Below are 57,671 nucleotides of genomic sequence, written 5' to 3'. Positions count from 1 at the left end.
AGTCAACTCGATCCATACAAAGAGTATATCGAAGAACGGTGGAACCAGGGGTGTCAGAATGCCGTTGTTCTCTGGGAAGAGGCCCGTGCCCACGGTTACACGGGCAGTCTGAGTTTGATCAAACAGCTGGTGCAACCGCTGCGTCCGCAGCGGGGTGTTGAACCGGCTCAACGCTATGAAACGGATCCCGGGGATCAAGCACAATGCGATTGGGCCGACTTCGGGGCGTTGGTGTATCCGGACCAACGGCGAAAACTCTACATTTTTATTTATACCATGAGTTTTTCGCGGCGTATGTCTGGCGAATTTGTGCACGATCAGCGCCAAACCACCTTGTTTCGCTGCCTCGAGAACGCGTTTGCGTATTTTGGCTGTGTCCCCACGACGATTTTATCAGATAACATGAAACCGATGGTCATTGACCATCCGCGCGGGGGAGAGATCGTCTGGAACCCCCGATTCACGGCTTTTGCCGAATTTCATGGTTTTGGACCGAAAGCCGCCCGGCCTTATCGGGCAAAAACCAAGGGAAAAGTCGAACGCAGTGTGTTATATGTTCGCCAAAATTTCTGGCCGCGGATCCCTGAGGTCATCACCCTCAAGGAATTAAATGTCCGTGTCATGGTCTGGGCCCAGGAACGTGATCTGCGCATTCATGGCACCACGTTCGAGCGCCCGACAGATCGCTGGGAGGCCGACGTGGCGGGAGCCCAGCCGTATGACCTGACGCGGCTGTGGGCCTTCGGCGAACAGTTTCCCCGTAAAGTGACGCGCGATGCGTTTGTGCACTGGCAAGGGCATCGTTTTGCGGTACCGTGGACGGCGGCGGGAACGATGGTGTACGTCAGGCGCTACTCCGAGACCGGTATCGTGATTGGGCAAGAGACGCAAGAGCTCACGCGGTATGCGATTCCCTCGCGCCCGCATCAGATCGTCGGCACGGAGACATGGCACCAAGACGCCCCACCCGAACGCATTCCGGGTCAACCGATTGCTCGGCGTCGTACGTTACGGACACCCGAGGAGGATTTGCCCACGATTCGTTTATTAGCCGACTATGCGGAGGTGGTCCCGCAATGACCCGATCGACCCTGACGTTTCCGGTCGATCCTTGCGATGACTTGGCCGCCCTCTGCGAACGCCTGAAACTTCCGGAAGTGGGCCGCCTTCACCGCCTCACGCACCCCGCGACGCACCATGGATGGACTCAGCTGATGACGACGAGCGACTCATGGCGCATTTTGCGTGTCTTGAGCTTCTCGAACAATCTGTTGTGTGAATTCCGGTGAATAGGTTTGACTCATCGTGTACATTCTCTCCTCTGAACTGATAATAATCCAACCAGGAGAGATCGCGATTGTCTCGTCTTCTTAGGGGGCTTAAAAGTGGCAATCCTTCTTTGACTGGTATCCTCCGGATGTGCATTCGCAGATCTGGGTCCGAGCGGTGCAGGCATTTGTGGCCGAGGTGCGGGTCAGCGCGGATCAAAAGACCGCCTCCGTGACGTTTCAGGTTCCCGTCTTGGCTCCGGAGACGATGACCCAGTGGATGGAGTCCTGGGTGCAGGCGGACCGTCCGATCCCCGCCGTGCAAGACCTGGGAGTGCCAGTCTTTCCGGTGACTCTGACGGATCGTCCCATCGTGCGCTCCCGCATTCGGTCCGCGATCCGGACTCCCGAGGGCACCTGGCAACGTCCCCGGCCCCGTCTGGCCCAGACACCGCACGAGATCCCGACATCCCCCGCCCCGCCCGCTGTGCCCACGTTTCGTTTGCGCAAGCCTCGGAAGGACAAAGGCCAGCGGCATCGGCCCCATAAATCGTAAAGTGCGAGCACGTCCTCAACCGTGTGGGCCAACCGGATGGGATGGTGTCGGGAGGGAGCACCATCGTCAACGATGAGGTCCATGCGCTGGTTGGGGGGATACCCAACACGCCCCATCGCGCCACATCCCGGATCGCAAAGTTTGAGCCACTGCAGGAACAATACAAAAAAACCGATATCACCATAGACTTATGGTGTCGGGTTCTTAGTTTGATTTTCCCCAAGATAAGTTGTGACGATGTGGTCAAATAGGTTTATGGTGCCGAAGGTGGGATTTGAACCCACACGAGCTATTGCTCACGGCGCCCTGAACACCGCGTGTCTGCCGATTCCACCACTTCGGCAACGTCGTCACTCTGACGTGCAAAAATTAGTGTATCATCTTCGTCTAAGTTGTGCAACATGAGAATTAAATACATGTTGTGAAATGGGTGACGGAACCAGTTGGCCACATCGAACAAACTTAAATTGCAGGTAGGCAGTGCGGTAATTGCTGTGTCACTTGGCTATCTTCTCGTCCAAGGAGCCCACAATTTCTCCAATTATTTCCTCACCGTCAAACAATATGAAGACAACCTCCGCCGCTTTTCGGATCAAACAGTGCGTGTCCAGGGCACTTTGCAATCTACCAGTGTGCGCTACAATCCCAAGACCAGTACTTTGCGATTTGATTTGGTATCAAATGGGGCGAAATTGCCCATTCTATACCAAGGGCCGATGCCAACCGAACAATTCAAAAATGCGAGTGCCATTGTTAAAGGATATATGGAACCGGGTGGCATTTTTAAGGCTCAAAAGTTAGAGATTCAATGCCCCAATCATTACTCGGCTGCACCCACAGCGAGAAACCCGTAAAGGGAAGGTGACCTTTAGCCGTGACTATGCCGGAATTGGGACGGTATGCGCTGGTTTTAGCTGGCGGCAATTCCCTGTATATCGTAATAAGCGGAACATGGAACAGGAGACTTTGCAATCCGCAGTTAGCGGAAAGTGTACGAGGAGCGGTGCTCGCTGTGGCTCTAGCTCTCACCACAGCGGTATTCACGTTAGAATATCTGCTGGTAACCGGTAATTACACGGTTCAAGCTGTCTATAATCATTCCGATCGTGCGTTGCCGCTGCTTTATAAAATGGGAGCGTTGTGGGGAGGCAATTCCGGCTCAATCTTGTTTTGGGCCTGGATTTTGTCCTTATATACCGTCGTCGTAACACTGCGAGGGCGATGGCAAAGTCCCTTGACCTCGTTGACGAGTTTGTATTTAACAGGCCTACTGCTATTTTTTACAGGAATGTCTAATCTCGTCGTGAATCCTTTTCGGATGATTGGTGGCCATCCTGCAGACGGTGCTGGTCTTGACCCCTTATTACAAAATGTGGTGATGAGTATTCATCCTCCTGCGATGTATATAGGATTGATTGGTATGGCCGTTCCCGCAGCATACCTGCTGGCTGCATTGTGGACGCGCGCTCCCATGGATCAGTGGGTCGGAATAGTTCGACGATGGACTTTGTTCGCTTGGATGTTCTTATCCGCGGCCATTGTTCTCGGAGGAATGTGGGCGTATATGGAACTTGGGTGGGGCGGCTATTGGGAATGGGATCCCGTAGAAAATGCATCGCTGATGCCATGGCTATTAGCCACGGCGTTTTTGCACTCGCTACAAGCCCAGGAAAAACGGGGAATCCTGCGGGCATGGACAGCGATTTTGGGTGTCGGAAGTTTCCTTTTGACCGTGGTAGGAACCTACATTACTCGGAGCGGCATTTTAAAGAATTCGGTTCATTCATTTACTGGTACCGGAGTAGGTCCCTATTTCTTAGCTTTGTTAATCCTGATTGGACTCGGCACCTTCTTCATTCTTTGGTCACGGCAAGATGTCCTTCAAGGGCATCTGCCAGAAAATGCTCCTGATCTCACTTGGTCTAAAGAAAGCGTGTATCGTTTAGTTAATGTTCTTTTTAGTAGCATTGCCGTCATTGTCCTTTTCGGCACTTTTTATCCGGTTCTGTCCCACGCATTGATGGGGACTACGATTATTCTCACCCAAGAATATTTTAACCGGCTCACCGTCCCGCTTTTCTTAATGCTTGCAGTTCTTTTGGGAGTGGCACCAGCAATGGGTTGGAGGCGTACGCACTTCGCACAGTTTTGGCATCACATGCGAACACCGTTGCTGGTTGCACTAGGCGTGGGTGTTGTAGCTTATCTCAGTGGATTTCATGCCATTGCGACTTGGCTTGCGATGATTATTGTGGGATTCGCCTCGACGTCCATGATTCAAGAATTGGTCAGGGCTGCCAAGAACCGGCAAAAAGCGCATCATTTGGGCTGGCAGCGTTCCCTGGCACAGGCTATTAGCCATAATCGCAGGCGCTATGGAGGATATTTAGCCCATATTGCATTCTTGCTGATTATTTTCGGAGTGGCAGGCTCCCATACTCATAACATCAAAATCACAACCACTTTAAAACCGCATCAACAGCTGTTTCTCGGTGGATATAAGATTGCATACCAAGGTATGACCATGGCCACAGGACCGGGATATCAAATGGTGCAGGCTAATTTGTTGGTGCGTTACCACGCTCAACAATTTAGAGAACAGCCGGCTCTCGCTTTCTTCCCCGGTTCAGCCCAACCCGTTGCAAAGGTCGCGATTCATGGTGGGTGGATGAAGGATTTATATTGTGTGTTCGAAGGCAGTCCTGGACAACAAGAAGCGATTTTGCACATTTTTATTAACCCCTTTGTGCGCTTTATCTGGACCGGAATGTACATTCTCATTGGCGCGACGTTGTTGTCACTAGGCGGTCGGACCACTAAAGAGCGCCAACGATCCCGGTCCCTTGTCGATATTACTGGGATGAGGGCGAGTTCTTTGAGTGTGAAAGGACGTGATCCGTTTTAATGGCGGCATTTCTTGGGATAATGCTTACTATTGCCATGTCCGCTCTTTTGATTCTTCCTGCGGTAAGAGGATCCGATAAGTCCTCAGACAAGTCCTTCATAAACAGCGAAAGCGAAAGAGTGCCTGCAATCTATTGCCCGCTGTGCGGGCAACGCCGGTTGTTTCGCAGAACATGTTCACATTGCGGAAAGGAAAGCACACGAAGACCATGAAAAGAATAGGATGGCTGGTAATGGCGACGGTGGTGGTGGCAGCGGGATTCCCTATGCGGGTTTTGGCTAAGCGTTTGCCAAAAGCTGTGGCGATGGAAATGGTGATGATGATACCCCTTCATCATCACTTAGCCATTTATGAACAATGGGTGTTTTCACACCCGCCCAAAGAGGTCATGATGGGCATTTTGCCGGACGCAACGCATTTGCGTGGCGTAGGAGCCCACATAGACTCAAGAGCTCCCCATGACGTCATCATCACTGCTCAAGAAAATACGTGTGCCGTCCGCTATCAAGTGCCTTGGAATGGTCGTTCAGGTGCTTATATGCTTCCGAGTTATGGGAACACCGGTGCCGTGGTCCTTTTAGTTCCGCCTTCCTTAGCGATGCCGGCCGTATTAAATCCGTCGTTAGTGTTTAACGGGCAAGGGCGGATTCCTCTGTCGAAGAAGGTTTTAAGTCCTGTCTTTAATGAATATGTTACCTCCCATCTCATGGCGGGATCGGATTTGCCCTTAATTGTGGAACAGGATGTGAACCAAAATTCCCCGCCTTCAACACTCTTTGCCGGACATCTTTATCCCCGCATTGGTCAAGGGTTCCAAGTCGCCATCGCTGTGTTGTCCGCAATGGCTATCCTCCTGGCCCTTTATTGGCGCAAGCTTTTTGGGCTAAACATTCAATCTGAGCAAAATGAGGCGGTGGCTAACTTCCATACAGAGTGGCATCCCCGTGTAGTGGACGATGCAAGTACTCCCGGGCACATGCGGCAAGGGCAGGATCATACCCGCTTACTTAGGAAAGGAACAAGAAAGCCATGATGCAAGCACCACGCTGGGTAATACAAGCTGAGCACGTGGGAAAAATCATTGCGGGCAAAGCCGTTCTGCAAGACGTCTCTTTTACCTTGGCACCCGGAAAATGTTTGGGGATCATGGGTCCGAATGGGGCAGGGAAAACGACGTTGTTGAATATTTTAAGCGGATTGTGGCATCTGTCTTGGGGAGATTTGTGGCGTTTTGGCGTAAAAGTTGGGAAAACAGGCCAAAGTGATCCGCGAATTGGGTATATAGGACATCAAACCATGGTCTATCCTGAGCTTACGGCTCGTGAAAATTTACTGTTCCAAGCACGATTGTGGGGACTATCTCATCCATCCCAACAGGTTAATACGGTATTGGAGCAGGTAAGATTATCATGGTTTGCACACGAAGTGGTGCGTACCTATTCCCGCGGGATGAAACAGCGTCTTCAAATGGCGCGCCTGTTGTTAATCCAGCCGGAACTCATCTTATTAGATGAACCCTATACGGGACTCGATTTGGCGGGGCGGACCCTTTTCCAAGGGATTCTGACCCAGCGCAAAGAGAAAGGTGCTGCCATCATCCTGATTTCCCATCAAATAGACGATGTCTTACCTTTAGCAGATGCCATAGCCATTTTAGCTCATGGGCAATTTGTGTGGTGGTCTTCCGTCCATGCTCATTCGCAAGAAGATCCCAATTTCTTGAACACATATACCAAGTGGGTCACAGATGAGGTGCATTGCTATCCGTAAGTTCTGGGTTATTGTGTACAAAGATTTGTTGTTTGAGTGGCGGAGCAAAGATTGGTGGCTAGGCATGGTCACTTTTGTCCTAATGGTGCTTTTGGTCTTTGCGTTTGCGTTTGATTCGTTGAATCAAGTATTACGCCAGATGTTTCCGGGTATGTTATGGATGACATTTCTGTTTACGGGAATATTAGGGATCAACAAGGCCTTTCAGCGAGAGGAAGCGGAAGATACATTGACGGGATTGTTTTTAGCACCCGGAGACCGATTGGCCGTGTACGCAGCCAAAATGACGGTCGCATTCCTCTTTATGTTGGTGACTGAACTCATCAGTATCCCAGCATTTTTTATCATATTCGATGAACGTGTAGCCATGCATGTTGGAGGTTTTTTCGCCATATTGGTGTTGGGGGCTTTAGGAATGGTAGAAATCGCCACATTATTGGCCGCGATAAGTATTCACGTGAAAAATGGTGATATGCTGTTAAGCTTGTTAGTCATTCCTTTGCAAATCCCGGTCTTAATTATGGCGGTTCAAGCCACTGCCGGGGTGCTGATGCCAAATCCACCCCATCTAAGCCTGTGGATTCATGGACTGATAGCCTACGACCTCATTTTTCTGGCTTTAGGGCTCATGCTATCGGATTATCTGTGGGAGGTGTGAGATGGATCCATTAAGAAAACAGCTGATAAGAGAGAACGCCTTCATCCTTGCCTTGCCTCTGGTAGTAGGAGCACTCTATGCTGATTTGATTTGGAGCCCAGATGACCGGGTGCTAGGAGCGAGCCAGCGAATTTTCTATTTCCACATGGGTGCGGCCGTCGTCGCAGCGATAGCTTTTACCCTCACCTTTGGCGCCAGTCTAGGCTATCTATTGATTAAAAATCTCAGGTGGGATCATATGGCTGCGGCATCGGCCGAAATCGGAACCGTTTTTACGGCCATGGTGTTGTTTAGCGGGATCTTATGGGGGAAAGCAGCATGGGGAGTATGGTGGACATGGGATCCCAGGCTGACTTCCACCCTTATCCTCTGGGTACTCTTTGCCGGATATTTATTGTTGCGGGAATGGTCAGATGATCCTGGCAAGCGGGCTACCTATTCGGCGGTGTTAGCGATCGTGGCTTATATCGATGTGCCCATTGATTATATGGCGGTGCGCTGGTGGCGTTCGGTGCATCCTGTTGTCATTACGACGCAAGGGATCCACATGGCCCCCAAGATGATCGATGCCATGCTGTTATCTATGGTCGCAATGATGGCGATCTTTGTCATGTGGATGGTTATTCGCGTGCGCTTATTAGACGCCGAATCGCGCCTACGACAAATTTATCAAAGAAGACATCAGGTGTTGCAAGAGCCTCCTTCATAATGAGGCACCATTCCACTTGGGGCTTGTTTCCTAGGTTATGTAAAGAGATATTAGGGAGGGGAAAACCATGGTTATGACACCAATAGAAAAAATGTACCTGTGGTTTATGTTCGCTGCTTATACGGGATTATTCCTAATTATGTTTGGATTTATGGCCAAAATGTTAGGAAAAACACGACAGTTAATTACTGAAGTCAAGCGTCTAGAAGATCAATGGGCCTCAATGGATTCAACAATTAGGACGAATGTCCCCCCTGCAGTTGCGCCAAATGTCCCTGGTCCTGAACTCTAAAACGATCTATAACAATATCACACGTTGATTTCGTGCTATAACTAAATTGGCATGATGACGTAAAGGGTGTTGGGTGAGTGTAGTCGCTGAAATCATTGTATGAACTTTTTGAGGAAAGAAGGCATGTTATTTATGGTGGAGGGATTATTCTTCGCTGCGGCATTATTGGCGGCTTTATTTGCACTTGCCTTATTGCAACGATACCGAGAGCGCCGGGCACCTTTTTATTTGTGGTGGGCGATTTCCTTCGGCCTCTATACTGTAGCTTATCTTGCGGAGGCGACGACGGTTCGTAGCCAATGGACCTTATTCACATACCAACTTTATGTGATTGCCTCAGCCACTTTAGTTGGTGCAATGTCTGTTGGAACAACCTATTTGGCGTTTTCAAAGCGGGTTGGTAGCATTTATGCGACCCTGATTGTGTTGTTGGCCGTGGTATTGACGATTTCTGTGTTTGCCACCCCACCCGTGATTCGCGGTTCGTGGCTGGCCCTAAACGGTGGAAAAGGCGGAATTGTGGGCTTAACCCAAGTTGTTTATATCATTATGGCTTCGTTAGGCGGGACGATCGTGTTGGTGGGGGCGTTATGGTCGTGGTGGAAAACCCGCCGCTATTATAATTTGTTGATTGCCGCTGGCGCTTTAGCTGCTGGGGTTGGCGGCACCTTGGCTTCGCAAGGTGTTGCCTTAAGTATTTTGCCGGTGATGAATATTGTCGGTTTAGTGCTGATATTCTTAGGGTACGTTTATTCCCGGTCGTCCCAGCAAGGACGGTCTTCGACAAAGGTTGCTAAAGGCGCGTAACAATCTTTCTGATTTGCCTGAGAAGAAGTCATTTTATTGTCTTCTTCTCTTTTTTTATGGCGAAGATGATAAACTGGTTATGACCTAAAAGTGTGAGCACATCCGGATTGATACCATATACTGTCAGTACCAAATGATGAGGAGTGAATCTCATGATTCGCGTTTTAGTGGCCAAGCCCGGACTGGATGGTCATGACCGAGGTGCCAAAGTGATAGCGCGCGCCTTGCGGGATGCGGGAATGGAAGTCATTTACACCGGTCTTCATCAAACACCCGATCAAATTGTAGACGCAGCGATTTCAGAAGATGTGGATGTCTTGGCCATATCCATTTTATCCGGGGCCCATCCCACACTTGTGCCCCGCATCACGAGTTTATTGCGCGAAAATGGTGTGAATGATATGCTCGTGCTTCTTGGGGGCATTATTCCCGATGACGATATCCCTCTGATGTTGGAGGCGGGAGTCCACCAGGTGTTTGGGCCGGGAACCGACACGGGGGATATTGTGGAATATATCAGGCAGCATGTAGGAGAACGCTAATGGATGTGAATAGTTTATATGAAGGGATTGTCGCGGGGAACCGGCGTGCTCTCGCTCGCGGCTTGTCTTGGATTGATGAAGGGAGTGTACGTGGCAAGGAATTGGCTCACCGGTTGTTCGCGCATACGGGTCATGCTCGCGTCATTGGGATTACGGGAGCGCCTGGAGTGGGGAAGTCGACGTTAGTCAATGCGCTTGCCCTAGAACTGCGAAAACGTCAAAATACTGTGGGCATTCTTGCGGTGGATCCCTCGAGTCCGTATACGGGCGGCGCGATCTTGGGAGACCGCATCCGCATGCAGGAATCCGTGGATGACAAGGGCGTGTTCATGCGTTCTTTGGCGAGCCGGGGCCATGTTGGCGGCTTGTCACGAGCGGCATTTGGAGCGATTAATCTTTTAGACGCGGCGGGATTTGATACCATTTTGGTGGAGACGGTGGGGGCTGGTCAGGCTGAAGTCGATATCATGCGTTACGCCCAAACGGTGTTGGTGGTCTTAGCACCAGGCCTGGGTGATGATATTCAAGCCATTAAAGCCGGGATTTTAGAAATTGGCAATGTGTTCGTTGTCAACAAATCTGATCGCGATGGCGCTGAACTCACTGTGCGTTCTCTCAAAGGATTATTAAGCCTGAGCGGGGAGAATTCTTCGTGGACGGTGCCTATTATCAAAACCCAAGCCGATCGTTTTGTTGGGATAAGTGAAGTGATTGAGGCCATTGATCAACACCAAGTCTACCTGCGTGAACATAATCTATTAGATAACCTCCGTTACCAACAAGCGGAACACATACTAAAGCAATCTCTTGAAGACGTTATGGTGGCAATCCAGTCTGAGATGGATCATCAAGGGCTATGGCGCCAAGCCGTCATGGACATATTGTCAGGAGAAGATTCTACGATGGAAGCCAAAACATTGTTGACTCAGTGGCTTAAGACCAGCGCACAAGGAGAGTAAGACTTATGGCTTTGAGTATATTAAATGAAGAAGAGAACGCGATACGCGATGCTATTTTTGAACTCGTACAAGGCACCATTGCTAAGCGCTCGCAAGAATTTGATCAAAAGGCCATTTTTCCTCGTGAAAACATTGAACTCCTTGGTCGTCAAGGCTATTTGGGGATGATTGTGGATCCGAAATGGGGAGGAGCTGGTGCCAGCTACCTGGCACAAACGCTGGTAGTCGAAGCGATAGCTGCAGCTGATCCGGCTACGGCTGTTATTTATGAAGTACATAATTCTTTGCATATCGAAGGGATCTGGCGTTTTGGAACGGAAGAACAAAAATCACGCTATCTTCCCGAACTATGTCAGGGAAAGACGATTGGAGCTTTTGCCATTACCGAAGCTGAGTCGGGGTCTAATGCGGCCAGTATGCAAACCCGTGCCCTGCGATTGGAGGATGGGTATCACTTAACAGGTCGGAAGATGTTCATCACCAGTGGAGGAGAAGCAGACCGTTACATCGTCTTTGCGACTCTCGACCCTGCTCGTAAAGAAAAGGGCATTACCGCATTTATCGTACCGAAAACTGCGACAGGTTTACGCTTTGGACCTCCCGAGGATAAATTGGGAATCCGGGCGTCACGAACCTCGGAAATGATCTTAGATGATGTAGTTGTGCCGGTAGAGGACCGGCTTGGCGAAGAAGGGCAAGGATACGACATCGCGCTATATCTTTTAGACGGCGGGAGAATTGGAATTGCTGCACAAAGCGTGGGAATTATGACAACAGCTTTAGAACGGTCCTTAGCTTATGCACGCCAGCGCAAACAATTTGGGCAACCGATTGGACACTTTGAAGGCATTCAATGGCGGCTAGCCGATATGGCGACGGATTTACATGCAGCCCGCTTGATGACCTATGAGGCCGCCAGACGGCGCGAAGAAGGTCCAGCTCAGCGGCCATTGTTCGCAATGGCCAAGTTGTTTGCTTCGGAAAAAGCGGTTCAACATGCCGCCGATGCTATTCAAATTTTTGGCGGATATGGTTATATGCGAGAATATGGGGTGGAGCGTCTCTTGCGCGACGCCAAGGTGACAGAAATTTATGAAGGCACCTCAGAAATTATGCGGCTAGTCATTGCGAGCCGACTCTTAAAAGAATATGACTTAGGTAACATTTAGGGGGATTTATGACGACACCAATTCCAGTGGTATTAGCCGGAGCCAGCGGAAAAACCGGTCGAGAAGTGGGAAAAGCGATATATCATGCGGATGATATGGACCTCATTGGAGCAATTGCTCAACATCATGCGGGCAGTATGCTCAAGGATCTTTGGGCGGAACCTGTCCCTTTGGTCGTGCAAGAATCTCTCGCTCAAATTCCAGCATCTTATGCGGTTTTAGTGGATTTTACAGAACACCAATCGTCATATGAGCGCATTTGTGAAGCAGTGTCCCGCGGGTGGGACATTGTGGTAGGCACGACAGGATTTACTGCAGAGGAACGGGACTCAATCACGCAGTTGGTGGTTCGTTATCAGGTGGGAGCTGTTTTGATTGCTAATTTTTCTTTGGGTGCATGGGTGATGGAGCAGCTGGCCAAACAGGCTAGCCATTACTTTAAAAAAGCCGAGATCTTAGAAGCGCATGCCGACACCAAAAAAGATAAACCATCAGGGACTGCCAAACGAATGGCTCAGTTATTAGCAGACTCGTGGGAGACTCCAGCCGATACGATTCCTGTGCATGCCTTGCGCCTGCCAGGGATGGTGGCCCATCAAGCGGTAGTGTTTGGCGCCAGTGGACAGATATTGACTTTACGACATGATGTCCATGACCGCAGTGCTTATGCCGCCGGGGTGTTAGCTGCGATTCGTAAAGTGCGAACATTTTCAGGGCAGGTGGTGCAGGACTTTGGACGGATCATGGATCCGGATTAGTCTTATCGGCTTGTTCAGCAATGCGGCGCGCGGTATCACGAAATTGCTCACGCATGGGCTGACGATGAATTCGCAGTTCTTTAAGGATTTCTTCGCGCAATTTGTCTAATGCTTGCGACGCTTCGGGAACAAGTAATTTTTTTCGTGGGGACATGGGAATCCTCCTTGATTAATAGTAGAAATAGTGTGTCACACGGGCTATGATATAATGAATGCGAGAATGGTTATCGTATTTCCAGTTTATGGATAAGAGGGTGGCGTATGCGAACCTTTGAGTCGGTTTGCGATTTAATTGGAAGAACTCCACTGGTTAAGCTTCAAAAAATATCTGAATTACGAAAATGTTTGATTTATGGCAAGCTAGAATCGTATAATCCGGGGGGCAGTGTGAAAGATCGTATTGCCTTAAATATGGTGTCTCACGCGGAACGAGAGGGGATCTTGCGACCTGGCGGCGTGATTATTGAACCCACCTCAGGAAATACTGGGGTGGGATTAGCTATGGTAGCCGCTAAACGCGGTTACCGGTGTATTCTCACCATGCCAGATACCGCATCCATTGAGCGCCGGTTATTGTTTCAAGCCTTTGGCGCGGAAGTAGAATTGACGCCAGGCAAATTTGGCATGGTCGGAGCAATTTCCCGGGCCGCCGAATTAGAAAAAGAAATTCCTGGGGCGATTAGTTTGCATCAATTTGAAAATCCGGCCAATCCAGAAATTCATCGGATGACCACCGGGCCCGAAATTTGGGAAGATACAGAGGGCATGGTTACGGCGGTTGTGGCCGGCATTGGAACGGGTGGAACGATTACGGGCATTGCGCAATACTTAAAAGAGCGTAATCCGGCCATTGATATTATTGGAGTCGAACCTGCTGAGTCGCCGGTGATTTCGGGTGGCAATCCCGGGCCACACAAAATCCAAGGTATTGGGGCCGGATTTGTTCCCAAAACCTTAGATGTTTCCCTGCTCGATTATGTCATCCCGATTAGCAGTGAGGAGGCATTTCATACGGCTCGTGATCTGGCCCGGTCTGAAGGATTACTCGTAGGGATTTCGAGTGGCGCGGCGATTGCGGCAGCCAATGAGTGGCTTATGCAGGAAAATCGGGAACATGCTACGATTGTGGTGATTTTACCGGATTCGGGAGAACGGTATTTGAGTACGGCGCTATACCAAGAGGAGGGCTAATGTGTTTAAACTATCGTCCGGATTCAAGTCAGGTCTCCGTATTCTGGCTTTACTCGGCGAGAGTCCTTTAGGGACGCCAGTATCTATTAGTGTGATGACACCTCGGCTCGGATTATCCGATAAGTATTTAGAGCAATTATTGATGATATTAAAACGAGCCGGGTTGGTGCGGTCGACGCGGGGAGCAAATGGGGGCTTTACCTTAGCGAGACCTGCCGAAGACATTTCGTTACTCGACATTATGAAAGCCCTACAAGGTCCTATCGAATTTTGCGATTGCGGGCATCAGGAATGCCAGGATTGTGTGCGCCCAGAAATTTGGAAAGCGTTAGAGTTGTGTGTGGGAAATACTTTAGCCAGCATTTCTCTAGCGCATTTGATTTCTCAAGAAAGCTTCCATGTGATGGCACACTCGGTGGTGTTGCCTGATGCGCCCGTGTGGCGAGATGGGGCGGGGATTTAAGTGAATGAGGAACCGCATTACGGCACGTTGAATCTCCACCATCTCAAAGTATTTCAGACGGTGGTGCGGCATTTAAGCTTTTCGCGTGCGGCCGAAGAATTGCTTATCAGTCAATCGGCTGTGTCCATGCACGTTAAAAGTCTGGAACGCGCTGTGGGTTTGCCCTTGTTTGAAAAAGTCGGGCACCATATTCGTTTGACAGCAGCGGGAGAATCATTGTGGTCTTATAGTCAAAAGATTTTTGCGCTCATGGAAGAAACCCAGCAGGTGATGAGCGCTTTAAAAGGTGGCAATATCGGCCAACTGCGGGTGGCAGCGGACACGACGGTGGGGGTTTATGTGGTGCCGGAGTATTTGGGGCAATTCCGGCGCATGTTTCCCCAAGTCGCCATTATGTTGGATGTCGCCAACAGGGCTACGGTGATGGAGCGCATTGCGGCCCGCGAAGCCGATTTGGCCGTAATGGGACAAGTTCCCGACGATGTGGCCGAATGGGATGCTACGCCTTTTATGGAAAATGATTTGGTGGTGATTGCAAGCCCCGACCATCCCTTGGCGCAGAAACGATTCATTGCCGCCGAAGAATTGGCACATGAAGGTTTTTTGGTCCGCGAAGTGGGATCGGGAACGCGGGCAACCATGGAACGGTATTTTAATCAAGCAGGCATTACATTTCGCGTGAACATGGAACTGGGAAATAATAGCACAATTAAGCAAGGTGTGGCGCACGGGTTAGGAATTGCCGTGATCTCCCGTCGTGTGATTCAACTGGAACTAGAGTCCAAACGTCTTGTCATCTTGCCGGTTGAAGGCTTTCCACTCAAGCGTTACTGGTATGTCGTGCACTTACGGGGACATTATTTGCCACCGCCCGCCAAAGCGCTAAAAGACCTGCTCCTCCAGCAGGCCCGGGTTTAAGATAATCATATCCATCCGAATATCGCCTTGCCTCGTGGTTTGGCCGTGTTGCTTCACGATGTATGGATGAAAGATGGCTTATGACGGTTGTCAAACGTCCCATAACAAAAAACAGCCCAACCGGGCTGTTTTTTGTGGAACGGACGCTTAGTCGGTGAAGCGTTCGCCTTTAGGCTTATCCGTGGCATAGCTGTGGATAGTGTAATGAAGCTGACGGTCGCGACCTTCTTGACGGATTAAGCCAAAACCGGGATCGTTCGCTGGACGGTTTACGATGAAGGACATCCGTAAGGACTGCCGACCGCGAGAGGCGTCATAAGCATTTAGCCGAATATAGTGATTCGGATAGGCCTTGCGACATTCGTTAACTTCGTAGAGAATGGCCGCGGCATCTTTTTGGTCAAACATCGGCATACCCCACATCTCCCAATACGTGTTCCGTGGATGGGGATCGTCAGTAAATTCCACACTCATCGGCCAGTTGTGATCGAGAGCATATTCAATTTGCAACTTGATTTCGTCATCAGTGAGTGGGGGAAGATAGGAAAAGGTTCCCTGGGTCAGGTGAAAAGCCATCGATAGTGTCCTCCTTATTTATACACTGGGTGTCGGTAAAACATCCGGAGTGTCTGTGGATTCGTAGTTAAATGTGACATCTTTCCACACGTCAAGGGCTGCTTGTAGCGACGGAGACATTCTCGCCGCTTTTTGAAGGATTTCGGGACCCTCATTGAGGATATCTTTGCCTTCGTTGCGAGCCTTGATCATGGCTTCTAATGCCACGCGGTTGGCCGTTGCCCCTGCGGAGATTCCCATCGGATGACCAATCGTTCCGCCACCGAACTGCAAAATGACATCTTCACCAAGGTGGTGGATTAACAAGTGCATTTGTCCGGCATGGATTCCCCCGGAAGCGACGGGCATGACACCTGGCATGGAACCCCAGTCTTGATCGAAGAACAAGCCTTCTTGGAGGTTCATTTCAACCTTGGAATCGCGTAAGGTCTTGTAATAACCGTGGATCATGTTGGGATCGCCTTCCAGTTTACCGACAATGGTTCCGGCATGGATATGGTCAACTCCCGCTAAACGCATCCATTTAGAAATGACCCGGAAAGACACCCCGTGCGTTTTTTGACGCGTGTAGGTGGCGTGGCCTGCCCGGTGTAGGTGAAGCAGCATTCCATTTTTACGAGCCCAATTGGCCATAGACTGAATGGCGGTGTACCCGACTGTGAGGTCGATCATGATGATGACACTGCCTAAGTCGCGAGCAAATTCAGCCCGTTCATACATATCTTCCATTGTGGCAGCAGTAACGTTCATGTAGTGACCTTTGACTTCACCCGTTTCGGCGGCCGCGCGGTTGACACCTTCCATGACATAAAGGAAGCGGTCACGCCAGCGCATGAAGGGCTGAGATCCAATGTTCTCGTCGTCTTTGGTAAAGTCTAGTCCCCCACGAAGCGCTTCATAGGCGACACGACCGTAGTTGCGTGAAGACAACCCTAATTTGGGTTTAATGGTGGCACCAAGTAAAGGCCGTCCGTATTTGTCGAGATATTCCCGCTCCACAACAATTCCGTGAGCTGGGCCCTGGAAGGTCTTGATATAATGAAGGGGTATGCGCATATCCTCTAAACGCAAGGCCTTTAACGGTTTGAAACCGAATACGTTACCAATAATAGATGAGGCCAGGTTGGCGATAGAGCCTTCTTCAAAGAGATCAATTGAGTACGCAATGTAAGCAAAATATTGGTCAGTTCCAGGAATCTGATCTACGCGGTATGCTTTCGCCTGATAATTGTCATAGGCAGTAAGACGGTCAGTCCAGACAACAGTCCATGTCGCTGTGGAGGACTCTCCGGCCACTGCAGCCGCGGCTTCTTCCGGCGAGACGCCTTCTTGTGGAGTGACGCGAAATACGCAAATGACATCGGTTTCTGACGGTTCGTAATCTGGGCGCCAATATCCCATTTCACTATATGGGGTGACCCCAGAGGCCCAGCGGCTTTTCTTTTTGTTCTCAGTTGAACTCATGAAATTTCCTCCCTTGAAATAAAAGCGCGAATTCAGACAATTTAGAGCGTTGCTAATTGGGTGGTAAAGGTCTATGTGATAAGAATAACGATCTCAGAGGTATTTGTGAAATATGGATTGGATTAAAGATACATAAATATTTATTTATAACATCAAAAACATGAAGATATAGTTGATGTTAAATTTCTGGCATCCCCCATAAAACGGCATGGGTCATGGTTAACGAGAAGAGTTATGGTAGAATGCTTTTATTAGAATGACATGCGAAACACTGTCTAGGAGGGGATGCCGATGGATCAGACCATGCCCCTCCTGGTTTTGACTCCCCCTTAAATCTCTCGCTCCCACACTGAACTATGAAAATTTAGCGGGGGATCATGATGCGTTATTTGCGCATATTTCAGATCCCAGCATTTGCTCGCTATTTTCTCGGTGACACCATCGTCCGCCTAGTGGAGCAGTGTGTACAGCTTGCATTGCTCTGGTTCTTGGCAACTAGAGGTCACTCTCCAGCAAATCTGGGATGGTATGTATTTTGGAGTACGGCGCCCGCTATCATTGGCGGACCGCTAACGGTGAAACTGTTTCGCTATTGGTCTATCAGGCGTGCTATGGTTGTCGACCTTGTCAGCCGGGCGCTGGGTTATGGAATTTTGACGGAGATCATTGCAATCCATGAAGACGCGGTGAATTGGACCGTATTTGACGGCGTGGCTTTTTTGAATGCGCTCACATTTATGGTGACGAATGCAGGTGGACCCAATTTATATGTGCATTTGGTGCCTGAACCATGGGTCTCGACGGCACTTTATAGCGAGCAAATTGGGTGGAATCTTGCAGTATTGCTAAGCCCTTTATTAGCGGGTGTGATGGTGAGCCATGTCCCTGTGATATTATTTGTGGGCAGTGCTGCGGTCATATTAGTTCTAGCGGCCTTTAATTTGGCAACCATTTCCCTTATGACTAAGGGGACAACCGCGCATTCTGATCAAGATTCGGCTATCATATCGCGACCGATATGGCGGCTAATCCTGGGCAACCCCGCGATTTGGATATCAACGGCCGTGTTTTGGGGGATGAATGTGGCCCAAGGGATGCTCGTGGTGTTATGGCCTTTAATTGTTTCGCATGATTGGCATGCAGACGGTACACGATACGGACTGTTGTTGACCTTAGAAGCAAGTGGAGGTTTTTTCGGGAGCATCCTTCTTCCCGTATTACTGCGCAAGGGCTCAGCCATTCATCGCCTATTATGGAGTGATGCGGCTGCGGGCATGGTGATGATAGCGATTTGGAATCAGATGGATCATGCCAAATGGATTTTGCCAGTTATGTTCGTCCACGCATTTCTCGCCGCGGGGGCAGCGACTTGGGCTCTTCAAATTCGCTATGATGGAGCACCCAGCCAACAACGCCCTGCTCTGCTGGCTTATATTAGAAGCTTTCTTCAAAGTGCTGGTCCCTTGGGCGCGATAATAGCCGGAATGGGATGGCGCAGCACAGGGATTCACCGGTTATGGCAAGAAGTTATCGTCTTACTTGTTGTGTTCCCCGTTCTCGGTCTGAGCAGCTACATGCTGCTTAACCAGCATAAAACGTGTTTTCCCCGGGTGAATTAACAATCTACACTTTTGGGAGCGGAGATAGCAGATACTCCGCTCCCTTAAACATGACATGTCTGTTCTAAGACAGATCATTATTAACGGTATGTAAGCTCCGAACCCGTCTCATTCCGATAAACCTGCAGTCCACTTAGCCCATAAACCCGTCGAAATTTCCCGTGAACCTGGCAATATGTTGTTGCCTAGGATATCTTCGTTCGATGTTTCGGTCAACGGGCGCCATTTCCCGCATTGTTCGTTTCGAAGAGAAATGCGCACGACATACTTGTTTTTGGCGCGTTTGGTAATATTTTTTTCTTTGGCGATGGTGATCATGCCTTTGGATCCGGTGCGGCGAACTGCTTCGGATTAAAAGTCTTGAAGCGATCACTTTTATTAAAGATGATCGAAATGGTGGAAAAATCTGTGTGGAAAGAATTTAAGTGGTCGGAGAGACAGGATTTGAACCTGCGACCTCCTGCTCCCGAAGCAGGCGCGCTACCAAGCTGCGCTACTCCCCGACGACCGCTAGTAAGTATAGCGCTTGAGGCCGTTATATGTCAAGATAAGATGAATAAGCGCCAAAAACGTGGTCAAATACGAGTGGGATGGATACAATAACAATGGTCATTTAAAAGGAGTCGATTTATGGAACTCAAAGGGCTGCTACTGGCCGGTGGGACGGGCAGTCGCTTACGTCCTTTAACCTATACCGGGGCGAAGCAACTTATTCCTATCGCCAATCGTCCGATTTTACATTATGCGGTCGAGGCGATGGTGCAAGCAGGAATAACGGATATTGGCGTTATTGTCGGAGAAACAGGGGCGGCTATTCGCGAAAGTCTGGGGGATGGTCAAGCCTTTAATTGTCATTTTACATACATTGTGCAAGAAGCACCACTGGGATTGGCACATGCGGTCAAAACCGCTGCACCGTTTCTTGCGGATGCTCCTTTTCTCATGTTTTTGGGCGACAATTTATTGCGAAGCGGCCTCGGAACACTTGTGGATCGATTTATGTCGGGGCGTTATTCCGCATCCATTTTGCTAACCGCGGTGGATGATCCCCGGCAATTTGGTGTGGCAGTAGTCGAAAATGGTCGCGTGACGCGTCTGGTGGAGAAACCGAAAAATCCCCCATCCCATTGGGCTTTGGTGGGAGCTTATTGTTTTCAACCGGAAATTCACGAGGTGATTGCGACATTAAAGCCGTCGTGGCGAGGCGAATATGAAATTACAGACGCGATCCAAGCATTAATTGATCAAGACCGGATTGTGGATGCCACCTTCGTTGACGGGTGGTGGAAAGATACGGGACGACCCGAGGATGTCATCGAAGCCAACCGCTTAGTTCTTGAGGATTTGGTGCCGGCGGTGCAAGGACATGTGGACAAAGAAAGCGAAATTGTTGGCCGAGTTTATATCGCTCCAACGGCCCGCATTGAGCGAACGACAATTCGAGGCCCCGTCGTGATAGGCGAAGGCGCTGTGATTCGCAATACTTATATCGGCCCTTATACCACCATCGGAGAGGGGGTCATCATTGAAGAAACAGAAATTGAAAATAGTATTGTTCTTCCCGACAGTGTGATTCAAAGAGTTGCCGAACGCATTGATCAATCCTTAATCGGGCGTGGGGTTAGGGTGCAAGGACGAAACGAGCGTCCTAAAGCTATGCGACTGGTTTTAGGAGACCATAGTCGGGTTGATTTATAACAAAAAATGACATAAAAAGGCTTAGGAGGTATCATGAGTACTTTTGGAACCATTGAAGGAGTGGTTGTTAAACAGCTCGTGCGTCATCCTGACGACCGCGGGTTTTTTCAAGAAATCTTACGGGATGATGACCATCTCTTGCGCAAATTTGGTCAAGCCTCATTGTCCATGAGTTATCCCGGCGTTATTAAGGCGTTTCACTATCATGAACGGCAAGACGACTTGTGGTTTTTTCCCGTAGGATCGGCGCAAGTGGTATTATACGATGCTCGCAAGGATTCTCCCACTTACGGCATTACTCAAGTGTTGTATCCGGGAGAAGACAATCCCCAACTCATAGTCATTCCAGTAGGTGTGGTCCATGGATATCGAGTACTGGGAAACAAGCCCCTCATGATCGTCTATTTCACCACTGAATCCTATAATCCCGCCCAACCTGATGAAAAACGGTTGGCGTGGAATGATGAGACCATCGGATTTGATTGGACAACCCAATATCGATAAGGAAGAAGCGACAGCCATGCGTGTCATGATAACAGGAGGACTCGGCTTTATCGGGTCTCAAATGGTTCGTTACTTGCTTGAGAATGTCCCTGACATTCATATTATTAATGTCGATGCGTTAACATATGCAGGAAACTTAGAAAATCTGAAGGAGTATGAAGACGATCCTCGTTACCAATGGGTACATGCATCCATTGGGGATCGGGCTACGCTCGAGGGCATTCTCGCTGATAATTGCGTGGACATCATCATCAACTTTGCCGCCGAATCGCATGTGGATCGCTCGATTCTTTCTGCAGCACCATTTGTAACCACCAATGTCTTAGGCACGCAGGTCTTATTGGAACTGGCGAGAATCCATCATGTGAAAAGATTTCTCCAAGTTTCTACGGATGAAGTCTATGGGAGTTTACCCCTTGGGGGCAGCCATTGGTTTTCCGAAACATCTCCTTTAAATCCCAATAGTCCTTATGCTGCGAGTAAAGCGGCTGCCGATTTCTTGACGTTGGCTGCCTTCCGCACGTACGCTCAGGATGTCGTCATTACTCGTTGTTCAAATAATTATGGTCCCTATCAATTTCCTGAAAAGCTGATACCCTTATTCATTACCAATGGATTAGAAGGGAAAACCTGGCCGCTTTATGGTGACGGGAAAAACGTCCGCGATTGGCTTCATGTGTCTGACCATGTCAGAGCGTTATGGATGGTCGCCCTTCAGGGGAAAAGTGGGCAGATTTACAATATCGGAGGACATAATGAGAAATCGAACCGGGAAGTGGCCGAAGCACTTGCTGACATTTTGCATCTGCCCTATTCGGTTATTACCCCGGTAGCAGATCGGTTGGGACATGACCGGCGATACGCGATTGACTCCCAGAAAATCACCAAAGAACTAGGTTGGCATCCACAAATTGACTGGGAGCAAGGCTTATGGGATACCGTTCAGTGGTATAAGGATCATGAAGCGTGGTGGAAAGCTATTAAAACCGGTGCCTATTTGGAATATTACCAACAACAATATGGCCCGTCGAGAAAGGACTCACCTAGCGCATGAGGTTTTTTCTGGCCGTTTGGATAGCGCGTATTGTTGGTTGGGTAAGTCGTTTGACGGGCCGAGGCGGCAGTTCCCTGCCAGGTCTCATTGCCCGCCGCATTGATCCGCAAGTGTTTAAGCGCCTGGCTAGAAAAATGCCTGGCGGTGTCATCTTGTTGACCGGGACTAATGGCAAAACGACTACGGCGGCGATTGCCACTTTTCTATTGCGCAAGAGTGGACGCAAGGTCGTAACCAATCAAGCCGGGGCAAATTTGATTCTCGGATTAACCACAGCGTTAATTCAGGCTAGTCGCTTGCGATTATATCCCAAGGCTGACCTTGCCTTGTTGGAGACTGATGAAGCCACGATGCCCAAGGCTGCAGAGGAAAGCCAGCCGAAAGTGATAGCTGTCACCAATTTTTTTCGGGACCAGCTTGACCGTTATGGTGAATTATCCACGACGGTGAATTTCGTCAAAAAAGGGATTGAGAAGCTCGATCCAGAAGGATGGTTGGTCTTAAACGCCGATGACCCACAAGTGGCATTTCTAGGCGCATCCTATTCCCGAGTTCTTTATTTTGGCGCCGACTTGTCTGTCTATCCAACACCCCAAGGCCACCATGATATTCAAGATGCCCGGTTTTGTCCCAGCTGTGGGCACGAACTGCGCTATGTTCGACAATATTATGCCCACATTGGCGATTATTACTGTCCTGCCTGCGGTTTGAGACGTCCTATACCAGATCTGTTATTGGTGGATTGGCAAGGTATTCACGGAACTCTTCGGATCGATTATCGTGGAGAACAAATTCGTGTACCGATGCGCTTGCCAGGGTTATATAATGCCTATAACGTGATGGCGGCAATGGCTGTCGCTTTACTCTTAGGCGTAGAGTTGGACACAGCCGCCAACTCACTGGGGAGCTTTCGCCCAGCGTTTGGGCGAATGGAAGAAGTATCGATTGAAGGCAAAGATGTCTGGTTAGCACTCGTGAAAAACCCAGTGGGATTTAACCAAGTGTTACAAGCCATCGACGAGGATAGGCGGCCTTTGAAAAGTCTTTTGTTTATCATTAATGATCGTTATGCCGACGGGCAAGACGTATCGTGGCTGTGGGATGTCGATTTTGAACGTTTTGTCCAACCGCACTGGCATGTATGGGTTAGTGGCATCCGGGCTCGGGACATGGCTGTGCGGCTTTTATATGCCGGGCTTGATACTGGAAGCATACATGTCATAGAAAAACCTGAGGCAGCGTTGGAGGATTTAATACATCATAGTGCGCCGGATCAAGTGAGCTATATCTTGCCGACGTATACAGCACTCTTGGAAATTCGCAAGTACCTGACAGATAAAGGGTATACGCGACACTTTCGGGAAGGGTAGGATTTTTTGATGGCAGACATTTATTCCCGGCCGATCATATTTGGCACTGCCGGGCATATTGATCATGGCAAAACCACCCTCACGCAGCGTTTAACCGGAGTGAATACGGACCGGTTGCCAGAAGAACGGAGTCGGGGCATTTCCATTGATCTGGGATTTGCTCATTTTACGCTGCCTAGCGGCCAGCATGCGGCTTTAATTGATGTCCCGGGACATGAAAAATTTATCCGCAATATGGCTGCTGGTGTTCATGGCATGGACGCTGTTATGCTCGTGGTGGCAGCCGACGAGGGTATTATGCCGCAAACCCGGGAGCATTTAGATATCCTCACGCTCCTCGGTGTGAAAAAGGGATTAACGGTGATCACCAAAGCTGATGTAGTGGAAGCGGAGTGGTTACCGATTGTGGATGAGGCCGTGCAAGAAGCTTTGACGGGGTCCTTTTTAGAACACTCACCCCGGATTTTTGTGGATTCGGTGAGTGGCCGGGGTATTGATGCCCTACTCACCGCCTTAGATGAATTGGCTCAACATGTCCCCTTGCGGGATGCCAAAGGGACGGTGAGATTACCGATTGACCGCGTTTTTTCGGTACGAGGATTCGGGACAGTTGTGACCGGAACTTTGGTGAGTGGGACTATCCGCACGGAAAGTACGTTAGAAATCGTCCCGGGCGACTATGTGGTGCGCGTGCGGGGACTCGAAGTTCATGGCCACAAAGTGGAATACGCGGTGGCTGGCCAGCGAGTGGCGGCCAATTTGAGTGGGATTGATAAAGAACTGATCCACCGGGGCCAAGTCTTAAGTGAAATCGGGCACCTTCACGCCCATGACATTTTGGTGGTTGAACTATCTTTATTGCCCTCGAGTCCCGTATTGTCTCAGCGCACGCGGGTTCATGTGCATTTAGGAACAGCTGAATCCACTGGCCGGGTCTATTGGTACGAGAATGATGAAATGGAACCGGGACGCACTGCCTTTGCGGAGATTCGGTTGGAAAGTCCGTTGCCAGCCTTACGGGGAGATCGATTTCTTATCCGGTCTTATAGTCCTGTCGTCACGATTGGTGGTGGTCGTGTGATTGAAGTAGGGCGCCACCATAAAAGGAAGGAACCGGGTCTTCTCGACTTTTTAACGCTGGTCGCCCAAGGAAATCCTGCCGATGTGATCCGGGCCGTGTTAAAACCTGTCCAGATGCCAATGAGTGTGGACGATATCGCGACTGCAACCGGTCTTAAGGTGAATGAAGTCATACAGGTTTTGGAGAATAGTTCTGACATATTTTACGGTCCAGAACGTTTGGTGCTCGAAGTGCATAAGCTTGACCCATTTTCACGACGGTTAGGTGAATTCTTGGCGGATTATCACCTAAAACATCCTCTGCGTCCAGGGATTGAACGGGAACGGTTAAAAGAAGCATTATGGCCCGAATGGTCCATGAAGCAGGTCTTATTTGTTGTGGCCCACAGTTTAGATGTCAGTATCAATGGGGAATGGGTGCATTTAACCACCTTTGTCCCCGAGAACCCTGAGCCCTGGAAATCAGAAGTCGAAAGACTCTATCAGGCCATTAGCCATACGGGATTAAAACCTGTGGCGATAGATCAGTTGCAAAGTCAAATTGTCATCGAGCCTGATCATGTTTTTGATGTGCTCGAATTTCTGGTGCAACAAGGACGGATCATTAGATTAGATGACGGGATTTATATCGCCGACCGGGTTTTTGATGAAGCCAGGCGTCAGGTCACCGAAGCGCTAAAGACTTCCACGGAATTATCAACCAGTCAACTCCGGGAAGTTCTCGGGACGAATCGCCGGTTTGCGGTGCTATTGTTAGAGTTATTGGATGCGCTGCATGTGACAAGACGCATTGGGGACAACAGAACCTTGGTGGGATAATGGAATAGTCGGCAAGACCCAATGCGTTGGCAATGATAGTCAAAAGAGCTAGGGGAACAGGGACGGAAGAACAATGAGAATTGATGTGGCATGGGCGAAAATTCCCAAAGGCGGGTTTGGGGAAAGTGGCGACACGATTGAGTTGGTAGAGAGGCCCTTAGGCGGGATCTCACTAATCTTGGCTGATGGACAAGGTTCAGGTCCGGCTGCTAAACGAATCAGCCGCTTGGTTTCAATGAAAGCGGTCAGTTTGATTGCAGATGGGTCGCGTGATGGCGCGGTAGCTCGGGCCGTGCAAGATATGCTTTACACGGCACGTGAAGGCCGAGTCACGGCGACCCTGGTGGTTTTATCTTGTGATATGCATACCAATACGGTAGTCATCGCGAGAAATACACCTGTTCCGGTTTTGATCCGGCAAGAGAATGTCGTGTTTCGTCTGGAAGGAGGTTCTGAGGTAATAGGGACATACCGCAAAACCCGGCCCGCGATGACGGAACTGCCGTTGATTCCAGGTACGATCTTGCTGACATTTTCTGATGGAGTGATAAATGCGGGCAAACGCTTTGGAAAATCGCTGCCATGGGATATGATTGAACAAGAACTGCAATCACTTGAGGTGAAAGACTTAGAAGAATGGGTTAATGATTTGATGACGCGGACTTTGGCACTGGATAAAGACCGGCCCAGCGATGATGTGAGCATTGTCGCGTTAGGAATAAGGAGCGATGTCCAAAATGCCATACGCACATTATCAGCCAGTATTCCCTATTAATGGGATTATATTAGTGGGAGTGTGTGCTGCCGGGAAATCAACGATATCGCGCTTGTTAACATCGTACGGGATGGTAGCGCGCTCCGTGGCTCAAGAACACTCGCAGGTTCCCACCTTGTTTTCTCGTCAGGGCGATCACCCTGTTGTGCTTTTGTCTGCCAGCTTTTCAAGCGTGCGGCAAAGACGCCGTCTGGCATGGACGTTCCATCATTATGAGGAGCAATGGAAAAGGCTTCAGTTAGCCCGTCAAAAGGCGAACCTCATTATTCGGACAGATGCATTGGACCCGCAGTCCGTGGCGCAAGCAATCGTTGAGTGGTTTGACCAGTGGACGGGATTATCAACGTTCTTTAAACAGCAACATATTACTGATTCGGCGCAGCAAACCATGATTCGTTATCAAGTGACTTGGGGCATTGTGTTGCCCAATCTCATGATATCGCCGGATTCCGGTCCTAGGCGTTATCCCTTTAACAGGAATCGGTTAACGATTCAGCAAAGAACCTCATAGAACCCGATTTTCCATAAGGATGAGACTATTACTAACTGGTACTACTGGTACTACTGGTACTAAAGGAAGAAATGGACCGATAGTCCACTTTGTTAGTGTGCTCGAGAAGGCATAGGTGTCGATTTGACACGGTATTCAGACCCGGACTATAATGAAACGATTTTGAACCGGGGGGCTTACAATGCGTCAAAAGAGTATGATCAAGTTTTTTGCCCTGGTTGCGGTGCTGATCGCAGCCGTTTATTATTTTCTAGCAGTAAATCCCATTACTAATCATCTCCGTTATGGACTTGACCTTAAAGGGGGGGTGACCGCAACCTATCAAGCGGAACCAGCACCCGGCGAACCCGTGAATAAAGAAACGATGGCGCGAGCTATGTCGATTTTAGGATTCCGCGTGAATGCCTTAGGGGTGTCGGAACCTGTGATTGAACAGGTCGGTTCGAACCGCATTACCGTGGATTTACCTGGCGTGAAAAATCCTGAACAAGCTTTACAGTTTCTCGGTCAAACGGCCGTTTTACAGATTAAAAGTCCCACTGGGAAAGTCTTATTAAGCGGTGGCGACTTGAAGAATGCCGTAGCCGGAATTGTCAATGGTCAATACGTGGTCAATTTGACCTTTAATGCTCAAGGTACCAAGATTTTTGCTGCAGCCACTAAAAAATACCTCGGAAAACCCTTGCCGATATACCTCAACGGAAAACTCGTTGAGGCACCGATTGTTCAAAGTGTCATTCCTAATGGACAAGCGCAAATGAGCGGGAATTTTACGAGCTTGCAACAAGCCCAGAAGATAGCCCTGCTATTGCAATCGGGGGCATTGCCGGTGAATTTAAAGGTCCTGGATGTCCGCACGGTGAGTGCGACCTTAGGTCATGCTTCCGTGGTGGCAAGTAAAGTGGCGTCGATTATTGCGATTGCCTTGATTGGATTTGTGATGATTGTGTGGTACCGTCTAGCTGGATTTGTCGCCGATATGGCTTTATTAATTTATCTCTTGCTCGTCGTAGGAGCCTTATGGGCCATCCATGCTGTCATAACGGTGCCGGGGATTGCCGGCCTTATTCTCTCTGTAGGAATGGCCGTCGATGCCAACGTTATTATCTTTTCCCGGATTCGTGAGGAAATGATCAATGGCAAAACCCCTAGAGCCTCCGTCGCAGCGGGATTTCGTCATGCGATTCGGGCCATTTTGGACTCCCATGTGACGACGTTTGTGTCCTCACTAATCTTGTTCTTTTTAGGAACAGGGGAAGTGAAGGGATTTGCCTTGACCTTGATGATCGGTACCGCGGTATCCTTATTGACCGCCGTGTCGGTAACCGGTGTCGTCATCCGTTGGGTAGCCGACGCGGGCTGGGCTAAAGTCCGCAGTATATTTGTGGGCTAGGAGGACATAGCATGCGCTTTCACTTTGAATTTGTTCGGCACTGGAAAACCTGGTTTCTTGTTTCCGCATTGTTGGTTGTCTTGGCCTTAGGTGCGTTTTTCATCCGGGGATTGAATTACGGGATTGACTTTACGGGCGGGACTCAAATGAATTTGAAATTTGTTCATCCCGTAACGACAACCGCCATTAAAAAAGTTCTGGATCAGGATCACTTATATGGGAGTACCGTGGTGTTTTTAGGGCAGGGTCGGTTAAATGTGCAGATTACCACACCCACAATCTCAGAACATGAACGAACCACATTGTTAACGCAATTTGGCAAACAGGTAGGAAAGTTTCAAGAAATTTCGACGAACCGCGTGTCATCAATTATTGGACAACAGACGGAGCGTACGGCGTTGATCGCGGTGGTACTGGCGGTTGTGGCTATTATCATGTACATTACCATCCGCTTTGAATGGCGGTTTGCCTTGTCTGGCATTATTGCCATGGTGCACGATGTGATTATTACCGTGGGTCTCATTGCCCTGATTCACATTCAAATTACCGAATACTTTATTATGGCGGTGCTAACGATTTTCGGATATTCCATCACCGATAAAATCATTGTTTTCGACCGGATACGGGAGAATTTAGCGAAAAAGAAAAAGCAAGAAACGTTGGAAGATCTGGTCGACAAAAGCCTAAATCAAGTGCTAGTGCGCTCCATTAATACGTCAACCACCGTGGTTATTGCGTTGTTGGCCTTATTGATTTTTGCGGGATCAAGTATCCGCGATTTTGCCTTGACGATGCTGTTCGGCGTCATTTTTGGCACCTATTCGTCTATCTTTATTGCCAGTCCCATTTGGTTATTATGGAGAAATCGGGATTTGAAGAACAAGAAGAAAAAAATGGCCTCGGCATAAACGGATCACGTTGGAATATCCCGACTATCTCCTGCGGTACGGAGATAGCCGGGATTTTTTATAAACGTAGAGCAACCAGGAAAGATTCGGAAAATCTGGGCATGCTAACACAAAATCCTCAAATCGGTCTTGAACCGTGAATGTCATAAAGTAGGAGAAGCAGGATGATTTGGTGGTTTGCCTTGCCGGCTATCGGATCATTATTTTGGGATGGACCGTGGTTGCTCATGGTTTTCGGAATCCAATGGATATTTAAATTGGGTCCTAAATGGCCGTTCGGCTGGTTGTTAGCCGAATTAGGAACTCTTGGGCTGTTGGAATGGCTCTTCCATCATTGGCTGCCTCCTAGGCCTGTTCAGCGGAGCCCGGGACGTCTGTTGGAAGAGTCATGGATTCTGATTTGGCTATCCCTTTTGCTCAGTCCTATTCCAGGGTTTATTGTGTGGCAGGGAACCGTGGGGTTTGACGCGGCTGCACGTCTGCATGGATTTCGTCAGGATGTGCCTAAAGTGTTGCGGGTGCGGATTGTCAAAATGCTGGCAATCATCGCTCTTGCAGTGTTTCTGGCCTTGACCCGGTAATCGGTAAAACATAAAGAACGCGCCGTCTCGTGTTGCCAACAGAGAACAGCGCGTTTATTAAGCAGGATCGGGATATTTAAATCGTCGGTTGCGCCGGATTATAGACTTGGTTGGGATTTAAACTTTCTGAATAGACTCCATACTCGTTGGCGCGAAAGTAGACGGTTTCCCCATCAATTTGTACTTGTTGCAGTGCGGTCGTGTGAAAATTAATGTCTGCTGCAGGAATCACAGGTAATGGTGTTGAGGTTGTCACGGGGACTGGAGCACCGCCAAATTTTTGGGGGAATTGTGCGACAATGCCCGATGCTAAATAATGCGCCGCATCAAACATAAGCCCATAATCTTGGACTAGGAGGGAATCAGATGCCGAATAATTCCCTTGATTAAAGTCTACCCACGATTGACTGATTTGGTTGATGTGTGTTTGAAGGACCGTGGAGAGCACAGTTTCGCTGAAATTCGGATTTGCGCCCGCCATAAAGGCAGCAAATACGTTTTTATAGTGGGTCAAAGTTGCCTGGGCTTGTTGAGCGGCTGCGGGATTGTTTGCGAGCACAGCATTTTCATAAGTAAAGAAGTACATGTGCTTGTTCCACAGAGTTTCAAATTCCTTTCCCGCTTGTGCTCCATATATGCTCGTAATCGCTTGAGTTAAGGCCTGCGTGTTTTGGTCCATGATGGTCGTTAAAGCTTGATATTGCGCCATTTGATGGGCACTAAGAGCTTGCATCCGCAATTCTAAGATGAAGGCATGTTCCCCGAGCAGTTGGTCTAAGCCAGCTTGAAGGTTGCAGGCTGCGGTATTGGGAGAAGTGGGGAATTGAGCGGGGAATTGGCCGCTGATTCCGGTTGCGAGGTAATCGCCTGCGGTAAACATCAAGTTATATGCGGCAACCAATTCTTGGTCCGCTGCTGCATAGTTTGCCTGTTCATAGTCATTAAATGCTGTAGTAATTTGGTCGATGTGTTCTTGTAGAACTGTCGATAATGTGGCTTCGCTCAATTTGGGGTTGGCAGTAGCCATAAATTGCGAAAATTTGTTCTTGTAAAACGTTAATTGGGATTGAGCGTGCTCGGCATCGACATAATCCTGGGCGTAAGTGAAGAAATACATGTGCTTATCCCATAACGTTTTGAATTCTTGGCCGCCGGCACTGCCATAAATGCTGGTAATGGCTTGGGTTAAGGCTTGGGTGTTTTGGTTCATAACTTCGCTTAAAGCGTTGTAAAGTGCGGTATTTCCTGATCCGAGCGCTTGCATGCGCAATTCCAAAATCATGGCGTGTTCGCCAAGCAATTGGTCTAAGGCGACCCGGAGATTGCCTGCTGGAGTGCCGACTGTTGAGTTGTCAAATTTTTGCGGAAATTGAGCGACAATGCCTTGGGCTAAATAGGCACCTGCCGTGTACATCAAATTGTAGGCCTGGATCATTTCACTTTCGGATGCGGAATAATTCCCGGAGACGTAATCGTTAAAGGCCGTGGTGATTTGATTAATGTGTTCTTGAAGGACAGACGATAAGGTGGATTCACTGAAGTTCGGATTGGCGCTGGCCATAAATTGTGCGAATTGGTTCTTATAGAAGGTCAATTGAGATTGCGCGGTTTCTTCAGCACTCATGTTGTGAGCTTTGACGGCATTGACGTAATCGAAGAAATACACGTGCTTGTTCCACAAGGTTGCGAATTCTTGTCCAGCTTGGGTGCCATAAACCGAAGTGATCGCTTGTGTTAATTGCGCGGTATTGGCGTCCATGACTTTCATCAAGGCATTAAATAGCGGAGTGTTGCCTGCATAATCGGCTTGCATCGCCTGCTCCAAAACAATTGCGTGTTCCCCAAGCAACTGGTCAAGGGCGACTTGCAAGTTCACAGCGGGCGTGACGGTGCTGGTGTCTTTGAATTGAGCAGGAAATTGTTGGTCAATGCCGGCAGCCAGATACCCTCCTGCAGTGTACATAAGATTGTAGTCGGTTATTAATTGAGACCATGACTGATTGGGATGATTCGTCTCGGCATCGTTAAACGACGTGGTTATTTGATTGATATGATCTTGGAGAACTGTCGAGAGGGTACTTTCACTTAAATGAGGATTGGCTTTCGCCATAAACTGGGCGAACTCATTTTTGTAGTGGGTTAATAGGGCTTGAGACTGTTGCTCGCCGACATAGGCTTTGGCATAGGTAAAGAAATATTTGTGCTGATTCCATAGCGATTCAAACTCCTGGCCGCCTTTTTGTCCGTAAATGGAGGCGACAGCATTGGTTAAGGCCGTAGTGTCCTGATTCATGATGTTGCTCAATGCCTGGTATTGGGCCGTGTTGCCTTGAGCTAAAGCTTGCATCCGCAATTCTAAAATGACGGCATGTTCTCCAAGAAGCTGATCCAATCCCGCGCGCAGGTTGGCAGCTGATGTTGACGTAGGGGAAGAGGCGGATGGAGCAGATTGGGCAAAAGTGAGAGTCAGGGGTAATCCAGCTAACACAGTACCGGCTAATGTGGCTGCGAGAAGTTTTATGGGACGTTTCATACATGCATCATCCTTTTTGATAGGGCGGTTCGGCCCGGTATTTGACGCAATTTCTGCTGTCATGTTCTGATACGCAAGGAGCGACTAAAAAGATCTCTCGAGTCGCTTAGGCTGCACCGATGAAATGCAACACAGATCTGTTAAGGCCGTCATTGCGTATTTGTTAATGAAAGCGCTGTATTGGGCTTCACTCATCTTCTTGTAGGGAAAAGGTGTCAATGAGACAACAAGCAAACGCGCATGGCGCACAAGGAGGAATTTAATCATGTTTCGAACTAACGAGAGTCGCAGTGACCGCATTATTCGTGTGATCCTCGGGTTAATTGCGGCGGGTTTGGCGTTTAATCATGTGGGTGGGAGCCTAGGAACCTGGGTATTTGGAATTGTGGCAGCATTAGCCATTACCACCGGGATTACGGGTGTGTGCGCACTCTATAAACTGATTGGTGTGAGCACGTGTCCCATCAGAAAGTAACCCCATATTAATGGACGAAAGAATTCGCGGGTGTGCCCTCATGACTCTCTCAGGGCGCACCTTTTGTGTTACGGATATTGCGAAGGCGTGATAAAAACATCCTTAAACAAAACAGACTGGTCTTCGGAGTTGATAGGAAATCGCGCGATTGTTGAGCCCAACATAACAAATAAGGCGACACGGCTTTAATCATATGCACCTTTCCAAACGTAATCAAGCCATCTTCCCCCTCACGTCCGGACGAAAAAGATGGCTGAGTATTAAGAGATACAGAGGGTGATCCTCTTTTGGCGTCTATCCCGGCGATTTTTGAATGCGTTGTTTAATGTGGTGATGTCGGCAATGTGGCGGCCACCAAGATGGGGGTTGTGGGTTTTTCTGTGCCTCCTTGGGGTTCTATGGTAATCGCGAAGGCACTAGCGCCGGGCTTTTTAGGCGGTAAAAAGTGAGGGCCGGTCCCAAAGGTCCCCGCCGGAACCGGTGTGCCCTTAACGAGCCACCATCCCTCGTACGTTTCTCCCGATTTTAAGGCTGGTAATGCCTTGACCCAAATCAGCGTCTTGGGACCATGCACATATAGCAGCACCGTGCTGGCTTTTGCTGAGACATTAGCCAGGTGAATTTGCTCTGATGATGACATCATTTGAACTAAAGCATCAAGTTGTTGAGCACGCTCCTTGGTATGAAAATATGATTGCCAGCCAAGAGCGGCTATTATCACGGCAGCCGCGGTAGACAGCGCCCACGGCATTATGATCCGGCGAGATTTGACCGGGGACGGTACGGGGTGGTTTGTCCCTAAATCGTCTTGTATCCGATCGAAAAATTCTTCCCGCATCGTCTCATGACCGCTGAAATCTGGTTCAACCGAGTTCCATGCCTGTTCGCTGTCAAAAGTAGCTAATTGATGCCAATAGGTTTGACAAGCCTCGCATTCTTTGAGGTGACGAGTGACGCGGTTTTGGGTGTCGGCGTCGGCGAGCCCGGTAAAGGTTTTTTCGATCGCCTCTTGCCAGCTTTCATCATTATGGTTCAGCATCACTCACCTCCTCTCGTAGAATGTCTCGAAGCTTTTCGAGACCCAGTCGCAACCGTGTTTTCACAGTACCTAAGGGCAGTCCCCGGGCCCGTGCGACTTGTGGTGCGGAAAAACCGATAAGGTAAACATCGGTCAATACGACGCGCTGGGCTTCAGGCAATAAGGTCATGGCCGATTGTAGGGATTGTTGGCCCATTTTTTGGATCACATCCTCAACGACTTCGTTATCCGGATCAGCCAATTCATCGCTGAGATCGTCGATGGAGTCTGCCACGGGGATATTTTTCATTTTACGCAATTGATCCATACACCGGCTGCGAGCGATTACCAGCAACCAGGTTGAACAGGATGCGCGATGCGCATCATATTTATCCGCATTTTGCCAGACTGTCCAAAAAATATCTTGCACGGTCTCGTCGGCGATTTCCCGGTTTTGGATCATCCGATGACACAATCCTTTGACCTTACCAAAATACCGGTCGTAAAAGGTCATCATTGCCTGTTGATCTTTTTGGGCAATCGCTCGCAATAATTGTTCGTCGGATATCTCAGGCAATCCCCATGTTCCTCCTATAGGATGATACGTCATCATCCTTGAAATCGATCCATAAACAATCAGGATGCGTGCTACGGGGAATCTCTGTGTTTCTCATCATACAACTTTTTCGGGAGGGCTTGTGCTCTTACGGACCCGATCAAAGCCCCTAGAATGTCATGGTACAATAGGAAAGACATTCTTGGTAAATGGGTGAAGTGGCGTGGTCGATGTCGACGGGGAACTACAAAGCAGTACCAAGAGCGCGATCTGGGGTGCCCTAGGTAATTTTCTACTCATGGCCTTAAAAATTATTGTCGGGATTGTCGGAAATTCCCGGGCATTGATTGCCGATGGAATCCATTCCGGAGCCGATCTCGGCTCGTCTATTGCTGTGATCGTGGGCTTGAAAGTCTCCAGAATTCCCCCTGACGAAGATCACAATTATGGTCATGCCAAAGCGGAGGCTGTGGCTCAAAAGGTCGTCGCTCTCCTCTTGATTTTGGCTGGGTTTGAGGTGGCGAATGGAGCGATTCAAGCACTCGGTCATTCGTTTAGCCAGCATCCAACAATTTTGACATTAGTGGTTTCAGCAGCCGTGATGTTGGTCAAATGGATCATGTATGCGCGGCAAAAACGGATGGCGTTGAAGACCGGAAGCCATTCGTTGATGGCCTCGGCATTAGACAACCGGATGGATGTCATTTCCTCGGGAATCACCACCGCAGCGATTTTAGGAGCCCAATGGGGCATCCCTCATTTTGATTCTTACGGTGCGCTAGCGGTTGCCGTGCTCATTGTCTGGCTAGGAATTGAAATTTTCTCTCAAGCCGCCAATGATCTGATGGACCGGGCGGCGGACCCTCGGATTGTTGAGGCGATTCGCGAGGTGTCTTTGCAGGTGCCTGGGGTCAAAACAATTGATGAAATTCGCACCCGGGTTGCGGGAACCCAGGTGCTGGTGGATTTAAAAATTGTAGTCGACCGTCATTTGTCGCTATTAGAGGCACACCGGATCGCTCACCGCGTGAAAGATGCGGTCATGGCGCAGCCTCGTATTCAAGATGTTATGGTGCATGTGAATCCCGATTAACGAGAAATGGATTGGTGAATGTTACGCGTTATCTAAATCGACCTTATCGTTTGGCCTGGACGCAAGATGAAGATCAAGAAAGCTTCCTGCTGTTTCAACAACAAGTCGGATTATCCGAGATGACAGCTAAGATTTTGTGGTTAAGGAATATCCGTTCTTTAGAAGACTATCAGCGCCTGACTGGAGATTCTCGTGAATTATCAGATCCCGAACAATTGCCAGATTTGATCAATGCAGTGACCTTGCTTGAAAATATTCGCCGGGATCACAAATCTGTTCGTGTTTATGGGGATTATGATGCCGATGGGGTGAGTGCGACTGCTCTCATGTATCAAGGATTGTTATGGGCAGGCTTTTCATCCGTCGATTATTATATTCCTAACCGATTTGACGAAGGCTACGGACTCAATCCAGATGCCGTGGTTCAAGCTGCGGCCGACGGTATCGATGTCTTAATTACCGTAGATTGTGGATCGAGTTCGCAAGATGCAGCCGATTTAGCTGCCCAATATGGCATTGACTTAATTATAACCGATCATCACGGGTTGCCACCGGTTCTTCCTAAGGCTTTAGCCCTTGTCAATCCCGAACGGATGGAGCATCCCAACCGATTTTCCGGAGTGGGCGTCGCGTTACAAATTTTACGCGCCTTGCTACATGACGATGTGCCGCCCTGGGCCTATGCTGTGGCAGCTATTGGGACGGTAGCCGATGTCGTGCCGTTAACGGGAGATAACCGCATCATCGTGCAGCGGGGACTTCAAGCGCTTCAAATGGGTTTTTGCCCAGGAGTTTCAGCTTTATTGGGAGAACGAATCAAAACTGGCCAACAAATTCATGTGGATGATTTGGGATTTTTCGTGGGGCCTCATCTTAATGCGGCGGGACGAATGGGCGACGCCACGCCTGCGGTGGCTGTGTTGTTAGCCTCAAATCAAGAGGAGGCGGAGCCCTTAGCCGCCTTGTTGCGCGAGAAAAACCAGCTCCGCCGCGATATTGAGCAGGAGGTCTTGCGCAGTGCCCTTAAACAATTGGCATCCTATGATCAAATGGGCCTGCCACCTTTTGTGGTATTAGCTGGAGATGAGTGGCATCATGGAGTGATTGGGATTGTGGCATCCCGTATAAAAGACCTGGTCAAACGCCCGGTGGCCATTATTGGATGGGAGCAGGATGAAGGCAAAGGATCGGCCCGGAGTGTTCCTGGTCTTCATTTGCTACATCATTTGGCTAGGCATCGAGACGTCTTTTTGAAATTGGGAGGCCACGTGGGAGCATGTGGTTTTAGCCTGATGCGGCAAGATCCCTATGAATTGTCTTTGCGCTTTTCGAAGTCCTTGCCTGAAGAGATTCTTACTCAGCAGTTTACTGACAAAATGGTGGATCTCCGTATCAAAGCGGAAGACTTGACGCCACAAGTGATCGACGAGTTTAAAACGTTAGAACCCTTTGGCCATGGGTTTGAGCGGCCGCAATTGGCGGTAGTGGGTAAAGTAGAGAGCTTGCGTCTTATGGGTCAGGAAAAACAGCATGTGGCGATGACCCTTGAGGGGAGCCCAGTGCGGGTCGTGGGCTTCAATCAAGGCGATGTGGCTCTTAGTATTTCGGTGGGGATGCCCGTGGAGTTTGTGGGGGAATTGGTGCCCAATTTTTTTCAGGGCCGGGAAGAATACCAGTGGCGAGTCCATAAACTGGTAAACACGAGAAAACGGGATCTGGCTTGGAGATCATACACAAAATGGGAACAGGCGCCGTCTACGGTTACGGGGCGAATTCTTTATGTTGTGAACAGTACCCCTGACCAACACCGTGTGGCTGCCGAGTTAGGGGCGGTAAGCTGGAATCATCATTGGGATTATGGCACGCGCCTGGTCCAAGAAGAGAAATTACGGACTGCATCCAGCATCTCCGTGGTGGTCAATCAATGGGGATTATGGCCTGAAATGGGGCACTGGGCCCATCATATCATTTGGCTCAGCGCGCCAGCTAGCCAACATTGTTTGGCCATGGCGGCATCATTGCTCGAAGCAGGAGGCATGATGTGGGTTGATCCCCGTTTATCGCCTGACCCAGTGGTCTTAAAGGCTAAGCGTCTAGTTCCCCATCGTCAAACGTTGGCGCGCCTTTGGCGTGCGGAACAACAAGGTCTTAGACCCTTAATTATCGGCAGGCGCGTGTTCGAAGAATTGGGATTAGTGGCGGGGATGAATGGGCAAACTCGCCGGGATTTACATGATAGTCCCTCGTATCAAAGGGCGCATACGCAATGGGAAGAAATCTTGGCTAGTTGGCAGAAACCCTTGGCTGAATGGGCACAGGACTGATGACGCCATAGGGGTGGCAGAAATATAATGAGAAGGCTTGTGAGAGATCTTTAGGAAATCAGGAAAGATGTTACGGTATGGACGGCCGGCATCGGAATTCGAGTGAGTTGAGGAGGATTTATCACGGTGGAATGGACAAAGTGGCTACGAGAGATTCCCGATTTTCCGCAACCAGGCATTTTGTTTCGGGATGTTCTCCCTATAATGGCGCATAAAGACGCCTGGCAGGAGGTGCTGGATGGTCTAGAACAGCGTATCAAACCGCTGGCGCCCGATGCCATTATGGCACCCGAAGCCCGGGGATTTTTAATTGCGGCACCTCTGGCTGACCGGTTGAAAATTGGACTCGTTCCGGTAAGAAAACCCGGAAAATTGCCAGCCCCTATTCTATCGGAAACATATTCGTTAGAATATGGAGAAAACCAATTAGAAGTGGAACGGGATTCTGATTTGGCGGGTAAACGGGTTGTGATTGTGGACGATGTTTTGGCAACGGGTGGCACAGTGGCGGCAACGTCCCGTTTAGCCGCGCGGTTGTCAGCGAGCGTCGTCGGCTTCGCTTTTTTGATTGAATTGGCGGCGTTAGGGGGACGGACCCGTTTAGATTCCAATGCTCTTGTGACAAGTTTACTGACACTATAACCAGCGGAAGTAGGGGGGGAGAAGCGTGGAGCAGGTAAGTATGGCAGAAAAGCTTGGATTTACTGAGGATTCTCCAGAGGCCGAACAAATTGCTAAAGCAATAGAGTTTGCACGCCAAGCCCATGCCGGGCAAAGCCGGGCTTCGGGCGCCCCCTATATCGAACATCCTCTGGCTGTGGCCTCAATTTTGGCGGATTTGCGCATGGATGTGCCAACGATTATTGCCGCCTTGTTGCATGATGTGGTCGAAGACACGCCTTACACGTTAGAGGATATCGAAGAACGATTTGGTTCTGAAGTTGCCCAATTGGTGGATGGGGTGACGAAGTTAGACCGCCTGGAAGTGAGAACCCGTGAAGAGGAACAGGCGGAAAATTTGCGGAAAATGTTGCTGGCCATGGCTAAAGACATCCGCGTCATATTAATTAAACTGGCTGACCGCCTCCATAATATGCGCACGTTAAAACATTTGGCGGCAGACCGGGTCCAACGGATTGCCAAAGAGACCATGGAGATTTATGCTCCTTTAGCTCATCGGTTAGGTATTTACCGGATCAAATGGGAACTCGAAGACCTGGCTTTCCAACATTTGCAGCCTGAAGCCTTCCAAATGATGAAAGAATTAGTGGCCAAAAAACGCAAAGAACGTGAAGCGGCTGTGGAAGCCGTCACTCAAGAATTGACTCGCCGTCTCGAACAAATGGGTATGGTTGCTGAATTGTCAGGCCGTGCCAAACATTTGTATAGCATTTATCAAAAAATGTACAAACAGGGCAAAGACTTTTCCCAAATCTACGACCTGGTAGCCGTCCGCGTCATGGTCGAGACCGTGAAAGATTGTTATGCCGTATTGGGATTAGTTCACAGTCTATGGAAACCCGTTCCGGGGCGTTTTAAAGATTATATTGCCATGCCTAAATCCAATTTATACCAAAGTTTGCATACCACGGTGATGGGGCCCGAAGGCGAACCCATTGAAGTACAGATTCGCACTTTTGAAATGCATCATACCGCGGAATATGGGATTGCTGCGCATTGGCGCTATAAGGAGGGCAGCAAAGAAGATCGCGAATTTGAACAAAAATTGTCGTGGTTGCGTCAGTTGCTAGAATGGCAACGGGACATGCGCGATGCGCGCGAATTTATGGATACCTTGAAAGTCGATTTGTTTAGCGATGAGGTATTTGTATTTACGCCTAAAGGAGATGTGCTGGACTTGCCAGCCGGCTCCACCCCGATAGATTTTGCGTACCGCATCCATACGGACGTCGGCAATCACTGTGTTGGGGCTAAAATCAATGGCCGGATTGTGCCTTTGACCACGCCCTTAGAAAACGGCGATATTGTGGAAGTGCTCGTGAACCGGAAAAGTCCCGGACCGAGCGTGGACTGGCTCAATATTGTCCAGACATCCCAAGCTAAAAACCGGATTCGTCAATGGATTCGGAAAGAGCGGCGGCAAGAGCATTTATCGCGTGGGCAGGAAATTTTGGAGCGGGAATTAAAGCGAGCGGGTCTGTCCTTGCAACATGATCGGTTGCAAGAATTGGTGAAGAAAGTCGGATATGGTACAGTAGACGAGTTGGCTGTCGGTATTAGCGACGGGATGATTAACCCGGTTCAAGCCGTCAACCGGATTAAGGACGAACTGACCAAAGAAATTGAACCCGTCATTACCCCGGTCGTTCCCTTAAAACGGGAACCTCGCACACCGCCTACGGCGGGACAACAAATTCTGGTACGCGGTCAGCCACGATTGTTAACACGCTTAGCCAGATGTTGTCAGCCGGTCCCGGGGGATCCCATTATAGGGTATTTGACCAGGGGACGTGGGGTCTCGGTGCACCGTTTAGGGTGTCCCAACGAAAAAGAACTTAGTAAGGATCCTGAACGATTAATTGAGGTCAGTTGGGATATTCAGGAAGCAGAACTAGCACCGCATCCGGTGGAACTTGCGGTATTTGCATGGGACCGGGCGGGATTGTTGGCCGACGTGGCCAACGTTGTTGCCGACGCCAATATTATATCGGCCAAGGCGCGGGGATTTAAAGATCGTACGGCGGTGGTCAATGTGCGACTGGAAGTGAAGAATTTGACTCAATTAACACGCATTATTCGACGGCTCGAAGCTTTACCGTATGTGGAACGCGTAGAGCGCGTGAGTCATGAAAAAGCCTGATGCGTGCCTTAATCCAGCGTGTGAAACGCGCTTCAGTGAGTGTGGATGGGAATATCACCGGAGCTATTGATCATGGCTTATTGGTGTTCTTAGGGATTACGCATGATGATGATGCGTCCATCACTTCATGGATGGCTGAAAAAATTTTGTCGTTGCGCATTTTTCCTGATGAGCAGGGTAAAATGAATCGCCATTTGAACGAGGTGGGAGGCGGACTTTTAGTCGTATCACAGTTTACGCTATATGCCGATGCCGCCCACGGTCGGCGCCCGAGTTTTTCTCTAGCCGCGCCCAGGGCTGTTGCGGAACCGTTATATGAAAAATTTGTGGCCATTTGTCGTCAACACATTGCGCCGGTGGCCACCGGTTCGTTCGGAGCCGATATGGATGTGTCGCTCGTGAACTGGGGTCCGGTAACCATTTGGCTTGATAGCGTGACAAAACCCGGCAGCGAATCAGAAAGGAGTTAAGGACTCAATGCGTTCAGAATTTCAAAGACCCCGCGGCACCCAAGACATTCTTCCGCCCGCATCCTACCGGATGGAACAGATACGGCGTATTGCCATTGATACGGCGGCTAAATTTGGTTATGACCTCATTGAAACACCGATATTTGAACAAACCCCGGTCTTTCTGCGCGTGGGAGAATCCACCGACATTGTCCAGCACGAACGGTATTCGTTTACCGATGCCGGGGGTGTCGATCTCACGTTGCGCCCGGAGGGAACGGCGGCAATTGCCAGAGCTTACGTCGAACACGGCATGTTTAATCAACCCCAGCCGGTCAGGATGTGCTATTACGGCCCGATGTTTCGGCGGGAACGGCCCCAGGCGCTGCGTTACCGGCAGCACACGCAGTTCGGGGCAGAACTTTATGGTTCGAGCCAACCGGAAGCCGATGCCGAAGTCATTTTGTTGGCCTGTGACGTCGTCGAGCAAGTCGGCTTAAAAAATCCTCTCATCCGGCTCAATTCGATTGGTTGTTCCCAGTGCCGCCCTGCTTACCGGCAGCGTTTGATTGCGTATTATCAAGGACGGCAAACAGAACTCTGTGAAGATTGTCAAACACGCATTCACACGAATCCTTTGCGCCTTCTCGATTGCAAAATTGATGTAGCGATTAGGCAAGAAGCCCCGGATATTCAAGATTATTGGTGTGAAGACTGCCGTACGCATTATCAGCAGTTGACCCGGTTGTTAACCGAAGCGGGGCGTCAGGTCATTCGCGATCCCTTCTTAGTTCGGGGATTAGACTATTATACCCGGACCGTTTTCGAAATTGGTCATCCCTCTTTAGGTAACCAAACCGCTTTATTTGGCGGCGGACGGTATGATGGGTTAGCCACCACCCTAGATGGCCCCGAAGTGACCCCGGCTGTGGGATTTGGTATGGGAATTGAACGCATATTGTCTGCGGTGGAAGAGAATTTTCCGCTGCCAGCCAAGCGCTCCGTCTATGTGGCGCATCTTCCGGGATTTGAGGAGGCCGCTTTTGTTTTGGCGGAAAACCTCCGGCGGCAAGGACTGAGTGCGGAACCAGATTTGTTGCGCCGCAGTCTCAAAGCCCAATTACGGGATGCGAACCGGCGCAGTACGGTAGTCGTGATTGTCGGGGGCAGAGAATGGGAACAAGGACAAGTCGCGGTAAAGCGTCTTGGGGACAGTGAACAACTGACGCTCCATCAAGACCAGTTGAGCGAGTTTTTGCGCCAAGAATTAACACAAAACCCATGAACAAGAATGTTGAGGAGGACACGTTTATATGTTGGGCCGCACACATTATGCCGCGGAAATTAATGAAACATTAGAAGGGAAAACGGTTACTGTAGCCGGTTGGGTTCATCGCCGGCGGGATCATGGGGGATTAATATTTATTGATTTGCGTGATCGGTCTGGACTGGTGCAAATTGTGGCTGATCCCACCCAAGAAGAAAATTTTCGGGAATTAGACCGGGTGCGATTGGAATATGTATTGGCGGTTCAGGGGATGGTCAAACGGCGGCCGGAAGGAATGGAGAACCAAGATTTAGCCTCGGGAATGGTCGAGATTTCTCCAGAGCGGGTTGAAATCTTATCGGAAGCGAAAACGCCCCCCTTTATGCCCGCTGATGCGGATGCCGTCGATGAAATATTGCGGCTAAGATACCGTTATATTGACCTGCGCCGCTTTAGCCTGCTGAACAACTTCGTTTTGCGGGATAAGGTGCTGATGGCTGTACGCCAGTTCTTTCATGCCCATGGCTTTTTGGATGTGGAAACGCCATCTCTAGCGCGTTCGACTCCAGAGGGAGCGCGCGACTTTTTGGTGCCTAGCCGGCTACAACCCGGGTCATTTTACGCCTTACCGCAAAGTCCCCAGATTTTTAAGCAACTGCTGATGGTTGCTGGCTTTGATCGCTATTATCAAATTGCTAAGGTCTTTCGGGACGAAGATTTGCGCGCGGATCGGCAACCGGAATTTACTCAAATTGATGTGGAAATGTCATTCATGACCCAAGAAGAAATCCTCAATATGATGGAAGCGATGTTGCGATATGTCTTTCAAGAAAGTCTTGGGGTTAATTTAGAGCCCTTTCCCCGTATGACCTGGCAAGAGGCCATGGAAGGTTATGGTTCAGATAAACCCGATCTGCGGGCGGGCGAAAAACTATGGAATTTGACTGACATGACAGCACAACACATTGCCTGGCCGGTGCTGCGTGAGTCCTCATTCGTGGGGGGAGTGGTTTTTCGTGACTATCAACCCTCGCGTAAGCATTTGGATAACTGGGTGGAATTGGCGAAAAGCCTGGGAGCGGGAGGACTGATTTGGATGGTGAAATCAGCCGGTCAGATCCGGTCTTCGGCAGGAAAATGGTTAACCCCCCAAGAACTGCAAATATTAGCCGATGCCGTCCAGTTACGGGATGGCGACGTGTTATTGATTGTAGCGGGCGACAAGATGCCGAGCCTAAATGTGCTAGGTCAATTGCGTTTGGAATTTGCCCGTCAGGAAAACCGCATAGAAGAAGGCTGGCGGTTTTTATGGGTCACGGATTTTCCGTTGTTTGAATGGTCACAAGAAGAAAATCGCTTGGTTTCGGCTCACCATCCCTTTACCATGCCCCATCCCGATGATATTTCTTTGATTGAGACCGATCCCTTGGCGGTTCGGTCACAAGCTTACGATGTCGTGCTGAATGGGACAGAACTCGCGTCAGGCAGTTTGCGTATTTTTCAGCCGCAGTTGCAGGCACGCATCTTCTCGGCGCTGGGTTTGAAACCTGAAGAAATTGAAGAAAAGTTTGGGTTTCTCATCCAGGCATTTCAGTACGGCGCTCCTCCTCATGGGGGCATCGCCTTTGGTCTTGACCGAATGGTTATGTTAATGGCTGGAGCGAAGAGTTTGCGGGAAGTCATTGCGTTTCCGAAAACGGCACGGGGCATTGATCCCTTGATGAATGCGCCGAGTCCTGTCGATGCCCGGCAACTCGATGAGGTCGGTATTCAAATCAAAAAATAACGGGAGATCCCAAAGAAGGAGGGAACTCCCTTCTTCTTTGGGTTCAAGATGCTACGGTCGGTCCTCAGGTTAGCGGACAGCGGTAGGAATAAACAGATCGACGAGCCCAATCACAAAGGCAGCCAGTAACGCGCCCAAAATAGAGACATGCATGCCGGGGACTAAGAACTGCGTGAAATAGATAACAATGGCCGCAACCAAAAATCCAATAAAACCTCGACCATAGGGTGACGCGGATTTTCCGAACATAGCCTCGATGATATAGCCCGCCAAGGCAATAATTAAGGCAGCTAATAACGCAGACCAAAAGCCTAAATGTGAAAATCCGGGCACAATATAGCCCATAACCATTAAAACAAGTGCTGCTACGACGAACCGAACAATCGTGCCAATCCAGCTCATTCGCTCACCTCCTTTATGCTGCACGTTAGTGTGGCCGTGAACTCCCCGAATTATTCCTCTCATAGTTTTGCAACGAGCCGAACACACTACATATGGAGCAATGCTCCACGATGGAACGCAAGTGCACCATACTTGCGTTGAATCGCACTTCAATTTGGGGAGGGATTCCTTTGGCGAAGGGTGTTCCGCAATCGTTTCACGAGTTGAAATCGCGCGTTGCTGAGAAACTCCGCAACGGGGATAACAACGTCCAAGAAGACGTGATCGACATGGGCGACGCCATGTTACAAGCCGGCGTTGAGCCAAAAAATGCTCAAGACCGGGTAGCAAAGCGCATGTGGCAAGCTAGCGGACCGCACGAAAAGCAGATGCTTGCCAACGTGGTCACCCGGATGGCGAAGGACGACGACGAACTGTCTTAACCTCCTATCCCACCAAAGCGAGAAATTTGCTTTGGTGGGAATTCTTTGTAGTTGCACTGGTCTACCCAGGTCACTATAATGAAGTTTACTAATCCGGCTGTGTGCGTGAAGGCGACCGATATGTTTTGAGCCAACACCAAAACATAGGGAACCTGATCCTCAGTTAATGGCCGTCCTGCCCCTCATGGAAAGGGGACTGCGAAAATTAACGGGAGGTACCCACCTGCTTATCAGCAGGTTCAAAACGTCGGTGTTGCACGGCATGGCGGGGCTTGAAAGAGAAGATGGCTTGCCTATCTTCTCTTTCTTTCATTTCCCTGGTAATATCGAGGGTGAAATTGGAGGCGAAATTCTTTGGCAGACAATGTGGTGGTAGTAAGTCAAGCAAATTTTCATCAAGTGATTGCAGAATCTCCTAACCCAGTGATTGTGGATTTTTGGGCCGCATGGTGTGTGCCCTGCCGCATGATCAGCCCGATTTTGGAAGAATTGGCACAAGAACGTCAAGGTTCGATTACCATCGCCAAATTAAATGTGGATGAAAATCCGACCATTGCGGCGGAATATGGCGTAATGAGTATCCCCACCCTCATTAAATTCCAAAATGGTCAAGAGACGTCCCGTGTGGTGGGAGCGCTCCCCAAAGCTCAGTTGTTGAAGAAGTTGGGATTATGAGCGAGTCCTCTCAGGCTTATGTAGATTTACGCTCCGATACGGTCACCCGACCTACATCGGCCATGCGTGAGGCCATGTACCAAGCCGAGGTGGGGGATGACGTTTACGGCGAAGATCCGACCGTCAATAAGTTGGAAGAATATGCCGCCCATCTTCTTGGCAAAGAAGCCAGTCTATTTGTCCCCTCAGGAACTATGGCCAACCAGATTGCGATTTTGACCCATACCGAGCGGGGCGATGAAGTTTTCATTCACCGTGATAATCATATTTACTATTACGAGGGCGGTGCGGCTGCTATGTGGTCGCAAGCCACGTTTACGCAGCTGGCGGGTCCTGAGGGGCTCATGAGTCCCCAAGACTTAGAAGCCAGTATCCGCCCCACCAATATCCATCATCCCCGCCCGAGATTATTGTCTTTGGAAAACACTCACAACCGGGCGGGAGGAGCGGCCTTATCCCGGGAGCGGATGCGTCCTTTAATTGAGGTGGCCCGCCGACATCAGCTCCGGGTGCATTTGGACGGCGCACGCATTGCCAATGCCGCGATTGCCTTAGGAGTGCCCATTGCGGAATTAACCGAGGATGTTGATTCGGTATCGATGTGTCTTTCTAAAGGGCTGGGTGCACCTGTGGGATCCGTGATTGCCGGATCGAAAGCTTATATCGATAAGGCTCGGGTCTATCGCAAATGGTTAGGGGGAGGAATGCGGCAGGCAGGCATTTTGGCGGCCGCAGGGATTTATGCGTTGGATCATCACATTGAGCGTCTAGCCGATGATCACCGGCGTGCTTTAACCTTAGCACAGGCTCTAATAGATATGGGATACCGTGTGGACATGCCTTCTGTCCCTACGAATATGGTGATGGTAGACTTTGACACCCCTGTGGATGGGATGATCAGCGCTTTAAAAACTGCCGGTATTCTAGTCGGAGCTATGGGACCAAGGCGGTTACGTTTGGTAACCCATCTCGATGTCGATGATGAGGGCATTGCACGCACGATTGAAGCCTTTGCCCATTTAACGCCTGCGAAAGGGTGAGGGTCGGTGAATGGAGATTTATTCGCCAGTGCCGGCGAAAACAGTCGCGAACAACATGCACCTTTAGCCTGGAAATTGCGTCCGAGAACCCTTGAGGAGGTGGCCGGTCAAGAACACTTGACCGGCCCTCACGGTATTATTCGCTCGATGTTAAAGGGGAAGGTCCGGTCCATCATCTTTCACGGGCCGGCGGGAACAGGCAAAACTACCTTAGCACGGATCGTGGCCGAACAGGTGGGTCTCTCTTTTGTTGCATTGTCGGCTATTGATAGTGGAGTGAAAGAAATCAGGACCCTAGCGGATCAAGCCCGGGAACGATGGAATCTCAACGGTAAGGGGACATTGCTTTTTCTCGATGAAATCCACCGCTTTAACCGCGCACAGCAAGATGTCTTATTGCCCTTTGTCGAGGACGGCACTCTCGTGCTGTTTGGGGCAACCACGGACAACCCTTGGATTTCTATCAACCGGGCATTGTTATCCCGTTGCCTGCTCCTGGAAGTCAAACCCTTAAATGCTCAAGCAGTCATCGCTATCTTGGAACGCGCATGGACCAGGCGTAGTGAATGGTGGCACCATGACGGGCAAAGAGACGAAGGAGTTTTCGAAGCAATAGCGGAGCGTGTGGGCGGTGATGGACGCTTTGCTTTAAGTGTGTTGGAGCAAATGGCGATTTTAGCTGATGCGAAGGGAAGCCGGGTTCTCCGTATGACTCACCTCGATGAAGTGATGACATCGAGCCGGCATTACCATGACCGCATGGGAGATATGCACTATGATCTGACGTCGGCGTTCATCAAAAGCCTGCGGGGATCGGATCCGGATGCTGCGCTGTACTGGTTTGGACGTCTCTTGGCCGGGGGAACAGATCCCAGGTATATTATGCGGCGTATTATGGTCCATGCGGCTGAAGATGTGGGATTGGCGGATCCAATGGCACTTGTTGTGGCGACGTCGGCCTGGACGGCATTAGAAGCTGTTGGATTACCGGAGGCACGCATCCCTATGGCTCAAGCGGTTCTCTATATTGCGGCGGCACCGAAGTCCAATAGTGTGGTCAAAGCCTTAGGAAAACTCGACGAAGTCCTCGAGCGTTATCCTCAAAGTGAAGTGCCGTCCTATTTGCGCGATAATCATTTTGGCGAAAGGACTTTACATCAAGGATATCGCTACCCTCACGATTTTCCCCACCATTATGTTGATCAGCGTTATCTCCCCGAGGACATGGCGAATATCCAGATATTTGAAGGCAGCGACCAAGGTCACGAAAAGACCCTGATGATAGACCTCGAAACCAGACGACGTCAAGGTTTCGAGCCGAATGTCTGAATCTTTTGCCTAAAACGACAACCGGATCCGTGAAAATCCGGTTGCGCTATACTTGAGCATGTATTCACACTGAGAACATGAACAACAAACGCCATCATTGCTGTAAAGAGGGGGATGTGAATGGCACAGGCGAGTCAACCAGGCCCCAGCCGGCCTATAAAGCCTGCTGGCAAACTGCCCTATTGGGTAGAACCGGCCTTTACCATTGTTGCCTTAGGTGGATTTGTCATTTATTCATTATGGGAAGTCCTTTTCCATAATACAGGAACTTATCATAATTACGTCTCGCCGTTCTTTTCTCCGGATGTTGCGGGGTGGTTTGGTTTTCATTTATTGACGGCGTTGTATGTGGTTTGGATTCCCTTTGTTTTTCGATTTTCCTGTTATTACTATCGGAAAGAATATTACCGGGCTTTTACGTGCCATCCTATGGGATGTGCCGTATCCGAGCCTAAATCGCATCAAAATCGCCCTTATAAGGGTGAATGGAAAATTAATAACTTGCACCGTTATGCGTGGTATTTAGCAGTTATCGTGTTGATCTTTTTGTGGAAAGATGTTGTGCAAGCCTTTATATTTCCCAATGGGTTTGGGGTGGGGCTTGGCTCCATTATTCTCTTAATTAACGCCATTTTGTTGACGGGTTACACCTTTTCTTGCCATGCTTTTAGGAATTTGATTGGCGGCCGGAAAGATTGCTTTTCTTGTACGGCCCATGGGAAAAAGACCCTACGCTACAATTTATGGCACCGGGTTTCCGAAGCCAATGCCTTTCATGGAGCTTGGGCATGGGCATCACTCTTTTCCGTGTGGATCGCGGATCTCTATATTCGCCTGTTGATAATGGGCGTAATCCATGATGTGAGGTTATTCTGATGAATATTGAAACGATGGAAACTCACTCATTTGACGTGTTGGTTTTAGGGTCCGGAGGAGCCGGGTTACGTGCGGCGGTGGAAGCGGCGGCTGGTGGCGGGCTGTCTGTCGCGGTGATTGGCAAGTCGCTTCTTGGGAAGGCCCACACTGTCATGGCTGAAGGGGGAGCTGCCGCCTCTATTGGGAATGTGGACAGTCGAGATAGTTGGCAGACACATTTTTATGACACCATGAAAAGTGGACACTATATCAATAACTTTCGGACGGTTGAGGTTTTCGCTAAAGAAGCTCCTGCTAGGGTTTTGGAACTCGAGCAGTGGGGCGCTGTATTTGACCGGACCCCAGAAGGTTTGATTATGCAGCGGGCATTTGGGGGACATAGTTTTCGCCGTCTTGCTCACATAGGGGACCGCACGGGCATGGAACTCCTACGCACGTTGCAATACAAGGCCATTTCGATGGATATCAGTATTTTCCAAGAAGTGACCATTACCCGCCTGTTAATGGATAAGGACCGAATTGCGGGAGCTTTCGGTTACTACCGTGCCGATGGGCATTTTGTTGTGTTTAAGGCGAAAGCTGTGGTGCTGGCAACGGGCGGATGGGGCAAAGTGTATAAGGTAACCTCGAACTCGTGGGAAAGCACAGGTGATGGGGCGGCCATGGCATATCGAATCGGAGCTGAACTTCAAGATATGGAAATGGTTCAGTTCCATCCTACCGGTATGGTTTGGCCGCCTGGAGTTGCGGGATTATTGGTCACAGAAGGTGTGCGTGGTGAAGGCGGTATTCTTTATAATTCGGAAAAAGAGCGCTTTATGTTGCGCTATGATCCTGAGCGGCAAGAGCTCTCGACGCGTGATGTGGTAGCCCGGTCCATTTTTAAAGAGGTGCAAGCGGGACGGGGGACACCACATGGGGGGGCTTGGCTTGATATCAGTCATAAGGGTGCCGACTTTATCAAGCGAAAGTTGCCCGGGATGTACGAGCAATTACTGACCCTCGGGGACGTGGACATTACCAAGTCGCCATTTGAGGTGGCGCCAACCTGCCACTACACCATGGGCGGGGTAAAGGCCCACGCGGAAACCTGCGCCACAAACATTCCTGGCTTATTTGCTGCCGGGGAAGTGGCTTGTGGTCTTCATGGGGCCAACCGTCTTGGCGGCAATTCGCTGGCGGACATTTTGGTGTTCGGGCGCCGAGCCGGCATTGCGGCCCGCGATTTTGCGGGTTCTCGCAAGGGAGATGTGAATATTCCCGAGTCCCAAATCGAAGAAGAAGTGACGCGAGTTCTTGAACCCTTTAATCGGCCCAATGGAGAGAATCCTTACACCATTCATGAAGAACTGCAAGCGGTTATGTCGACGCATGCAGGAATTGTCCGGGATCAACAGACATTGGAGGAAGGTCTCGAAAAGGTTTTGAAACTTCAAGAACGCGCCAAGAATATGGGAGCGCAAGGCGGGCGAACCTATAATCCCGGTTGGCATGCTGTTTTTGATGTGGAAAATATGTTGACCTTATCAGAACTCATCATTCGTGGCGCATTGGAACGAAAGGAAAGCCGGGGTGCCCACTGGCGTACGGATTATCCGGACGAACTCGAAGAAATGGGCAAGTGGAATTTTGTTCATGAGTATTCTCCGGATGGGGACCGGATCAAGCGGGTCCCGGTGCCGACCATGCCTTTGGCTCTTCAGGAAATTTGTGCGAAACCTCTAGCACCGGGACGTGAAGCTTCTGATAATCCCAATCAGCGGAAAGGGGCATCGTCATGAGCGACCAGTTTGTGTTAAGGATTTTTCGCGGTGACCAAAACGGGGGAGAAGAACGGGAATATTACGTGCCAGCCATTCCGGGCATGGTTGTTTTAGATGCTGTCCATTATGTTCAGGCTCATGATGCTCCGGATCTGGCGGTGCGCTGGAACTGCAAGGCGGCTCACTGTGGTTCCTGTTCTGCTGAGATAAACGGCATGCCCAAACTCATGTGCAAAACCCGTTTGGATGACTACCAGGGCCAAGTGGTGCATATTCAACCTATGAGGACGTTCCCAATTATTAAAGATTTGGTAACAGATGTTTCGTGGAATTATGAAGTGGCCAAAAAAATTCCTACGTTTCATCCGGAAACAGCGGCACCATTTCGGATGCAGCAGTGGGATGTCGACCGTATCCAAGAATTTCACCATTGTATCGAATGTTTCTTATGCCAAGATGTTTGCCATGTTTTGCGCGACCATCACGCCCAAGACGAATATTTTGGCCCACGTTTTATGGTCAAAATGGCCGAGTTCGAGATGCATCCTGCGGATCGTGCGGACCGGATACCCCAATTGAAAAATGAGGCGGGGATCGGTATGTGCAATGTGACCAAGTGTTGTACAGAGGTTTGTCCGCAACATATCCATATTACGGACAACGCTATCATTCCTCTAAAAGAGCGAGTCGCTGACCGCTATTACGATCCCATTCGGAGTTTCTTCCGCCGTCTTGGCAAAAAAGATGAATCATCTCAAAGTGTTCCTACCAAGGGATAACGGTATTGTGAAACTCTATTCTAAAACAAAGACAGCAGGGGACGGCTCTGCTGTCTTTGTTTCCTGCGAATTATCACGGTGAAATCTTGTTCACCTATTCCTTTCGAAATATTAGGCAAAATGGGTAAGAACATGTAAAATATTCCCGAATATGGAAGTGCAAGATGTCACCAAAGGCGGATGAAGCGTTAGAAAACCAGACTAAAATTTCCAGACATTCCTGTCTTGGAGCCAACGTCAATGTTAAATGAGGCATAGATATGGGAGCAAATAATGGGGTAGATCACGGATTATGGGCCGAATCGGCCCATCCCGATCCCTGTGAATGGAGCGAAAGGGACAAAAGTCTTGTGAGCCAGTGGCCATGGGCGGCCATGGCTCGTCATGTTGTGCCTTCCATTGTCGAACGGGTTAAGCAAAGGCACGTGACCGATACAGAAGAGTTACATGCCGCATTGTCACAGTTTATTGAACAACTCGCGATGTCGCCTGATGACTCGAATCATCTGCCTGCTGATTGGCTATTGCGCCGGCTAACCCCGGATGATTGGTTGATGTTACATGGGCGATTGATTCAATTAATGCTGACGGGAGATGATTTCGCCTCTAGTGCGTGGCATTCTGTTGCCCATGTTGCAACCGGCATAAAAAGGGTGATGCGCTCGTTACGGAACCTGGCCAATGTGGCGTTAACCGTGGCTGGTTGGCAAGATCCGGTCACCCGTCTCCCTAACCGTTTGGCAACGGAAATTCAAGGACAAGCGCTTATTAATTCTCGGCAACCGTTTACGTTGGTTCTGGTGGATTTGGATGGGTTTAAAACAATAAATGACACACTAGGTCATCAAGCCGGGGATACGGTGCTGCGAACCATCAGCCACCGCTGGAAAAAACAGTTACGTCATACCGATTGGGTCGGACGATGGGGTGGCGATGAGTTTCTGTTTTTGTTACCTGGATTTCCCGACGACTTAGGTCAAGAGCGAATTTTAACGAAGCTTGACGGCATCTTTAATGAACCGATTTTGTTAAATGAACAAACCACGGTGAAATTATTTGCCTCGTGGGGAATGGCCCAATTTCCGACTCAAGGGACCAGCCTTAGTGCTTTGATTCACCATGCTGACCGCATTTTGTATTCAGAGAAGCATGGTCAAAACATAAATCCGGAAAAATGGGATTCGCCCTGGCCAGAACGCATTGCCAAGGCACTGGCCGACAACCAAATGCACATCTTCTATCAGCCAGTTTTGGATGTATCCACGGGAACTATCTGGACGTGGGAGGTGCTTGTGCGCTATCAAGATGCGCAACAGCACTTGCATCGTGCTGGCGAATTTTTACCGGCATTGTATCACCATCCGGTATTGTTCCAATTAGACCGCTGGGTATGGGAGCATGCTTTAGATCAATGGGCCCGGTGGGAGAACCGGACGGGAGGGATTGCCTTGCCCGTAACGGCTGCGGACTTGTTGCGGGCGGATTTCTTTTCGCAATGGGAAAGTTGGCAGAAAAAATGGCCTGAACTGGTACCTGATTCGATTTGGCTGAATGTCCCCGCGTCGTTGTTAGCGAGTGACGATCCTGTCATTACGGAAGCCCTGGCCGTCTTAACGGGACAAGGTTATCATTTGGTTTGTGACAATTTTGGTCTCGACGGCAGTGATTTGGCCAGTTTGGTTCGTCGCCCGATTGCTGCGGTGAAACTGGCCACGGCACTCGTTCGCGGGTGGGATACCCCAATCGGTGAAGCGACGATCCGGGCTGTTCTTGGGGCATGTCAGCCGCTTAATATTCCTGTTATCGCCAAAGGCGTAGAAACCCCTCAACAAAAAGAACAACTCCGGGCGTGGGGATGTCGCGGCATTCAAGGATTTGTTGTGACGGATGCGTTGTCTGCAGCGCATCTTCATGATTGGGATTTTGAGCAACCGTAAAATTGTCGGTGTCATCGCATTGCTGCGTTGCTGGGGAAGATTGCTGCGAATAAGATAGTCATTTATGACTAGTCACTTAGTTGATTTGAGTTAACCTCTAGAAAAACCTCAAGCAGGGGTTGTGCGGCTTTCCATTGACCGAATTCACCGAGAATGATACTTTAAAGTTATTGGAACAGAGCCTAAGGACGGTGGGGTCTCATGATCAAGATCTCGAGCAAGGGTCGATATGGTGTCAAAGCCGTCTACGAATTGGCTTTGCATTATGGGCAAGGACCCGTTGCCGTGAGTTGGATCGCTAAAGCACAAAACATTTCGGAACAATATTTAGAGCAACTGATGGGACCGCTCAAAAAAGCTGGTTTAGTTCGCGGTTTACGAGGAGCCCAGGGAGGGTACATGTTGGCTAAACCTCCGGCGGAGATTTCGGTGAGTGATGTGGTTGATGCAGTGGAGGGTCCAATTGTCCTCACGGATTGTAGCTCAGAAGACGCCCAAGGGTGTCCAGACATGGATTTTTGCGTGGGACCTGACGTGTGGAGCCGTGTTCAAGAAGCGCTGATTGCGACGATGTCGTCAATGAGCTTTCAAATGTTGATCGATTTGCAACGGGAACATTTCAAACGGAATATTGCAACCTTATTAGAAGGTGGGGGATAGAGTGGCGAAAACCGTAGTAGTAGGTCTAAGCGGCGGCGTCGACTCATCGACAGCGGCCGCTTTACTTTTAGAGCAGGGATATGATGTGATTGGTGTCACCATGCGTCATTTGCCGGCCGAGACCACGAATAGTTGTTGCTCATTAGAGGCCATCGTTGATGCCCGGCGTGTCGCGAAAAAATTGGGAATTCCGCATTATCTTGTCGACGTTGAACAACCTTTTTATGAGCGGGTGATTTTGCCTTTTGAAGAGGCTTATTTGGCGGGGATGACACCCAATCCCTGCGCATTATGCAATCGGTATATCAAGTTTGGCGCGATGTGGGAATGGGCCTCGCAGCAGGGGGCTGATTATTTAGCCACAGGACATTATGTGCGGTTACAAGAACGGGATGGATTATATTATTTGATGCGCGGCATTGACCATGCCAAAGACCAGAGCTATTTACTTTATACGATGCGCCAAGATGATTTGGCTCATTTGCTCTTTCCCTTGGGGGAATACTATAAAGAGGACTCCAGACGCATCGCTGAACGCTATGGTTTAGTCACGGCTCATAAGGCGGAGAGTCAAGAGTTATGTTTTGTGCCCAAAAATGATTATCAAGGGTATTTGGAATCGCATCGGCCCGAGGCCGTGAAGCCGGGGGAAGTGGTGGATACCAAGGGACAGGTTCTCGGCCGTCACCGGGGCATTGCCTTTTACACCATTGGGCAGCGGCGTGGACTGGGAATTAGCTCATCGGCCCCACGTTATGTGGTAAAACTCGATGCGAAGACCAATCACGTCGTGGTAGGAGACAAAGAAGATGTTCTGGAGCAGGCTGTACATGTCACCAGCGTAAATTATGTTTTGCCCGTTTCTGCAAACAAATTGCGGGGCGAGGCTAAGATTCGTTACAACATGGAACCGGAACCGGCGTGGTGGATGGACCGCGGCGAGGATGCAGAAATTATTTTTGACCAACCGCAGTGGGCGATCTCCCCGGGACAAGTGGCGGTACTCTATCAAAATGATGTTTTAGTGGCCGGGGGGAGAATTCACAAGTAGAGCGGGAATGGAGAGGCAAAAATGGTCAGCCGATGGCATTTATTGCATCTCCCTGTGACCCTTTACGGAAAGGCGGGACACTGGGGATGGGTAGAAGATATTGTAATCCGGTGGCCAGAAGGCGTTATCGATGGCTTTGGGGTTCGCACGGCCATTAGCCGCTTTTATATTCCGGCTGAACCTGAGGTGGTTTCGGTGACGTTGATGGAGATTCAGCTGCGCCGGAGATCATATGCCCTGAAGAGACCCCGGTCGTGGTGGAAAACCCTACACGCTCAAAAGCTGGTGATGAACCGCCCCGTGTGGCGGGACAATGGCGACTTGGTCGGACGCATTAAAGATTTGATAATTGATGAAAATAGTTTAGCCGTTCATCAAATTGTGATCAGCCGCGGATTACTCGAAGACTTATTGCACGGAGCTTTGCTGGTACCGACGCATGAAATTCGAGAAGATGCCGATGGCAAGATTAAAATTTTCTCCAACAGGGCAATATAACGGTATCACGCCAAAAGGAGCAATGGAACATGACAGATCCTTTATGCCCTGCTTGCGGGGGACGCAATGTGGGTCGTGTAGGTACCGGACAGTATTATTGTTGGGAGTGTTTTATTGAGTTTTCGTTAGGTCCCCGCGGCGTCCGCATGTTCCGGGTGGAAGCGGATGGAGAATTGTCTCGACTCGATGAATTCGGTCCCGAAGGGGTGATGTCGTGAAAATGAAATACGTGACAGGGATGGTTACCGGAGTCTTAGTGGGAGCCGTGATGGCCGGGGTATGGTTAATTACCCGTCCGCGTCCGAGTGTTTATCGCTTGGCATGGCGCGGGGCAAGCCAAATGGCACCTAAGGCATGGAAAGTGGCTAAAGTTGGAGGTCGGGAACTCATCCACCTAGCGAAACGCCGTCTAGGATAAGTCAGATTTATGGGATGAGGGTGACAGTGTGAAAGGTGCAAGCCTCGCCAGAAGCCCCGTAAAGTTTTTCCGTTTGGGGCTTTTGGCGGTTTTTGTCCTCGGTTCTTTGATGCTCCTATGGGCTGCCCGCGTTGTCTTGCTGCCCTTCATTTTTGCCATCGTTTTGGCCTACTTGTTAGCTCCTTTGGTGGAACTATTTGTCAAACACCGCATGCACCGAGTGCCGGCTATTTTATTAGCCTATGCTTTGGTCGGCCTGTTCATTACGGCAATGATCGTCTATATGGTGCCCTTGTGGATCCAAGAGACCGTGAAAATGATTCATTTAATACCCTCCTTGACAAAACAGCTCCAATGGACATGGAATTATTGGCTCATGCGCTTTCATCAGGCTCCGATTCCTTCCTCGGTGCGTAAAGCGATTGACGAAGCCGGGGTGCGCTGGGAAAATAAATTGTTTACATTATCGAAGCAGTTGGTGACCGCGATATTTGGGGTATTGCCAGGGATTTTAAGTGTGATTATTTCGCCCATTTTGGCTTTCTATTTGCTCAAAGACATGAACCGGATCCGCGCCCGATTTTGGCAAGTTGTCCCCGTAGATTGGCAACCCTCGGTGTACGTGCTAGCTTTGGATATCGACCGGGCTCTCAATGGGTTTATTCGTGGACAATTATTAGTGGCCCTGTTTGTGGGCATACTCTCGGGCCTGTGGGTCCAAATTCTTGGTATTCCCCTATCCTTGCTAATTGGTGCCATTGCCGGATTTACTGACGTGATTCCCTATGTCGGTCCCATTGCCGGGGCGATTCCCGCGGTGGTGCTCGGTCTTGAACAATCTCCTTTGAAAGCACTGTATGCTATTTTAGGTTTTGTTGCCATTCACCAGTTAGAAGGAACCGTGATTGGTCCTAAAGTTATGGGCGATTCCGTAGGGCTTCATCCATTGGTCGTGATTTTCGCTATTTTGGCTGGGGGAGAAATTGGAGGCGTTGCGGGATTGTTGTTGGCGGTGCCTTCCGCAGCAGTCATTAAAGTGATTTTAGGCCATTTATACCGCCGATTGATAATCTGACTTGACCATGGCAGAATGAGCCAAGTAAAATGAGTAAGATTAGTCAATGCCTGGTCCCTGAGGCAAGGAGGACTTCCCATGCGTTCTGCCGAAATTCGGCAAAAGTTTTTAGATTACTTTGTATCACAAGGACATCATAAAGTGCCAAGTTCTCCCTTGGTTCCTGCCCAAGATCCCACATTGCTTTTTACGAATGCGGGTATGGTTCAATTTAAAGATGTCTTTTTAGGTAATGAATCACGTTCGTATTCCCGTGCTGTCTCGGTGCAGAAATGTATGCGAGCCGGGGGTAAACATAATGATTTGGACCAAGTGGGAAAAACGGCAAGGCACCAAACGTTTTTTGAAATGTTAGGAAATTTTTCCTTTGGAGACTACTTTAAACGCGATGCGATTCGTTTTGCCTGGCAATTTCTTACTGAGGTTTTAGGGTTGGATCCCGAGATTCTCTGGGTGACCGTGTTTGAAACCGATGACGAAGCTTATGAGTTATGGCAAGAAGTGGCTGGGGTGCGCCCCGAACGGATTGTCCGGATGGGGGAAAAAGACAACTTTTGGAGCATGGGTGACACTGGCCCTTGTGGGCCCTCATCCGAGATTTTCGTGGACCGTGGTCCCGAATACGCGTGTAGCGACCACTGTGGCTTAGGACTTTGTGACTGTGACCGCATCCAAGAAATTTGGAACCTGGTGTTTATGCAATATAACCGGGATGAAAATGGGGTACTCACGCCGCTTCCAAAGCCGTCTATTGATACCGGTATGGGTCTAGAACGGATTGCGGCCTATTTGCAGGGCGTCAATTCGAACTTTGACACGGACCTTTTGCGGCCGTTGATTCGTCATGTTGAGCATCTCTCTCATGTAACTTATGATCCAGGTCCAGAGGGCATGCCATTTCGCGTTATTGCGGACCACATTCGTGCTATCACTTTTCTTTTGGCTGAGGGCGTATCCTTTAGCAATTCCGACCGGGGCTATGTTATGCGGCGAATCTTACGACGCGCCGTACGCTTTGGACTGCTCCTAGGATTTCATCGTCCCTTTCTTCATGAACTAGTTCCCGTTGTCGGCGAAATTATGGGGGATGCATATCCTGAAGTTTTG

59 protein-coding genes, 2 tRNA genes and 1 other RNA gene (2 of these 62 running past the window's edge) are annotated in these 57,671 nt (G+C 49.6%); 51 read left to right on the top strand and 11 right to left on the bottom strand.

Features of this window, described 5'->3' with window-relative positions:
* Positions 1-1,080, top strand: the 3' portion of a protein-coding gene (gene istA / locus AOA63_RS08665) for an IS21 family transposase (protein ID WP_242848302.1). Its footprint begins 129 nt before the window's first position; 1,080 of the gene's 1,209 nt are visible here — the last part of the coding sequence; its start codon lies beyond the left edge, outside the window; it ends in the stop codon at positions 1,078-1,080.
* A 428-nt stretch (positions 1,081-1,508) separates the two neighbouring features.
* Here the strand turns inward: istA and AOA63_RS19330 are convergent, their stop codons facing one another.
* Both AOA63_RS19330 and AOA63_RS08650 read right to left on the bottom strand, forming a co-directional pair.
* The gene (locus tag AOA63_RS19330) at positions 1,509-1,940 is read right to left on the bottom strand and encodes a hypothetical protein (RefSeq protein WP_139061532.1); all 432 of its coding nucleotides are present in this window, start codon (positions 1,938-1,940) and stop codon (positions 1,509-1,511) included.
* A 140-nt stretch (positions 1,941-2,080) separates the two neighbouring features.
* Positions 2,081-2,167: transfer RNA gene (locus AOA63_RS08650), tRNA-Leu, on the bottom strand.
* A 100-nt stretch (positions 2,168-2,267) separates the two neighbouring features.
* Here AOA63_RS08650 and AOA63_RS08645 point away from each other — a divergent pair.
* The 12 genes from AOA63_RS08645 to dapB all read left to right on the top strand — a co-directional run bounded on the left by AOA63_RS08645 (position 2,268) and on the right by dapB (position 12,393).
* A complete protein-coding gene (locus AOA63_RS08645; protein WP_053959315.1) occupies positions 2,268-2,678 on the top strand; it encodes a cytochrome c maturation protein CcmE in 411 nt (136 codons plus the stop codon).
* Positions 2,679-2,704: 26 nt separating this feature from the next.
* Complete coding sequence (locus AOA63_RS08640; RefSeq protein ID WP_242848374.1) at positions 2,705-4,729, top strand: heme lyase CcmF/NrfE family subunit; 2,025 nt, start codon at positions 2,705-2,707, stop codon at positions 4,727-4,729.
* Positions 4,730-4,961: 232 nt separating this feature from the next.
* Positions 4,962-5,762 carry a hypothetical protein gene (locus tag AOA63_RS08635; protein WP_053959313.1) on the top strand — a complete coding sequence of 267 codons (801 nt, stop codon included), beginning with the start codon at positions 4,962-4,964 and terminating at the stop codon, positions 5,760-5,762.
* Positions 5,759-6,499 carry a heme ABC exporter ATP-binding protein CcmA gene (gene ccmA / locus AOA63_RS08630; RefSeq protein ID WP_053959312.1) on the top strand — a complete coding sequence of 247 codons (741 nt, stop codon included), beginning with the start codon at positions 5,759-5,761 and terminating at the stop codon, positions 6,497-6,499. The genes AOA63_RS08635 and ccmA overlap by 4 nt, the downstream gene beginning before the upstream one ends.
* Positions 6,477-7,157: a heme exporter protein CcmB gene (locus tag AOA63_RS08625; protein ID WP_053959311.1), complete on the top strand. Its 681-nt coding sequence runs from the start codon at positions 6,477-6,479 to the stop codon at positions 7,155-7,157. The genes ccmA and AOA63_RS08625 overlap by 23 nt, the downstream gene beginning before the upstream one ends.
* A 1-nt stretch (position 7,158) precedes the next feature.
* Positions 7,159-7,866: a cytochrome c biogenesis protein gene (locus tag AOA63_RS08620; RefSeq protein ID WP_053959310.1), complete on the top strand. Its 708-nt coding sequence runs from the start codon at positions 7,159-7,161 to the stop codon at positions 7,864-7,866.
* 67 nt (positions 7,867-7,933) lie between these two features.
* On the top strand, positions 7,934-8,158 hold the full coding sequence (locus tag AOA63_RS08615; protein WP_053959309.1) for a hypothetical protein: 225 nt from the start codon (positions 7,934-7,936) through the stop codon (positions 8,156-8,158).
* 99 nt (positions 8,159-8,257) lie between these two features.
* Positions 8,258-8,965 carry a hypothetical protein gene (locus AOA63_RS08610; protein WP_242848301.1) on the top strand — a complete coding sequence of 236 codons (708 nt, stop codon included), beginning with the start codon at positions 8,258-8,260 and terminating at the stop codon, positions 8,963-8,965.
* A gap of 152 nt (positions 8,966-9,117) precedes the next feature.
* Positions 9,118-9,507: a cobalamin B12-binding domain-containing protein gene (locus tag AOA63_RS08605; RefSeq protein ID WP_053959308.1), complete on the top strand. Its 390-nt coding sequence runs from the start codon at positions 9,118-9,120 to the stop codon at positions 9,505-9,507.
* Positions 9,507-10,466 carry a methylmalonyl Co-A mutase-associated GTPase MeaB gene (gene meaB / locus AOA63_RS08600; RefSeq protein WP_053959307.1) on the top strand — a complete coding sequence of 320 codons (960 nt, stop codon included), beginning with the start codon at positions 9,507-9,509 and terminating at the stop codon, positions 10,464-10,466. Before AOA63_RS08605 ends, meaB begins: the two co-directional genes overlap by 1 nt.
* Before the next feature lie 5 nt (positions 10,467-10,471).
* A complete protein-coding gene (locus AOA63_RS08595; RefSeq protein WP_053959306.1) occupies positions 10,472-11,635 on the top strand; it encodes an acyl-CoA dehydrogenase family protein in 1,164 nt (387 codons plus the stop codon).
* 8 nt (positions 11,636-11,643) lie between these two features.
* Positions 11,644-12,393, top strand: a complete 750-nt coding sequence (dapB, locus tag AOA63_RS08590) for a 4-hydroxy-tetrahydrodipicolinate reductase (RefSeq protein WP_053959305.1) — start codon at positions 11,644-11,646, stop codon at positions 12,391-12,393.
* Here dapB and AOA63_RS18920 read toward each other — a convergent pair.
* Entirely contained in the window at positions 12,377-12,547 is a 171-nt protein-coding gene (locus AOA63_RS18920) for a small, acid-soluble spore protein, alpha/beta type (protein ID WP_082343844.1), read from the bottom strand. The two genes, dapB and AOA63_RS18920, sit on opposite strands and share 17 nt — an antisense overlap.
* A gap of 107 nt (positions 12,548-12,654) precedes the next feature.
* On the opposite strand from AOA63_RS18920, the gene cysK reads away from it, so the two are divergent.
* The 3 genes from cysK to AOA63_RS08575 are packed head-to-tail and all read left to right on the top strand — an operon-like array spanning position 12,655 to position 14,965.
* Complete coding sequence (cysK, locus tag AOA63_RS08585; protein WP_053959304.1) at positions 12,655-13,584, top strand: cysteine synthase A; 930 nt, start codon at positions 12,655-12,657, stop codon at positions 13,582-13,584.
* 1 nt (position 13,585) lies between these two features.
* A complete protein-coding gene (locus AOA63_RS08580) occupies positions 13,586-14,047 on the top strand; it encodes an RrF2 family transcriptional regulator (RefSeq protein WP_020373771.1) in 462 nt (153 codons plus the stop codon).
* Entirely contained in the window at positions 14,048-14,965 is a 918-nt protein-coding gene (locus AOA63_RS08575; RefSeq protein WP_053959303.1) for a LysR family transcriptional regulator, read from the top strand.
* A gap of 147 nt (positions 14,966-15,112) precedes the next feature.
* Here the strand turns inward: AOA63_RS08575 and AOA63_RS08570 are convergent, their stop codons facing one another.
* Entirely contained in the window at positions 15,113-15,541 is a 429-nt protein-coding gene (locus tag AOA63_RS08570; RefSeq protein WP_053959302.1) for a ribulose bisphosphate carboxylase small subunit, read from the bottom strand.
* 18 nt (positions 15,542-15,559) lie between these two features.
* Positions 15,560-17,005, bottom strand: a complete 1,446-nt coding sequence (locus tag AOA63_RS08565; RefSeq protein WP_053959301.1) for a form I ribulose bisphosphate carboxylase large subunit — start codon at positions 17,003-17,005, stop codon at positions 15,560-15,562.
* 377 nt (positions 17,006-17,382) lie between these two features.
* Between AOA63_RS08565 and AOA63_RS08560 the strand changes: the two genes are divergently transcribed.
* The gene (locus AOA63_RS08560; protein ID WP_139061531.1) at positions 17,383-18,624 is read left to right on the top strand and encodes an MFS transporter; all 1,242 of its coding nucleotides are present in this window, start codon (positions 17,383-17,385) and stop codon (positions 18,622-18,624) included.
* A 108-nt stretch (positions 18,625-18,732) separates the two neighbouring features.
* Here the strand turns inward: AOA63_RS08560 and AOA63_RS08555 are convergent, their stop codons facing one another.
* Both AOA63_RS08555 and AOA63_RS08550 read right to left on the bottom strand, forming a co-directional pair.
* Positions 18,733-18,942 carry a hypothetical protein gene (locus tag AOA63_RS08555; protein WP_053959299.1) on the bottom strand — a complete coding sequence of 70 codons (210 nt, stop codon included), beginning with the start codon at positions 18,940-18,942 and terminating at the stop codon, positions 18,733-18,735.
* Positions 18,943-19,050: 108 nt separating this feature from the next.
* Positions 19,051-19,127: transfer RNA gene (locus AOA63_RS08550), tRNA-Pro, on the bottom strand.
* A 127-nt stretch (positions 19,128-19,254) separates the two neighbouring features.
* On the opposite strand from AOA63_RS08550, the gene AOA63_RS08545 reads away from it, so the two are divergent.
* The 10 genes from AOA63_RS08545 to AOA63_RS08500 all read left to right on the top strand — a co-directional run bounded on the left by AOA63_RS08545 (position 19,255) and on the right by AOA63_RS08500 (position 29,317).
* A complete protein-coding gene (locus AOA63_RS08545) occupies positions 19,255-20,322 on the top strand; it encodes a glucose-1-phosphate thymidylyltransferase (RefSeq protein ID WP_053959298.1) in 1,068 nt (355 codons plus the stop codon).
* Positions 20,323-20,355: 33 nt separating this feature from the next.
* Positions 20,356-20,826, top strand: a complete 471-nt coding sequence (locus AOA63_RS08540; RefSeq protein WP_053959297.1) for a dTDP-4-dehydrorhamnose 3,5-epimerase family protein — start codon at positions 20,356-20,358, stop codon at positions 20,824-20,826.
* A gap of 16 nt (positions 20,827-20,842) precedes the next feature.
* Positions 20,843-21,880: a dTDP-glucose 4,6-dehydratase gene (gene rfbB, locus AOA63_RS08535; protein ID WP_053960661.1), complete on the top strand. Its 1,038-nt coding sequence runs from the start codon at positions 20,843-20,845 to the stop codon at positions 21,878-21,880.
* The gene (locus tag AOA63_RS08530) at positions 21,877-23,250 is read left to right on the top strand and encodes a Mur ligase family protein (protein WP_053959296.1); all 1,374 of its coding nucleotides are present in this window, start codon (positions 21,877-21,879) and stop codon (positions 23,248-23,250) included. The genes rfbB and AOA63_RS08530 overlap by 4 nt, the downstream gene beginning before the upstream one ends.
* 9 nt (positions 23,251-23,259) lie before the next feature.
* Positions 23,260-25,149: a selenocysteine-specific translation elongation factor gene (selB, locus tag AOA63_RS08525; protein WP_053959295.1), complete on the top strand. Its 1,890-nt coding sequence runs from the start codon at positions 23,260-23,262 to the stop codon at positions 25,147-25,149.
* 73 nt (positions 25,150-25,222) lie between these two features.
* Positions 25,223-25,924: a PP2C family protein-serine/threonine phosphatase gene (locus AOA63_RS08520; RefSeq protein ID WP_053959294.1), complete on the top strand. Its 702-nt coding sequence runs from the start codon at positions 25,223-25,225 to the stop codon at positions 25,922-25,924.
* Positions 25,887-26,435, top strand: coding sequence for a hypothetical protein (locus AOA63_RS18915; protein WP_197648382.1), 549 nt, complete (start codon positions 25,887-25,889; stop codon positions 26,433-26,435). Before AOA63_RS08520 ends, AOA63_RS18915 begins: the two co-directional genes overlap by 38 nt.
* A 181-nt stretch (positions 26,436-26,616) precedes the next feature.
* Positions 26,617-27,828, top strand: coding sequence for a protein translocase subunit SecD (gene secD / locus AOA63_RS08510; RefSeq protein ID WP_053959292.1), 1,212 nt, complete (start codon positions 26,617-26,619; stop codon positions 27,826-27,828).
* An 11-nt stretch (positions 27,829-27,839) separates the two neighbouring features.
* On the top strand, positions 27,840-28,736 hold the full coding sequence (secF, locus tag AOA63_RS08505) for a protein translocase subunit SecF (RefSeq protein WP_053959291.1): 897 nt from the start codon (positions 27,840-27,842) through the stop codon (positions 28,734-28,736).
* A 164-nt stretch (positions 28,737-28,900) separates the two neighbouring features.
* On the top strand, positions 28,901-29,317 hold the full coding sequence (locus tag AOA63_RS08500) for a hypothetical protein (RefSeq protein ID WP_053959290.1): 417 nt from the start codon (positions 28,901-28,903) through the stop codon (positions 29,315-29,317).
* Between the two features lie 76 nt (positions 29,318-29,393).
* Here AOA63_RS08500 and AOA63_RS08495 read toward each other — a convergent pair whose 3' ends face one another.
* Positions 29,394-31,850 carry a hypothetical protein gene (locus tag AOA63_RS08495; RefSeq protein WP_053959289.1) on the bottom strand — a complete coding sequence of 819 codons (2,457 nt, stop codon included), beginning with the start codon at positions 31,848-31,850 and terminating at the stop codon, positions 29,394-29,396.
* Between the two features lie 265 nt (positions 31,851-32,115).
* Between AOA63_RS08495 and AOA63_RS08490 the strand changes: the two genes are divergently transcribed.
* Positions 32,116-32,325 carry a YgaP family membrane protein gene (locus AOA63_RS08490; protein WP_053959288.1) on the top strand — a complete coding sequence of 70 codons (210 nt, stop codon included), beginning with the start codon at positions 32,116-32,118 and terminating at the stop codon, positions 32,323-32,325.
* A 322-nt stretch (positions 32,326-32,647) separates the two neighbouring features.
* Here AOA63_RS08490 and AOA63_RS08485 read toward each other — a convergent pair whose 3' ends face one another.
* On the bottom strand, positions 32,648-33,364 hold the full coding sequence (locus AOA63_RS08485; RefSeq protein WP_053959287.1) for an anti-sigma factor: 717 nt from the start codon (positions 33,362-33,364) through the stop codon (positions 32,648-32,650).
* Positions 33,351-33,920, bottom strand: a complete 570-nt coding sequence (locus tag AOA63_RS08480; protein WP_053959286.1) for an RNA polymerase sigma factor — start codon at positions 33,918-33,920, stop codon at positions 33,351-33,353. Before AOA63_RS08480 ends, AOA63_RS08485 begins: the two co-directional genes overlap by 14 nt.
* Positions 33,921-34,122: 202 nt before the next feature.
* Between AOA63_RS08480 and AOA63_RS08475 the strand changes: the two genes are divergently transcribed.
* From AOA63_RS08475 to aspS, 7 genes are all read left to right on the top strand, one after another.
* Positions 34,123-34,992 carry a cation diffusion facilitator family transporter gene (locus AOA63_RS08475; RefSeq protein ID WP_053959285.1) on the top strand — a complete coding sequence of 290 codons (870 nt, stop codon included), beginning with the start codon at positions 34,123-34,125 and terminating at the stop codon, positions 34,990-34,992.
* Between the two features lie 14 nt (positions 34,993-35,006).
* Positions 35,007-37,316: a single-stranded-DNA-specific exonuclease RecJ gene (recJ, locus tag AOA63_RS08470; protein ID WP_053959284.1), complete on the top strand. Its 2,310-nt coding sequence runs from the start codon at positions 35,007-35,009 to the stop codon at positions 37,314-37,316.
* A 126-nt stretch (positions 37,317-37,442) separates the two neighbouring features.
* The gene (locus AOA63_RS08465) at positions 37,443-37,958 is read left to right on the top strand and encodes an adenine phosphoribosyltransferase (RefSeq protein WP_053959283.1); all 516 of its coding nucleotides are present in this window, start codon (positions 37,443-37,445) and stop codon (positions 37,956-37,958) included.
* A gap of 40 nt (positions 37,959-37,998) precedes the next feature.
* Positions 37,999-40,137, top strand: coding sequence for a RelA/SpoT family protein (locus AOA63_RS08460; protein ID WP_053960660.1), 2,139 nt, complete (start codon positions 37,999-38,001; stop codon positions 40,135-40,137).
* Positions 40,137-40,607, top strand: coding sequence for a D-aminoacyl-tRNA deacylase (dtd, locus tag AOA63_RS08455; protein WP_053959282.1), 471 nt, complete (start codon positions 40,137-40,139; stop codon positions 40,605-40,607). The genes AOA63_RS08460 and dtd overlap by 1 nt, the downstream gene beginning before the upstream one ends.
* 7 nt (positions 40,608-40,614) lie before the next feature.
* On the top strand, positions 40,615-41,871 hold the full coding sequence (hisS, locus tag AOA63_RS08450; protein WP_053959281.1) for a histidine--tRNA ligase: 1,257 nt from the start codon (positions 40,615-40,617) through the stop codon (positions 41,869-41,871).
* A gap of 28 nt (positions 41,872-41,899) precedes the next feature.
* Positions 41,900-43,639 (top strand): aspartate--tRNA ligase, encoded by a 1,740-nt coding sequence (gene aspS / locus AOA63_RS08445; RefSeq protein WP_053959280.1) that lies wholly within the window; start codon positions 41,900-41,902, stop codon positions 43,637-43,639.
* A gap of 69 nt (positions 43,640-43,708) precedes the next feature.
* On the opposite strand, the gene AOA63_RS08440 is transcribed toward aspS, so the two are convergent.
* Positions 43,709-44,041 (bottom strand): phage holin family protein, encoded by a 333-nt coding sequence (locus tag AOA63_RS08440; RefSeq protein ID WP_053959279.1) that lies wholly within the window; start codon positions 44,039-44,041, stop codon positions 43,709-43,711.
* Between the two features lie 170 nt (positions 44,042-44,211).
* Here AOA63_RS08440 and AOA63_RS08435 point away from each other — a divergent pair, with 170 nt between their 5' ends.
* The 16 genes from AOA63_RS08435 to alaS all read left to right on the top strand — a co-directional run.
* Entirely contained in the window at positions 44,212-44,463 is a 252-nt protein-coding gene (locus AOA63_RS08435) for a DUF3243 family protein (RefSeq protein ID WP_020373359.1), read from the top strand.
* Positions 44,464-44,551: 88 nt separating this feature from the next.
* Positions 44,552-44,739: non-coding RNA, 6S RNA (gene ssrS, locus AOA63_RS18910), on the top strand.
* A 78-nt stretch (positions 44,740-44,817) separates the two neighbouring features.
* Positions 44,818-45,138, top strand: a complete 321-nt coding sequence (trxA, locus tag AOA63_RS08430; protein WP_053959278.1) for a thioredoxin — start codon at positions 44,818-44,820, stop codon at positions 45,136-45,138.
* On the top strand, positions 45,135-46,178 hold the full coding sequence (ltaE, locus tag AOA63_RS08425) for a low-specificity L-threonine aldolase (protein ID WP_053959277.1): 1,044 nt from the start codon (positions 45,135-45,137) through the stop codon (positions 46,176-46,178). The genes trxA and ltaE overlap by 4 nt, the downstream gene beginning before the upstream one ends.
* Before the next feature lie 6 nt (positions 46,179-46,184).
* Complete coding sequence (locus AOA63_RS08420; RefSeq protein WP_053959276.1) at positions 46,185-47,507, top strand: replication-associated recombination protein A; 1,323 nt, start codon at positions 46,185-46,187, stop codon at positions 47,505-47,507.
* Between the two features lie 120 nt (positions 47,508-47,627).
* Positions 47,628-48,383 carry a hypothetical protein gene (locus AOA63_RS08415; protein WP_053959275.1) on the top strand — a complete coding sequence of 252 codons (756 nt, stop codon included), beginning with the start codon at positions 47,628-47,630 and terminating at the stop codon, positions 48,381-48,383.
* Positions 48,383-50,164, top strand: a complete 1,782-nt coding sequence (locus AOA63_RS08410; RefSeq protein WP_053959274.1) for an FAD-binding protein — start codon at positions 48,383-48,385, stop codon at positions 50,162-50,164. Before AOA63_RS08415 ends, AOA63_RS08410 begins: the two co-directional genes overlap by 1 nt.
* Positions 50,161-50,925 (top strand): succinate dehydrogenase/fumarate reductase iron-sulfur subunit, encoded by a 765-nt coding sequence (locus AOA63_RS08405; protein ID WP_053959273.1) that lies wholly within the window; start codon positions 50,161-50,163, stop codon positions 50,923-50,925. Before AOA63_RS08410 ends, AOA63_RS08405 begins: the two co-directional genes overlap by 4 nt.
* A 260-nt stretch (positions 50,926-51,185) precedes the next feature.
* Positions 51,186-52,862 carry an EAL domain-containing protein gene (locus AOA63_RS08400; protein ID WP_053959272.1) on the top strand — a complete coding sequence of 559 codons (1,677 nt, stop codon included), beginning with the start codon at positions 51,186-51,188 and terminating at the stop codon, positions 52,860-52,862.
* 201 nt (positions 52,863-53,063) lie between these two features.
* Positions 53,064-53,522, top strand: a complete 459-nt coding sequence (locus AOA63_RS08395; RefSeq protein WP_020373351.1) for an RrF2 family transcriptional regulator — start codon at positions 53,064-53,066, stop codon at positions 53,520-53,522.
* A 1-nt stretch (position 53,523) separates the two neighbouring features.
* Positions 53,524-54,573 carry a tRNA 2-thiouridine(34) synthase MnmA gene (gene mnmA / locus AOA63_RS08390; RefSeq protein ID WP_053959271.1) on the top strand — a complete coding sequence of 350 codons (1,050 nt, stop codon included), beginning with the start codon at positions 53,524-53,526 and terminating at the stop codon, positions 54,571-54,573.
* Between the two features lie 54 nt (positions 54,574-54,627).
* A complete protein-coding gene (locus AOA63_RS08385) occupies positions 54,628-55,071 on the top strand; it encodes a hypothetical protein (RefSeq protein ID WP_206742821.1) in 444 nt (147 codons plus the stop codon).
* Between the two features lie 29 nt (positions 55,072-55,100).
* Positions 55,101-55,289: a hypothetical protein gene (locus tag AOA63_RS08380; protein WP_053959269.1), complete on the top strand. Its 189-nt coding sequence runs from the start codon at positions 55,101-55,103 to the stop codon at positions 55,287-55,289.
* Positions 55,290-55,291: 2 nt separating this feature from the next.
* Positions 55,292-55,489: a hypothetical protein gene (locus AOA63_RS08375; protein ID WP_242823847.1), complete on the top strand. Its 198-nt coding sequence runs from the start codon at positions 55,292-55,294 to the stop codon at positions 55,487-55,489.
* Between the two features lie 28 nt (positions 55,490-55,517).
* Positions 55,518-56,564, top strand: a complete 1,047-nt coding sequence (locus tag AOA63_RS08370; RefSeq protein WP_053959268.1) for an AI-2E family transporter — start codon at positions 55,518-55,520, stop codon at positions 56,562-56,564.
* A gap of 78 nt (positions 56,565-56,642) precedes the next feature.
* Positions 56,643-57,671 carry the start of an alanine--tRNA ligase gene (gene alaS, locus AOA63_RS08365; protein ID WP_053959267.1) on the top strand. The gene runs 1,590 nt beyond the window's last position, so the window shows 1,029 of its 2,619 coding nt (coding positions 1-1,029); the start codon lies at positions 56,643-56,645; its stop codon lies off the right edge, out of view.

The organism is Sulfobacillus thermosulfidooxidans (assembly GCF_001280565.1).
Lineage (GTDB): Bacteria > Bacillota > Sulfobacillia > Sulfobacillales > Sulfobacillaceae > Sulfobacillus > Sulfobacillus thermosulfidooxidans_A.
This window is presented reverse-complemented; position numbering and strand designations above follow the sequence as displayed.

Bases quoted from the DNA above. Each gene is read 5' to 3' on its own strand.
- AOA63_RS19330 (WP_139061532.1), bottom strand. From the start codon at position 1,940: ATGGGGCGTGTTGGGTATCCCCCCAACCAGCGCATGGACCTCATCGTT.
- AOA63_RS08640 (WP_242848374.1), top strand. From the start codon at position 2,705: ATGCCGGAATTGGGACGGTATGCGCTGGTTTTAGCTGGCGGCAATTCC.
- AOA63_RS08635 (WP_053959313.1), top strand. From the start codon at position 4,962: ATGGCGACGGTGGTGGTGGCAGCGGGATTCCCTATGCGGGTTTTGGCT.
- ccmA (WP_053959312.1), top strand. From the start codon at position 5,759: ATGATGCAAGCACCACGCTGGGTAATACAAGCTGAGCACGTGGGAAAA.
- AOA63_RS08625 (WP_053959311.1), top strand. From the start codon at position 6,477: ATGAGGTGCATTGCTATCCGTAAGTTCTGGGTTATTGTGTACAAAGAT.
- AOA63_RS08620 (WP_053959310.1), top strand. From the start codon at position 7,159: ATGGATCCATTAAGAAAACAGCTGATAAGAGAGAACGCCTTCATCCTT.
- AOA63_RS08615 (WP_053959309.1), top strand. From the start codon at position 7,934: ATGGTTATGACACCAATAGAAAAAATGTACCTGTGGTTTATGTTCGCT.
- AOA63_RS08610 (WP_242848301.1), top strand. From the start codon at position 8,258: ATGAACTTTTTGAGGAAAGAAGGCATGTTATTTATGGTGGAGGGATTA.
- AOA63_RS08605 (WP_053959308.1), top strand. From the start codon at position 9,118: ATGATTCGCGTTTTAGTGGCCAAGCCCGGACTGGATGGTCATGACCGA.
- meaB (WP_053959307.1), top strand. From the start codon at position 9,507: ATGGATGTGAATAGTTTATATGAAGGGATTGTCGCGGGGAACCGGCGT.
- AOA63_RS08595 (WP_053959306.1), top strand. From the start codon at position 10,472: ATGGCTTTGAGTATATTAAATGAAGAAGAGAACGCGATACGCGATGCT.
- dapB (WP_053959305.1), top strand. From the start codon at position 11,644: ATGACGACACCAATTCCAGTGGTATTAGCCGGAGCCAGCGGAAAAACC.
- AOA63_RS18920 (WP_082343844.1), bottom strand. From the start codon at position 12,547: ATGTCCCCACGAAAAAAATTACTTGTTCCCGAAGCGTCGCAAGCATTA.
- cysK (WP_053959304.1), top strand. From the start codon at position 12,655: ATGCGAACCTTTGAGTCGGTTTGCGATTTAATTGGAAGAACTCCACTG.
- AOA63_RS08570 (WP_053959302.1), bottom strand. From the start codon at position 15,541: ATGGCTTTTCACCTGACCCAGGGAACCTTTTCCTATCTTCCCCCACTC.
- AOA63_RS08565 (WP_053959301.1), bottom strand. From the start codon at position 17,005: ATGAGTTCAACTGAGAACAAAAAGAAAAGCCGCTGGGCCTCTGGGGTC.
- AOA63_RS08560 (WP_139061531.1), top strand. From the start codon at position 17,383: ATGATGCGTTATTTGCGCATATTTCAGATCCCAGCATTTGCTCGCTAT.
- AOA63_RS08555 (WP_053959299.1), bottom strand. From the start codon at position 18,942: ATGATCACCATCGCCAAAGAAAAAAATATTACCAAACGCGCCAAAAAC.
- AOA63_RS08545 (WP_053959298.1), top strand. From the start codon at position 19,255: ATGGAACTCAAAGGGCTGCTACTGGCCGGTGGGACGGGCAGTCGCTTA.
- AOA63_RS08540 (WP_053959297.1), top strand. From the start codon at position 20,356: ATGAGTACTTTTGGAACCATTGAAGGAGTGGTTGTTAAACAGCTCGTG.
- rfbB (WP_053960661.1), top strand. From the start codon at position 20,843: ATGCGTGTCATGATAACAGGAGGACTCGGCTTTATCGGGTCTCAAATG.
- AOA63_RS08530 (WP_053959296.1), top strand. From the start codon at position 21,877: ATGAGGTTTTTTCTGGCCGTTTGGATAGCGCGTATTGTTGGTTGGGTA.
- selB (WP_053959295.1), top strand. From the start codon at position 23,260: ATGGCAGACATTTATTCCCGGCCGATCATATTTGGCACTGCCGGGCAT.
- AOA63_RS08520 (WP_053959294.1), top strand. From the start codon at position 25,223: ATGAGAATTGATGTGGCATGGGCGAAAATTCCCAAAGGCGGGTTTGGG.
- AOA63_RS18915 (WP_197648382.1), top strand. From the start codon at position 25,887: ATGCCATACGCACATTATCAGCCAGTATTCCCTATTAATGGGATTATA.
- secD (WP_053959292.1), top strand. From the start codon at position 26,617: ATGCGTCAAAAGAGTATGATCAAGTTTTTTGCCCTGGTTGCGGTGCTG.
- secF (WP_053959291.1), top strand. From the start codon at position 27,840: ATGCGCTTTCACTTTGAATTTGTTCGGCACTGGAAAACCTGGTTTCTT.
- AOA63_RS08500 (WP_053959290.1), top strand. From the start codon at position 28,901: ATGATTTGGTGGTTTGCCTTGCCGGCTATCGGATCATTATTTTGGGAT.
- AOA63_RS08495 (WP_053959289.1), bottom strand. From the start codon at position 31,850: ATGAAACGTCCCATAAAACTTCTCGCAGCCACATTAGCCGGTACTGTG.
- AOA63_RS08490 (WP_053959288.1), top strand. From the start codon at position 32,116: ATGTTTCGAACTAACGAGAGTCGCAGTGACCGCATTATTCGTGTGATC.
- AOA63_RS08485 (WP_053959287.1), bottom strand. From the start codon at position 33,364: ATGCTGAACCATAATGATGAAAGCTGGCAAGAGGCGATCGAAAAAACC.
- AOA63_RS08460 (WP_053960660.1), top strand. From the start codon at position 37,999: ATGGCAGAAAAGCTTGGATTTACTGAGGATTCTCCAGAGGCCGAACAA.
- dtd (WP_053959282.1), top strand. From the start codon at position 40,137: ATGCGTGCCTTAATCCAGCGTGTGAAACGCGCTTCAGTGAGTGTGGAT.
- hisS (WP_053959281.1), top strand. From the start codon at position 40,615: ATGCGTTCAGAATTTCAAAGACCCCGCGGCACCCAAGACATTCTTCCG.
- aspS (WP_053959280.1), top strand. From the start codon at position 41,900: ATGTTGGGCCGCACACATTATGCCGCGGAAATTAATGAAACATTAGAA.
- AOA63_RS08440 (WP_053959279.1), bottom strand. From the start codon at position 44,041: ATGAGCTGGATTGGCACGATTGTTCGGTTCGTCGTAGCAGCACTTGTT.
- ltaE (WP_053959277.1), top strand. From the start codon at position 45,135: ATGAGCGAGTCCTCTCAGGCTTATGTAGATTTACGCTCCGATACGGTC.
- AOA63_RS08415 (WP_053959275.1), top strand. From the start codon at position 47,628: ATGGCACAGGCGAGTCAACCAGGCCCCAGCCGGCCTATAAAGCCTGCT.
- AOA63_RS08410 (WP_053959274.1), top strand. From the start codon at position 48,383: ATGAATATTGAAACGATGGAAACTCACTCATTTGACGTGTTGGTTTTA.
- AOA63_RS08405 (WP_053959273.1), top strand. From the start codon at position 50,161: ATGAGCGACCAGTTTGTGTTAAGGATTTTTCGCGGTGACCAAAACGGG.
- AOA63_RS08400 (WP_053959272.1), top strand. From the start codon at position 51,186: ATGGGAGCAAATAATGGGGTAGATCACGGATTATGGGCCGAATCGGCC.
- AOA63_RS08395 (WP_020373351.1), top strand. From the start codon at position 53,064: ATGATCAAGATCTCGAGCAAGGGTCGATATGGTGTCAAAGCCGTCTAC.
- AOA63_RS08380 (WP_053959269.1), top strand. From the start codon at position 55,101: ATGACAGATCCTTTATGCCCTGCTTGCGGGGGACGCAATGTGGGTCGT.
- AOA63_RS08375 (WP_242823847.1), top strand. From the start codon at position 55,292: ATGAAATACGTGACAGGGATGGTTACCGGAGTCTTAGTGGGAGCCGTG.